At 68.2% G+C, this 54,255-nt stretch carries 62 protein-coding genes (2 of these 62 running past the window's edge); 33 read left to right on the forward strand and 29 right to left on the reverse strand.

The window, feature by feature from the left end; all coding sequences use genetic code 11:
• The 5 genes from nuoL to AB2U09_RS09280 form a co-directional block, all read right to left on the reverse strand.
• Positions 1-1,556, reverse strand: the 5' portion of a protein-coding gene (gene nuoL / locus AB2U09_RS09260; RefSeq protein ID WP_459192431.1) for an NADH-quinone oxidoreductase subunit L. Its footprint begins 520 nt before the window's first position; 1,556 of the gene's 2,076 nt are visible here — the first part of the coding sequence; the start codon lies at positions 1,554-1,556; its stop codon lies off the left edge, out of view.
• Position 1,557: 1 nt separating this feature from the next.
• Complete coding sequence (gene nuoK / locus AB2U09_RS09265) at positions 1,558-1,863, reverse strand: NADH-quinone oxidoreductase subunit NuoK (RefSeq protein WP_459192432.1); 306 nt, start codon at positions 1,861-1,863, stop codon at positions 1,558-1,560.
• Entirely contained in the window at positions 1,863-2,234 is a 372-nt protein-coding gene (locus AB2U09_RS09270) for a hypothetical protein (RefSeq protein WP_459192433.1), read from the reverse strand. Before AB2U09_RS09270 ends, nuoK begins: the two co-directional genes overlap by 1 nt.
• A complete protein-coding gene (locus AB2U09_RS09275) occupies positions 2,231-2,500 on the reverse strand; it encodes an NADH-quinone oxidoreductase subunit J (protein WP_459192434.1) in 270 nt (89 codons plus the stop codon). The genes AB2U09_RS09270 and AB2U09_RS09275 overlap by 4 nt, the downstream gene beginning before the upstream one ends.
• Positions 2,501-2,823: 323 nt before the next feature.
• Positions 2,824-3,108 carry a DUF7520 family protein gene (locus AB2U09_RS09280; RefSeq protein ID WP_459192435.1) on the reverse strand — a complete coding sequence of 95 codons (285 nt, stop codon included), beginning with the start codon at positions 3,106-3,108 and terminating at the stop codon, positions 2,824-2,826.
• A gap of 59 nt (positions 3,109-3,167) precedes the next feature.
• On the opposite strand from AB2U09_RS09280, the gene AB2U09_RS09285 reads away from it, so the two are divergent.
• A complete protein-coding gene (locus AB2U09_RS09285; protein WP_459192436.1) occupies positions 3,168-3,299 on the forward strand; it encodes a hypothetical protein in 132 nt (43 codons plus the stop codon).
• Positions 3,300-3,438: 139 nt separating this feature from the next.
• Here AB2U09_RS09285 and ctaD read toward each other — a convergent pair whose 3' ends face one another.
• From ctaD to AB2U09_RS09300, 3 genes are all read right to left on the reverse strand, one after another.
• The gene (gene ctaD, locus AB2U09_RS09290) at positions 3,439-5,235 is read right to left on the reverse strand and encodes a cytochrome c oxidase subunit I (protein WP_459192437.1); all 1,797 of its coding nucleotides are present in this window, start codon (positions 5,233-5,235) and stop codon (positions 3,439-3,441) included.
• Between the two features lie 222 nt (positions 5,236-5,457).
• Positions 5,458-5,715 (reverse strand): DUF6684 family protein, encoded by a 258-nt coding sequence (locus AB2U09_RS09295; protein ID WP_459192438.1) that lies wholly within the window; start codon positions 5,713-5,715, stop codon positions 5,458-5,460.
• 119 nt (positions 5,716-5,834) lie between these two features.
• Complete coding sequence (locus AB2U09_RS09300; protein ID WP_459192439.1) at positions 5,835-6,239, reverse strand: DUF7541 family protein; 405 nt, start codon at positions 6,237-6,239, stop codon at positions 5,835-5,837.
• A gap of 137 nt (positions 6,240-6,376) precedes the next feature.
• Here AB2U09_RS09300 and AB2U09_RS09305 point away from each other — a divergent pair, with 137 nt between their 5' ends.
• The gene (locus tag AB2U09_RS09305; protein WP_459192440.1) at positions 6,377-9,373 is read left to right on the forward strand and encodes a DUF7527 domain-containing protein; all 2,997 of its coding nucleotides are present in this window, start codon (positions 6,377-6,379) and stop codon (positions 9,371-9,373) included.
• Between the two features lie 37 nt (positions 9,374-9,410).
• Here the strand turns inward: AB2U09_RS09305 and AB2U09_RS09310 are convergent, their stop codons facing one another.
• Positions 9,411-9,716, reverse strand: a complete 306-nt coding sequence (locus tag AB2U09_RS09310) for a hypothetical protein (protein WP_459192441.1) — start codon at positions 9,714-9,716, stop codon at positions 9,411-9,413.
• Positions 9,717-9,998: 282 nt separating this feature from the next.
• On the opposite strand from AB2U09_RS09310, the gene AB2U09_RS09315 reads away from it, so the two are divergent.
• The 4 genes from AB2U09_RS09315 to AB2U09_RS09330 all read left to right on the forward strand — a co-directional run bounded on the left by AB2U09_RS09315 (position 9,999) and on the right by AB2U09_RS09330 (position 13,674).
• Positions 9,999-11,384 (forward strand): adenylosuccinate synthase, encoded by a 1,386-nt coding sequence (locus AB2U09_RS09315; RefSeq protein ID WP_459192442.1) that lies wholly within the window; start codon positions 9,999-10,001, stop codon positions 11,382-11,384.
• A gap of 159 nt (positions 11,385-11,543) precedes the next feature.
• On the forward strand, positions 11,544-12,656 hold the full coding sequence (locus tag AB2U09_RS09320; protein WP_459192443.1) for a glutamate-cysteine ligase family protein: 1,113 nt from the start codon (positions 11,544-11,546) through the stop codon (positions 12,654-12,656).
• 111 nt (positions 12,657-12,767) lie between these two features.
• Positions 12,768-12,962 (forward strand): methytransferase partner Trm112, encoded by a 195-nt coding sequence (locus AB2U09_RS09325; RefSeq protein WP_459192444.1) that lies wholly within the window; start codon positions 12,768-12,770, stop codon positions 12,960-12,962.
• 136 nt (positions 12,963-13,098) lie between these two features.
• On the forward strand, positions 13,099-13,674 hold the full coding sequence (locus AB2U09_RS09330; RefSeq protein ID WP_459192445.1) for a DUF7524 family protein: 576 nt from the start codon (positions 13,099-13,101) through the stop codon (positions 13,672-13,674).
• 45 nt (positions 13,675-13,719) lie between these two features.
• Here AB2U09_RS09330 and AB2U09_RS09335 read toward each other — a convergent pair whose 3' ends face one another.
• Positions 13,720-14,901, reverse strand: a complete 1,182-nt coding sequence (locus AB2U09_RS09335) for a DR2241 family protein (protein ID WP_459192446.1) — start codon at positions 14,899-14,901, stop codon at positions 13,720-13,722.
• A 242-nt stretch (positions 14,902-15,143) separates the two neighbouring features.
• Here AB2U09_RS09335 and AB2U09_RS09340 point away from each other — a divergent pair, with 242 nt between their 5' ends.
• On the forward strand, positions 15,144-16,169 hold the full coding sequence (locus tag AB2U09_RS09340) for a M48 family metalloprotease (RefSeq protein WP_459192447.1): 1,026 nt from the start codon (positions 15,144-15,146) through the stop codon (positions 16,167-16,169).
• The gene (locus AB2U09_RS09345; protein WP_459192448.1) at positions 16,166-17,308 is read left to right on the forward strand and encodes an outer membrane protein assembly factor BamB family protein; all 1,143 of its coding nucleotides are present in this window, start codon (positions 16,166-16,168) and stop codon (positions 17,306-17,308) included. Before AB2U09_RS09340 ends, AB2U09_RS09345 begins: the two co-directional genes overlap by 4 nt.
• Position 17,309: 1 nt before the next feature.
• Here the strand turns inward: AB2U09_RS09345 and AB2U09_RS09350 are convergent, their stop codons facing one another.
• Positions 17,310-18,185 carry a CbiX/SirB N-terminal domain-containing protein gene (locus tag AB2U09_RS09350; RefSeq protein WP_459192449.1) on the reverse strand — a complete coding sequence of 292 codons (876 nt, stop codon included), beginning with the start codon at positions 18,183-18,185 and terminating at the stop codon, positions 17,310-17,312.
• 137 nt (positions 18,186-18,322) lie between these two features.
• Here AB2U09_RS09350 and AB2U09_RS09355 point away from each other — a divergent pair, with 137 nt between their 5' ends.
• The 3 genes from AB2U09_RS09355 to AB2U09_RS09365 all read left to right on the forward strand — a co-directional run bounded on the left by AB2U09_RS09355 (position 18,323) and on the right by AB2U09_RS09365 (position 21,063).
• A complete protein-coding gene (locus tag AB2U09_RS09355; RefSeq protein WP_459192450.1) occupies positions 18,323-18,796 on the forward strand; it encodes a DUF7523 family protein in 474 nt (157 codons plus the stop codon).
• A gap of 77 nt (positions 18,797-18,873) precedes the next feature.
• Positions 18,874-20,358, forward strand: a complete 1,485-nt coding sequence (gene cysS, locus AB2U09_RS09360; protein WP_459192451.1) for a cysteine--tRNA ligase — start codon at positions 18,874-18,876, stop codon at positions 20,356-20,358.
• Between the two features lie 57 nt (positions 20,359-20,415).
• Positions 20,416-21,063 (forward strand): DUF6517 family protein, encoded by a 648-nt coding sequence (locus AB2U09_RS09365; RefSeq protein ID WP_459192452.1) that lies wholly within the window; start codon positions 20,416-20,418, stop codon positions 21,061-21,063.
• Positions 21,064-21,109: 46 nt separating this feature from the next.
• On the opposite strand, the gene AB2U09_RS09370 is transcribed toward AB2U09_RS09365, so the two are convergent.
• Complete coding sequence (locus AB2U09_RS09370; protein WP_459192453.1) at positions 21,110-21,283, reverse strand: hypothetical protein; 174 nt, start codon at positions 21,281-21,283, stop codon at positions 21,110-21,112.
• A gap of 158 nt (positions 21,284-21,441) precedes the next feature.
• Between AB2U09_RS09370 and AB2U09_RS09375 the strand changes: the two genes are divergently transcribed.
• Positions 21,442-21,612, forward strand: coding sequence for a hypothetical protein (locus AB2U09_RS09375; RefSeq protein WP_459192454.1), 171 nt, complete (start codon positions 21,442-21,444; stop codon positions 21,610-21,612).
• On the forward strand, positions 21,609-22,592 hold the full coding sequence (corA, locus tag AB2U09_RS09380; protein WP_459192455.1) for a magnesium/cobalt transporter CorA: 984 nt from the start codon (positions 21,609-21,611) through the stop codon (positions 22,590-22,592). The genes AB2U09_RS09375 and corA overlap by 4 nt, the downstream gene beginning before the upstream one ends.
• 54 nt (positions 22,593-22,646) lie before the next feature.
• On the opposite strand, the gene AB2U09_RS09385 is transcribed toward corA, so the two are convergent.
• Positions 22,647-22,853: a DUF8029 family protein gene (locus AB2U09_RS09385; protein WP_459192456.1), complete on the reverse strand. Its 207-nt coding sequence runs from the start codon at positions 22,851-22,853 to the stop codon at positions 22,647-22,649.
• Positions 22,854-22,975: 122 nt separating this feature from the next.
• Positions 22,976-24,046 carry a Gfo/Idh/MocA family protein gene (locus AB2U09_RS09390; RefSeq protein WP_459192457.1) on the reverse strand — a complete coding sequence of 357 codons (1,071 nt, stop codon included), beginning with the start codon at positions 24,044-24,046 and terminating at the stop codon, positions 22,976-22,978.
• 139 nt (positions 24,047-24,185) lie between these two features.
• Here AB2U09_RS09390 and AB2U09_RS09395 point away from each other — a divergent pair, with 139 nt between their 5' ends.
• Positions 24,186-24,908: a sugar phosphate isomerase/epimerase family protein gene (locus tag AB2U09_RS09395; RefSeq protein ID WP_459192458.1), complete on the forward strand. Its 723-nt coding sequence runs from the start codon at positions 24,186-24,188 to the stop codon at positions 24,906-24,908.
• Between the two features lie 112 nt (positions 24,909-25,020).
• Positions 25,021-27,282: a hypothetical protein gene (locus AB2U09_RS09400; RefSeq protein ID WP_459192459.1), complete on the forward strand. Its 2,262-nt coding sequence runs from the start codon at positions 25,021-25,023 to the stop codon at positions 27,280-27,282.
• Between the two features lie 38 nt (positions 27,283-27,320).
• On the opposite strand, the gene thiD is transcribed toward AB2U09_RS09400, so the two are convergent.
• On the reverse strand, positions 27,321-28,685 hold the full coding sequence (gene thiD / locus AB2U09_RS09405; protein ID WP_459192460.1) for a bifunctional hydroxymethylpyrimidine kinase/phosphomethylpyrimidine kinase: 1,365 nt from the start codon (positions 28,683-28,685) through the stop codon (positions 27,321-27,323).
• Positions 28,686-28,801: 116 nt separating this feature from the next.
• Between thiD and AB2U09_RS09410 the strand changes: the two genes are divergently transcribed.
• On the forward strand, positions 28,802-29,053 hold the full coding sequence (locus tag AB2U09_RS09410; protein WP_459192461.1) for a DUF5789 family protein: 252 nt from the start codon (positions 28,802-28,804) through the stop codon (positions 29,051-29,053).
• A 157-nt stretch (positions 29,054-29,210) separates the two neighbouring features.
• Entirely contained in the window at positions 29,211-29,378 is a 168-nt protein-coding gene (locus tag AB2U09_RS09415; RefSeq protein WP_459192462.1) for a DUF7331 family protein, read from the forward strand.
• 19 nt (positions 29,379-29,397) lie between these two features.
• Here the strand turns inward: AB2U09_RS09415 and AB2U09_RS09420 are convergent, their stop codons facing one another.
• From AB2U09_RS09420 to AB2U09_RS09430, 3 genes are all read right to left on the reverse strand, one after another.
• The gene (locus AB2U09_RS09420) at positions 29,398-30,279 is read right to left on the reverse strand and encodes an EamA family transporter (protein ID WP_459192463.1); all 882 of its coding nucleotides are present in this window, start codon (positions 30,277-30,279) and stop codon (positions 29,398-29,400) included.
• Between the two features lie 75 nt (positions 30,280-30,354).
• Positions 30,355-30,714 carry a hypothetical protein gene (locus tag AB2U09_RS09425; RefSeq protein WP_459192464.1) on the reverse strand — a complete coding sequence of 120 codons (360 nt, stop codon included), beginning with the start codon at positions 30,712-30,714 and terminating at the stop codon, positions 30,355-30,357.
• 70 nt (positions 30,715-30,784) lie between these two features.
• Positions 30,785-31,510 (reverse strand): hypothetical protein, encoded by a 726-nt coding sequence (locus tag AB2U09_RS09430; protein ID WP_459192821.1) that lies wholly within the window; start codon positions 31,508-31,510, stop codon positions 30,785-30,787.
• A 234-nt stretch (positions 31,511-31,744) separates the two neighbouring features.
• On the opposite strand from AB2U09_RS09430, the gene AB2U09_RS09435 reads away from it, so the two are divergent.
• From AB2U09_RS09435 to AB2U09_RS09465, 7 genes are all read left to right on the forward strand, one after another.
• Positions 31,745-32,380, forward strand: coding sequence for a DsbA family oxidoreductase (locus tag AB2U09_RS09435; protein WP_459192465.1), 636 nt, complete (start codon positions 31,745-31,747; stop codon positions 32,378-32,380).
• 60 nt (positions 32,381-32,440) lie between these two features.
• Positions 32,441-33,475, forward strand: a complete 1,035-nt coding sequence (locus AB2U09_RS09440) for a ferredoxin--NADP reductase (protein WP_459192466.1) — start codon at positions 32,441-32,443, stop codon at positions 33,473-33,475.
• A gap of 97 nt (positions 33,476-33,572) precedes the next feature.
• Positions 33,573-33,890, forward strand: coding sequence for a hypothetical protein (locus AB2U09_RS09445; RefSeq protein ID WP_459192467.1), 318 nt, complete (start codon positions 33,573-33,575; stop codon positions 33,888-33,890).
• A 73-nt stretch (positions 33,891-33,963) separates the two neighbouring features.
• Entirely contained in the window at positions 33,964-34,323 is a 360-nt protein-coding gene (locus AB2U09_RS09450) for a helix-turn-helix domain-containing protein (RefSeq protein ID WP_459192468.1), read from the forward strand.
• A 26-nt stretch (positions 34,324-34,349) separates the two neighbouring features.
• Positions 34,350-34,661 (forward strand): DUF7521 family protein, encoded by a 312-nt coding sequence (locus tag AB2U09_RS09455; RefSeq protein ID WP_459192469.1) that lies wholly within the window; start codon positions 34,350-34,352, stop codon positions 34,659-34,661.
• 73 nt (positions 34,662-34,734) lie between these two features.
• On the forward strand, positions 34,735-35,079 hold the full coding sequence (locus AB2U09_RS09460) for a DUF7521 family protein (protein WP_459192470.1): 345 nt from the start codon (positions 34,735-34,737) through the stop codon (positions 35,077-35,079).
• 103 nt (positions 35,080-35,182) lie between these two features.
• Entirely contained in the window at positions 35,183-35,953 is a 771-nt protein-coding gene (locus AB2U09_RS09465) for a sensor domain-containing protein (RefSeq protein WP_459192471.1), read from the forward strand.
• A gap of 22 nt (positions 35,954-35,975) precedes the next feature.
• Here AB2U09_RS09465 and AB2U09_RS09470 read toward each other — a convergent pair whose 3' ends face one another.
• Positions 35,976-36,308, reverse strand: a complete 333-nt coding sequence (locus AB2U09_RS09470; RefSeq protein ID WP_459192472.1) for a thioredoxin family protein — start codon at positions 36,306-36,308, stop codon at positions 35,976-35,978.
• Between the two features lie 521 nt (positions 36,309-36,829).
• Between AB2U09_RS09470 and mutS the strand changes: the two genes are divergently transcribed.
• Positions 36,830-39,646, forward strand: a complete 2,817-nt coding sequence (gene mutS, locus AB2U09_RS09475; protein WP_459192473.1) for a DNA mismatch repair protein MutS — start codon at positions 36,830-36,832, stop codon at positions 39,644-39,646.
• A 25-nt stretch (positions 39,647-39,671) separates the two neighbouring features.
• On the opposite strand, the gene nucS is transcribed toward mutS, so the two are convergent.
• The 5 genes from nucS to AB2U09_RS09500 all read right to left on the reverse strand — a co-directional run bounded on the left by nucS (position 39,672) and on the right by AB2U09_RS09500 (position 42,508).
• On the reverse strand, positions 39,672-40,433 hold the full coding sequence (gene nucS, locus AB2U09_RS09480; RefSeq protein ID WP_459192474.1) for an endonuclease NucS: 762 nt from the start codon (positions 40,431-40,433) through the stop codon (positions 39,672-39,674).
• Between the two features lie 57 nt (positions 40,434-40,490).
• A complete protein-coding gene (locus AB2U09_RS09485; RefSeq protein ID WP_459192475.1) occupies positions 40,491-41,042 on the reverse strand; it encodes a hypothetical protein in 552 nt (183 codons plus the stop codon).
• A gap of 78 nt (positions 41,043-41,120) precedes the next feature.
• Complete coding sequence (locus AB2U09_RS09490; protein ID WP_459192476.1) at positions 41,121-41,291, reverse strand: DUF7535 family protein; 171 nt, start codon at positions 41,289-41,291, stop codon at positions 41,121-41,123.
• Positions 41,292-41,373: 82 nt separating this feature from the next.
• Positions 41,374-41,556 (reverse strand): hypothetical protein, encoded by a 183-nt coding sequence (locus AB2U09_RS09495; protein WP_459192477.1) that lies wholly within the window; start codon positions 41,554-41,556, stop codon positions 41,374-41,376.
• Positions 41,557-41,632: 76 nt separating this feature from the next.
• Positions 41,633-42,508: a DUF3891 family protein gene (locus AB2U09_RS09500; RefSeq protein ID WP_459192478.1), complete on the reverse strand. Its 876-nt coding sequence runs from the start codon at positions 42,506-42,508 to the stop codon at positions 41,633-41,635.
• 280 nt (positions 42,509-42,788) lie between these two features.
• Between AB2U09_RS09500 and AB2U09_RS09505 the strand changes: the two genes are divergently transcribed.
• Together AB2U09_RS09505 and AB2U09_RS09510 are read left to right on the forward strand one after the other, a co-directional pair.
• On the forward strand, positions 42,789-45,602 hold the full coding sequence (locus tag AB2U09_RS09505) for a DUF4350 domain-containing protein (protein ID WP_459192479.1): 2,814 nt from the start codon (positions 42,789-42,791) through the stop codon (positions 45,600-45,602).
• Between the two features lie 67 nt (positions 45,603-45,669).
• Entirely contained in the window at positions 45,670-46,221 is a 552-nt protein-coding gene (locus tag AB2U09_RS09510) for a hypothetical protein (protein WP_459192480.1), read from the forward strand.
• Positions 46,222-46,351: 130 nt separating this feature from the next.
• Here the strand turns inward: AB2U09_RS09510 and sucD are convergent, their stop codons facing one another.
• Both sucD and sucC read right to left on the reverse strand, forming a co-directional pair.
• On the reverse strand, positions 46,352-47,221 hold the full coding sequence (gene sucD, locus AB2U09_RS09515; protein WP_459192481.1) for a succinate--CoA ligase subunit alpha: 870 nt from the start codon (positions 47,219-47,221) through the stop codon (positions 46,352-46,354).
• Entirely contained in the window at positions 47,218-48,369 is a 1,152-nt protein-coding gene (gene sucC, locus AB2U09_RS09520; RefSeq protein ID WP_459192482.1) for an ADP-forming succinate--CoA ligase subunit beta, read from the reverse strand. Before sucC ends, sucD begins: the two co-directional genes overlap by 4 nt.
• Positions 48,370-48,708: 339 nt before the next feature.
• Between sucC and AB2U09_RS09525 the strand changes: the two genes are divergently transcribed.
• Positions 48,709-49,491, forward strand: a complete 783-nt coding sequence (locus AB2U09_RS09525; RefSeq protein ID WP_459192483.1) for a Sir2 family NAD-dependent protein deacetylase — start codon at positions 48,709-48,711, stop codon at positions 49,489-49,491.
• A 69-nt stretch (positions 49,492-49,560) separates the two neighbouring features.
• Here the strand turns inward: AB2U09_RS09525 and AB2U09_RS09530 are convergent, their stop codons facing one another.
• On the reverse strand, positions 49,561-50,013 hold the full coding sequence (locus AB2U09_RS09530; RefSeq protein ID WP_459192484.1) for a DUF5793 family protein: 453 nt from the start codon (positions 50,011-50,013) through the stop codon (positions 49,561-49,563).
• A gap of 198 nt (positions 50,014-50,211) precedes the next feature.
• On the opposite strand from AB2U09_RS09530, the gene AB2U09_RS09535 reads away from it, so the two are divergent.
• The 3 genes from AB2U09_RS09535 to AB2U09_RS09545 all read left to right on the forward strand — a co-directional run bounded on the left by AB2U09_RS09535 (position 50,212) and on the right by AB2U09_RS09545 (position 52,244).
• Complete coding sequence (locus AB2U09_RS09535) at positions 50,212-50,727, forward strand: DUF7549 family protein (RefSeq protein ID WP_459192485.1); 516 nt, start codon at positions 50,212-50,214, stop codon at positions 50,725-50,727.
• 227 nt (positions 50,728-50,954) lie between these two features.
• Positions 50,955-51,935, forward strand: coding sequence for a transcription initiation factor IIB (locus tag AB2U09_RS09540; RefSeq protein WP_459192486.1), 981 nt, complete (start codon positions 50,955-50,957; stop codon positions 51,933-51,935).
• Between the two features lie 129 nt (positions 51,936-52,064).
• Positions 52,065-52,244, forward strand: coding sequence for a DUF7836 family putative zinc-binding protein (locus tag AB2U09_RS09545; RefSeq protein WP_459192487.1), 180 nt, complete (start codon positions 52,065-52,067; stop codon positions 52,242-52,244).
• 14 nt (positions 52,245-52,258) lie between these two features.
• On the opposite strand, the gene AB2U09_RS09550 is transcribed toward AB2U09_RS09545, so the two are convergent.
• Positions 52,259-52,663 (reverse strand): translation initiation factor IF-2 subunit beta, encoded by a 405-nt coding sequence (locus AB2U09_RS09550; RefSeq protein ID WP_459192488.1) that lies wholly within the window; start codon positions 52,661-52,663, stop codon positions 52,259-52,261.
• A 193-nt stretch (positions 52,664-52,856) separates the two neighbouring features.
• On the opposite strand from AB2U09_RS09550, the gene AB2U09_RS09555 reads away from it, so the two are divergent.
• Positions 52,857-53,093, forward strand: coding sequence for a UPF0058 family protein (locus tag AB2U09_RS09555; RefSeq protein WP_459192489.1), 237 nt, complete (start codon positions 52,857-52,859; stop codon positions 53,091-53,093).
• Between the two features lie 206 nt (positions 53,094-53,299).
• Here AB2U09_RS09555 and AB2U09_RS09560 read toward each other — a convergent pair whose 3' ends face one another.
• The gene (locus AB2U09_RS09560) at positions 53,300-53,791 is read right to left on the reverse strand and encodes a DUF555 domain-containing protein (RefSeq protein WP_459192490.1); all 492 of its coding nucleotides are present in this window, start codon (positions 53,789-53,791) and stop codon (positions 53,300-53,302) included.
• A gap of 137 nt (positions 53,792-53,928) precedes the next feature.
• Here AB2U09_RS09560 and AB2U09_RS09565 point away from each other — a divergent pair, with 137 nt between their 5' ends.
• Positions 53,929-54,255 carry the start of a DNA-3-methyladenine glycosylase family protein gene (locus AB2U09_RS09565; RefSeq protein WP_459192491.1) on the forward strand. 612 nt of this gene lie beyond the right edge of the window, so only the first 327 of its 939 coding nucleotides appear in the window; the start codon lies at positions 53,929-53,931; its stop codon lies beyond the right edge, outside the window.

The following is a 54,255-nucleotide window of genomic DNA, read 5'->3' on the forward strand; positions in this document are numbered from 1 at the left end:
ACCGGCGTCATGTTGATGAACCCGACCGTCGCGGCGCCGATGCCGAGCACCGCCAGCGGCAGTTTCACGTTCCAGCGCACGCCGTGGGGGTCACGAGCCGTCTCGGTCCGGGCGTCCCCGTGGAACGTCAGGAAGACCATCCGGAACGTGTAGAACGCCGTGAAGAACACGGCCAGCAGGCCCATCGCGTAGGCCAGCAGGTAGAGGTTCCCGAGGATGCCCTCGGTGCCGAGCCCGTGGGCGATGGCCTCGAACAGCACCTCGTCCTTGGACCAGAAGCCCGCGAACGGCAGGATGCCGGCCAGCGCGAGCGACCCGGACAGGAACGTCCAGTAGGTCACGGGCATCCGCTCTTTGAGTCCGCCCATGTCCCACATGTTCTCGTTGTGGTGCATGGCGATGATGACCGACCCGGCGCCGAGGAACAGCAGCGCCTTGAAGATCGCGTGGGTGGTCAGGTGGAAGACCGCAGCGGTGTAGCCGCCCGCGCCCAGCGCGAGCATCATGTAGCCGTACTGGGAGATAGTCGAGTACGCGAGCACCTGCTTGAGTTCCTGCTTGACGACGCCCATCGTTGCCGCGAACAGGGCCGTGAACCCGCCGATGAGCGCGATGACCGCCAGCGCCGTCGGCGAGAGCAGATAGAAGCCGTACATCCGCGCGACGAGGTAGACGCCCGCGGCGACCATCGTCGCGGCGTGGATGAGCGCGGAGACCGGCGTCGGACCTTCCATCGCGTCGGGCAGCCACGTGTGCAGCGGGAACTGCGCCGACTTGCCGACGACCCCGCCGAGCACGAGCAGCCCGAGGACCGTGAACCACGTCTGGGGCTCGTAGCCGAAGGTGTTGATGCCCTCGGTCGCGCCGTCGACGATGGCCTCCTCGGCGAGTTCCGGGAAGCTGTGGAGCGCGTGTTCGGCGCCCTCGATGGGCGCGAACAGGCCCGTCCCGAACGTGGCGAAGATGCCGACCACGCCGATGAGGAAGAAGTAGTCACCGAAACGAGTGACCAGGAACGCCTTCTTCGCGGCCGACGGCGGGCCGTCCTCGCGGAACCAGAACCCGATGAGGAGGAACGAACAGAGCCCGACGAGCTCGAAGAACATGAACGCCATCAGGATGTTGTTCGAGAAGACGAACGCGAGCATGCTCGCCGTGAACAGGCCGAGGCCGCCGTAGTAGCGGGGCAGGCCCGTCTCGCCCTCGTCGTTCATGTACCCGAGCGAGAAGATGTGAACGAGCAGGGCGATCAGCGAGACGATGACGAGCATCAGGGCCGTCAGCGGGTCGACGAGCACGCCCAGTCGCAGGGTGAGCGCGCCGTCGGCCACGCCTGCGACCCACGTGTAGAGGTTCTCGTTGTAGACCGTCTCGGAGCCCGTGATCCCGGCGACGGTCAGCGCCGTCCAGATCGAGAGGACGAGCGAGCCGGCCGTCGCGATGATTCCCGCCTCGGCGCCGCGCTTCGGCAAGTACTGCCCGGCGAACAGGGCGATGATGAAGCCAAGGAACGGGAGCGCTGCGATCGCGGGAACGAATTGGAATGCACCTGCCATCTTACCACCTCATCGTTGCGGCTTTCGTGACGTCGACGCCCTCGAAGTTACGATACAGTACGAGGATGATACCGATGCCGACCGCCACCTCGGCGGCGGCCAGCGCCATCGTGAACAGCGAGAACACCTGTCCCGTGAGGTTCCCGTGGTAGAACGAGAAGGCGACGAGGTTGATGTTCGCCGCGTTGAGCATCAACTCCACGGACATCAGGAACAGCAGTGCGTTCCGGCGCGTGAGGATGCCGTAGACGCCGATGCAGAACATCGCCGCCGACAGCAGGAGGTAGTAGGTGGGCTGGATCGCCATCAGTCGTCACCCCCGTCCGACGACCGGTCGGTCGCACGGCCCACGATCCGACGGCCGCCATCGGCGAGCGCGGTGACCGTGCTCTCGTCGTCCTCGCGGCGGGCGAGCATGACGGCAGCGACCAGCGCGGCGACGAGGACGATGTCGATAATCTCGAAGACGGCCAGGAAGCTCTCAGACTCGATAGCCGCCTGGCTCGGCATGTCGAACATCGCGTAGCCGATGCTGGCGGTGATGCTCCCCTCAGCGAATCCGGTAGGCTGGGTGAGTTCGCTCATCACGAAGACGTAGGCCATGACGGCGAACAGCGCCAGCGCGGCCAGCCCGTTGACGTAGTTGACGTCGGTCGCCAGCCGCGGTCGGGTGGTCATGTTGCCACCTCGTCGGGCTGAGACTCGTTCTCGGTGAGCATCACGGCGAACGTGATGAGGATGATGACCCCACCGACGTACACCAGTATTTGCATCGCGGCGATGAACTCGGCCTGTGACATGACGTAGTGCACTGCGACCGACAGCAGCGCCACGCCGAGCATCAGCGCCGAGTGCCAGACGTCGCGTACCACCACGACGCCGATGCTGCTCCCCAGTGTAACTACGGCGAACAGCGCAAACGCGATTGACTCGAGCAATGCCATCGTTGTCCCGAAACTCCTACCGGACGCCCTTTGAAGATTTCTGTATCGTCCCGCGCGTGGCCGCTCACGCGCCCGAAACCGTTAGCGATTCGACGCAAACGGCTTCGCGATCGCCAGCGACCGCCCCACGTGTTCGGTCAGGGCCCGTTCTCGGAGGCCGGGAACGCGAATCGAACCCCTCACACGGCTCGCGCGCGCTCGATCGACGGCCGATCGCACGGGAATCGGTCACAAAGAGACGGGGATCGGTCACAAAGAGACGGGGATCGGTCACAGAGTTCACCAGTTACGCTTGCCTGGGTGACCGACGGCGGACCTGACGTTCACTCGACCCGGTCGTCGTCGAACCGGGAGACGTACCGCACCGCGAGGAGGAACAGGCCCAGCCCGACGCCGACCGTGACCACGCCGAAGACGGCCATCCCGAGCGGCGTCGCCGGGAGGTCGATCAGGAAGAACAACTGTGGGTCCATGCCCTCGGGATTGACGTAGCCGAGCAGCGCGCCCATCGTCGCTGCGACGCCCAGCACTGCCAGATACACCACCAACACGACGCGCGGCCCCGCGATGCGCTCGGTCAGCGGCGAGCGGTCGGTGTTCACTGTCACGGTCGAAGTTGGACCGCCGGGTGGTTAGCCTTTTCACATCACGACCGCTACCGTCAGGTATGAACGACTTCGACGACTCCGCCGACTTCGACGACTCCGGCTTCTCGGAGAAAGAACTGCTCCTGTTCGTCCTCACCGCGATCGCGGTCCTCATGGCCGTCTCGGCGTTCGTGCTCGTCATCGGGAGCTGATCGGCGCAGGCACCGCCAGCGGTAGCTTGCGTCTGCGGTCCCTTTTCTGCAGCCGATCCAGAACTCACGGAGCTGGAGCTTCGGGTCCGTGAACGCACGAAGAAACAGTCTCGAAGCGGGACAGCGTCGAACCGCGTCGTCAGTTGTCCGCGCCGGCGGTCGCGTCGTCCTCGACCACTTCGCCGCCGTCGGTGACGGCTTCCTCTTCCTCGCCGCCGTCGGCGAGCGCGGTCGTGGTGCGGCGCTCGTGCCACTGGAACTCGCGACCGTGCTGGTCGGTCTCCTTGAGGTCCCACGGATCGGGGTCTTCGACCTTCGGGGCTTCGAGCCACGACTGGACGAGGTTCCAGACGAAGATGATCTGGCCGACGAGCAGGAGGATCGCTCCGACAGAGGCCGCCTGATGGGCGAGGGTCACCATGTTCAGCGGCGCGATGGCCTCGTTGAAGTCGTAGGTCGCGTAGCGACGAGGCATGCCCAGGTAGCCGAGGAACAGCATCGCGAAGAACGTGATGTTGGTCCCGACCATCGACAGCCAGAAGTGGGCCTTCCCGAGGGTCCGCTGGTACATCCGCCCGGTGTAGATGGGGAACCAGTAGTAGATGCCGGCGAAGACGGCGAAGCCGATGGCACCCATCACGATGTAGTGGAAGTGACCGACGACGTAGTAGGTGTCGTGGAGCACTTGGTCGACGGGGACCGACGCGAGGAAGACGCCGGTGACGCCCCCGAGGATGAAGTTCGAGACGAAGCCGATACAGAACAGCATCGGCGTCGTCAGGCGCAGGCGGCCGTTCCACATCGTCGTGATCCAGTTGAACGTCTTGACGGCCGACGGTATCGCGATCGCTAGCGAGACGGCCATGAACGAGGCCCGCAGACGGGGGTCGATCCCCGTCGTGAACATGTGGTGGGCCCAGACGCCGAAGCTCAGCACGCCGATGGCCAGCGTCGAGTAGACGACGAACTTGAACCCGAACAGCTTGCGGCCGGAGAACTTCGGCAGGATGTAGCTGACCAGGCCCATCGGCGGGAGCACGAGGATGTACACTTCGGGGTGGCCGAAGAACCAGAACAGGTGCTGCCAGAGGATCGGGCCGCCGCCTTCGCCGACCGCGTAGAACGTCGTCGCGAGGTTGCGGTCGAGCAGGAGCATGACGATCGCGCTGCCCAGCAGCGGGAACGCGAAGAGGATGAGCGCCGACTGGGTGAGCACGGTCCACGAGAAGATGTCGAGGTTCGCCCAGGTCACGTCGTCGTCGCGTTCCGTGAAGATAGTCGCAATGAAGTTGATCGCGCCCATCGTCGCGGAGACACCGGTGAGATGCAGGCCGAGCAGCATGAGGTCGACGCCGGCGTTGGTCTGTTCGACCGACAGCGGCGTGTACATCGTCCACGCGGTCTGGGCGCCCGTCATCCCCGGGAGGAAGAAGCCGGCCCAGACAAGCAGCGCGCCGGGTGGGAGCAGCCAGAAGGCGATGGCGTTGATCCGGGGGAACGCCATGTCGTCGGCGCCGATCAGCAGCGGGATGAAGTAGTTCGAGAACGCCGCGAGGATGGGCGTCCCGAACAGGAACAGCATCGTGATCCCGTGGCTGGTCATGATGGCGTTGTAGAAGCCGTTCTCGAAGAGCGCGCCGCCCGGCGCGATCAGCTGCATCCGGATGCCGAAGGCCATCAGGCCCCCGACGGCGAACGCGATGACGCCGTAGGTACCGTAGAGGATACCGATGTCCTTGTGGTCGACCGTCGTCAACCAGCGGATGATGCCGGCCGGCTTCTCGCGGTGGACGTGGCCGCCGGCCTCGCCGTAGCCGCCGCCACCGCTCGCCAGCGGAGTGTACGTACGCCAGTTTTCGACACGGGAGAGGAAAGCGGCGATGCCGACGAGGAAGACCCCCATCAACACCGTTAGCACGAGCTGCCCTGATGCCATGCTCGAACCTCGGGACTGGGGCCATATGAATGGTTAGGAAACCCTTCTCCCGAATCCGTTCGCTTCCCCCATCCAAAATAGAAGATAGTGAAGGTTAAGCGCGCGATATCGATTCCCTGCGGGTCGTCTACGCGACCGGGACCAGAGACTGGTCGGCCGGGAGAGAACCGAGAAGAAAATCGGCTGTCGGTTTCGGATCGGAGACAGCGGCGGCGGAGGAAGTTACTCGGCTTCGTGACCGTGCTCGGCTTCCATCTCCATCTCCGCGGACGAGATTGCCTTGCCCGCGTAGTAGGTGAGGATAACGAGGAGGATAGCTGTGCCGCCGACGATGGTGAACTGCAGGCCCGAAATGAGCGGATCGACGCCCCAGGGCGTGAACAGGACGAACGCGCCGATGAAGAAGAGCAAAATTGCGAGCGGGATGAAGTTGACCGTCAGGTCCAGCAGCGTCTCGCGGTCGAATACCTTCTCTGACATACCTATGGGGTTCGGCGACGCGAATAAATAGCTTGGTGATTCGCGCCGGCGAGCGCCGACCTCGCGGGTGGGATCCGGCTGCGGAGTCAACGGGCGGACTTCGCCCGGTCAGACGACGATCAGAGGCCGCTGTTCCGCCCGGCCGCCTGACTGACCCCGCCCGCGACGACCAGCATCACACCCGCGACCGCGATCGCCAGTCCACGGCCGGTGATGCCGTTGGGGTCGGCGACGACGCCGAGCAGATCCGGTGACGAGAGCGAGACCTGCGTCGCGACGAGCACCGCTCCGAGCACGGCGAATCCCACACCGAGTATTGCGAGGGTCCGCCAGGGCCGCCGGGCGTACCCGGACTCGGCGAGGATGCCGGCGACGCTGCCTCCGAGCAGGAGGACGCCGCCGACCGCGATGGGGAACACGCCGAGGAAGACGCCCAGCTCCGCGAGGGCGAAGCCCACGGCCACGAGCAACGGCCACGGGCTGGCCGTCCGATACTGGTCAGACAGTCCCGGTTGTTCTTCCATACCCTCGCGTTCGTTCCGACGGGTCATAGGCACACCGGACTCGTCGTCCGCGAGGCGCCCGTCGCATCACTCGATCGAGAGGTCGCGGCGGACCGTGGGCGCAAAGTATTTGGTTCGCATGGGGCTTGTCGTAGACAATGACCACGCGCGCTGTGGAGCAGTTCGCCGAGTGGGAGTCGTCGCCGTTCCGTGACGGGTACCGCGGCCTGCACGACCTCGCCGAGGGGGAGTTTTCGGGGATCGTCGAGGCCGGCGGTGCCAAGCTCTGTATGCTCAACGGCACGGTCGTCGGCATCCTCGACGGCGACATCGACTCGTTCGAGGGCGCGACGGGGACGGCCTACGAGGCCCCCTCGCCGGCGCTCCCGCTACTGGCGCTCATGCAGGAACGCAACGACGAGGTCCGCGCCAAGTACTACTCCGAGGACACGCCGCTCACGGAGGTCGACGACACGCTCTCCGACGGGGGATTCACTGGCTTCGTGGAACTGTCCGAGAACGTCCTCAGCGGCGACTACTACGTCGTCTACCACCGCGGCCGCTCGATGGCCGTCGCGTGGGTGGGCAACAGCGGACAGCTACTCACCGACGACGAGGCCTTCGAACAGGCCGACGACGAGGTCGGCATCTTCCACGTCCGCCCTGCGGAGATCGACCCCGTCGAGATCCCCGATGTCGAACCCGACGACGCGGGCGAGGACGACGTAGGGGCCGGCGGCGTCGCTGGCGACGTGACCGACGAGTCATCCGACACGGGCGACGGGGTCGTCGACGAGAGTTCGTCGGTCGACGATTCCACCGCCGAAGACCCACCGGTCGATACGGACGAGACGGCCGCTCCAGATCGGACAGCGGGGACGGACCGGCCCGCCGCGGACGACTCGACGGACGCAGAGTCGGCCGGGGCAAGTGCCGTGCCGGGCGACGACGACGCGGAGTCACACGCGGGAGCGGACGCCGGCGCCGATCCGACGACGGAGGAGCCGGCGCCCGATTCGGGCGCGGACACGACGACACCGGCCGCGCGCGAAGGAGACGACGCCGTCGAGAGCGGGGCTCAGGAATCGACCGCGCGTGCGTCCGATGAACGATCGCGGTCGGACGACGTCGGTGCCGATACCGATCCAGTCGATACGGACCGAGCAGGGAGCGCGGCGGACGATTCGAGCGACCGGTCTGCTCGTCGGAGCGAGTCGGCTCGGAACAGTCGTCGCGACGACCGCGACGAACCGACCGGGTCCGAACGGGACGGCGTTCGTGACGACGACTCCCGGACCGAGGCGTCGACCGGGCGGGCGCGCGAACGTGATCGGGACGCCAACGACAGTTCGCCGAGTCCGCGTAGAGAGGGGCCGGAAGAACGGGACCGTGACCGGACCGAGCGCTCGACGGAGCCCGACCGCCAACGAAGCCGGACGGAAGGGTCGACAGAACGGGAACCGGACCGCGCTCGCGACCGAACTGACCGTGCCGCGGACACCGACCGTGACCGGACCGATCGGACCGGCCGGTCCACGGAGAACGAGCGCGAACGCAGCGCCCGAACCGAGGGGCCTGCGGAGACCGATGCGGCCGACCGACGCGAGACGAATCGGACGACGGACTCACGGCCGGTCGACCCCGAGCCCGAGACGAGTCCCGAACGAACCGGTTCCGCCGGATCACAGGGTCCGGCGGCCGATACGAACGGCCCGACGGGACAGAGCGCCGGACCGGCCCGAAGTCCCGACGCCGGGGCGAGCGGTGGGGTCGGCGCCAGCTCGAGCGGGACGCCGGAACAGCTGGCGACCCACTCGATCCCGTCGCTTGACCCCGCCAAGACGACGTCGCGGCAGTCCGGGGGCGAATCCTCGTCGGCCTCGGCACGGACCGCGGACGACTCGCCGTCGCGTGGCACGGGCGCTGCTCCGTCGACGTCCGAGGAGCGGCCTCCCAGTTCGACGAACGGGCCGGCGGAGCCGGGCGGCGGTCGGCAGAACGGTCGCCAGGCCGGTCGTGACCGCTCGTCGGCCGACCCGGCGAACAGAGACGCCACGGACAGCCGTCGAGAGCGAGCGAACGGGGACGCGCGGTCGGCCGGCGCAGGGCCCGACACCTCCGACGCCCGGGTCGCCGACCTGGAGGCGGAGCTCGAAGACCGCGAGGCCGAGATCGAGCGGCTCGAAGCGGACCTGGCGAACGCCGAGTCCGAGCGCGACGACCTCCGCGCGGAGCTGGACGCCCTCCGGTCGGAGCGCGACGACCTCCAGTCCCAGCTCGACCGCGTCGAGTCCGAGCGCGACCGCCTCGAAAGCGAACGGGACGAACTCGCGACGGAAGTCGACGACCTCGAAGCCGAGGTCGGCCGGCTCGAATCCCAGCTGGAAGACATCGAGGCCGAGTTCGGCGACGCGGTCGACGCCGAGCGCCGGATGAGCCCGGGCGAGGCGCTCGACCAGACCAACCTCTTCGTCCGGTACGAGTCGAAGGGCGAGGCGACGCTGGAGACGGCCCACGCCGGCGAGGCGACTCGCGAGGAGGTCGCCCAGAACCTCGGGCTCGAATACCACACGCAGTTCGACCGCGACAACGTCTCCGTCGGCGGCCGCCCGTTCGACGAGTTCCTCCGCGAGACGATCCAGTTCCGCTTTGTCACCTGGGTCGTCAACCACCTGCTCTACGAGATCCGGGGCACCGGCAAGGTGGCCGAGCTACAGGCGCTGTACGACGCGATCCCGAAGATCGACCGGGCGGAGCTCAACGGCGTCGTCTCCACGGAGTACACCGAGGACGGTCAGGAGCGGCGCAGCCAGGAGTCGTTCGACGTCGTGATGCGCGACCGGATGGGCAACCCCCTGCTGACCGCGAACATGAACGACTCCCGGCAGGCCGCGAGCGAGAGCATGATGTCCTCGCTGGTCACCGCCTCCTCGCACGTCGGCGAGTCGACGGAGACGCTGGGTGCCTCGTTCCTCGTCACGTCGAGCTTCTTCGAGCCCGGCGCGCTGGAGACGGCCGCGGAGGCGACCAGCGGCGGGCTGCTCAGCCGCGACAAACGCGAGAGCTTCGTCAAGCTCTCGCGCAAGCAGGGGTATCACCTCTGTCTGGTCGAGGCGCGCGAAGAACAGTTCCACCTGGCCGTCCCCGAACTGTAAAACGAAAACCCCCGACCGCAAAATTCCGGTCGCAGAATCAGCTCTCGACTTCGGCCGCTTCCTCGATCTTCATGCCCTCGAGCTTCTCGATGATGTGGTCGATCTTCTCGTCGAGGTCCTCGACGAACTCCCCCGTCTGCTCAGTCGTGATGGCGCCCTGGCTGGACGGCTCGATGAGGTTCTCCTCCTCGAGGACGCGCAGCGAGTAACGCACCTTGTGGTGCGGGTAGCCTGTCTCGTTGGACATCTTCACGATCCCGATCGGCTCGTTCTGTATCACCATCCGCAACACCTGCAGATGGCGCTCCAGCATATCTACTTCCTTCTCAAGTCTGTCTATCATGGCAATTGTTAACTTGTGTTTGAGGGTTTTAAAGGTTGCTGTCGGTCCGGAGAATGCACGACGGCAGGCGGCCGCGTTCGGGCGGTATTTGCCGGTTACCGGCGAACGCGTCTCGAGATCGAACGTTACCCGTGGTAGCAGTTAACGATTCCGGTGACGCCTGCGCGTCGACGCGGGCGAGCGTACGGTGGCGGATGTCGACGGCACGCCGCGGCGGGAAGTGGCGTGCGGTCGCGCGATGGACCGTAATCGGTTTACCCCGGTGGGCGAAATCTCGGGTGTATGACCGTCACCATCGTCGGTTCGCAGCTCGGCGACGAGGGGAAGGGTGGCATCGTCGACGTTTACGGCGAGGACGCCGACGTCGTCGTTCGCTACCAGGGCGGCGACAACGCCGGCCACACCGTCGTCCACGAGGGCGAGGAGTACAAGCTCTCGCTCGTGCCGAGCGGCGCGATCCGCGGCAAGGTCAACGTCCTCGGTAACGGCTGCGTCGTCAACCCGCGCACCCTCTTTGAGGAACTGGACACCCTCCGCGAGCGCGGCCTCGACCCCGACGTGCGCGTCGCCGAACGCGCCCACGTCATCCTGCCGTACCACCGCCTGCTCGACGGCATCGAAGAGGAAGTCAAGAGCGAAGACGACGACGAGATCGGGACCACCGGTCGCGGCATCGGCCCGACCTACGAGGACAAGGCCGGCCGCCGCGGCGTCCGCGTCGGCGACCTGCTCGATCCCGACGTCCTCCGCGAGCGCCTGGAGTACGCCGTCCCGCAGAAGCGCGCGCTCGTCGAAGAGGTCTTCGGCCTCGACGTCGACGACCTCGACGACCCCGAGGCGCTGGACGTCGACGCCCTCTACGAGGAGTTCGCCGAGTACGGCGAGCGCCTCGCCGAGGAAGACATGACCGTCAACGCCGGCAGCTACCTCGCCGACCGGCTGGACGACGGCGCGAACGTCATGTTCGAGGGCGCGCAGGGGACCATCCTCGACATCGACCACGGCAACTACCCGTTCGTCACCTCCTCGAACCCGACGGCAGGTGGCGCCTGCACCGGCAGCGGGCTCGCCCCGAGCGTCGTCGGCGACGGCGAGGTCGTCGGCATCGTCAAGGCGTACCTCTCCCGGGTCGGCAGCGGTCCGATGCCCACCGAACTCGGCGGCGTCCCCGGCGATACGCCCGGCTACGACGGCGACCCCGAGAACCCCCAGACCGAGGAGGAAGAACTGGCCGTCCACATCCGGGAGGCCGGCGGCGAGTACGGCACCGTCACGGGCCGACCCCGTCGCGTCGGCTGGCTCGACGTGCCGATGCTCCGTCACGCCGCGCGCGCGAACGGCTTCACCGGCCTCGCGGTCAACCACGTCGACACCCTCGCGGGCCTCGACGAGGTGAAGGTCGGCCACACGTACACGCTCGACGGCGAGGAGATCCGCACTATGCCCGCTACGACCGAGCAGTGGGCCGACTGCGAGGCGAACATGCGGACCTTCGAGGGCTGGGACGAGTGCGACTGGGCCGAAGTCGCCGCCGAGGGCTACGAGGCCCTGCCCGAGAACGCACGGACGTACCTCGAATACCTCGAATCCGAACTCGACGCCCGCGTCTACGCCGTCGGCGTCGGTCCCGGCCGCTCGGAGACCGTCGTCCGCGAGAACCCCTTCTGAGGCGCCGACCCGACCGCCGTCGGCTCCGCAAATATTTCGATCCCCGAAACGCTCTTGGGTGATCTCCTCGCACGTGTGAATGCGTAACAATACCACAGTACTGCGTGTCGCGGATCGGTGCGCTGGCAGCGCGAGCGGTTGTCCCACAGCGAGGTCACAGTGTCAGCACACGACTCAGAGCCGATACGACGGAGCATCGAGGTCGAATACTGGGTGATCGACGGCGACGGCCGGCTGGCCGAACCGGGGTCGCTCGTCGAGGCGTCCGCGGGCGCCGAACGCGAGTTCGTCGAGCCGCTGCTGGAGATCAAGACCACACCCTGCGAGTCGACGGCGGAACTGCGGGCGGAACTGTACGGTCGGATCGAATCGGTACTTGACCGTGCCGAGGAAGTCGGAAAGGGACTCGTCCCGCTGGCGACGCCCGTAAACGCCGGTGAGATCGCCGAGCGACCGAGCGATCGGACGCGAGTGCAGAACAGGGTCGTCGGCGAGGACTTCGAGTACGTCCGTCACTGCGCGGGGACGCACGTCCACGTCGAGCAACAGCTCGGGCTGGCGGTCGACCAGCTGAACGCCTTTGTCGCGCTCGACCCCGCGCTCGCGCTGGTCAACTCCTCGCCGTACTTCCGCGGGGGACGCCTCGCTGCGGGCGCACGCTCGAAGCTCTACCGCTGGATGGCCTACGACGACGTCCCCCACCAGGGGCGGCTGTGGTCGTACATCGACGACGCCGAGGAGTGGACGCGCCGGATAGAACGCCGCTACGAGGCGTTCGAGACGGCCGCGATGGAAGCCGGCGTGAACCGCCACCGCGTCGCGTCGAACTTCGACCCCGAGAGCGCCGTGTGGACGCCCGTACAGTTCCGGGAGGAGTTCTCGACCGTCGAGTGGCGCTCGCCCGACACCGCCCTCCCGAGCGACGTGGTGCGCCTGGCGGACCGACTCGCGGCCCTCGTCGCCCACCTCGAGGACGCGGAGGTCCGCATCGAGGGCGAGGAGGGGCGGGTGACCGACGAGACGGTCGTGCTCCCGGAGTTCGACGCGGTCATCGAGTACGTCAACGAGGCGATCCGCGACGGAGTCTCCTCCGGGCGCGTCCGTTCGTACCTCGACCGCATGGGCTTCGACGTGGACGCGTACGGCCCGATCGCACACGAACTCGACGGCGCGGCACCGGTCTCTCGGGAGCGGGCGCGTGAGATCCGGCTGGACCACGCCGCCCGGCTGGAAGCGGACGTGCGACGATCGAAGACGGTCGCCGACGACTGAGACGCCGTCGCGTCCGGGTGAACGGCCGTTCGCCGTCGATACTGGCCCGCGTCGGACCGCCGCCCGGACCCGTCCGGCACGCTTTTTTGCCACCGTTCCGGAGTGAGAGCCATGAAGGAGGATCTGATGGACATCATCTGCTGCCCGCTCGACAAGCACGACCTCGAACTCGACGTGAGCGAGCGCGACGGCGAGGAGATCATCTCCGGGACGCTCACCTGCACCGAGTGCGGCGAGACATACCCCATCGAGGACGGTATCCCGAACCTGCTCCCGCCGGACATGCGCGAGGAAGCGCCGGCCTGAAGCGGGAGCACGGTTCCACACCGGGCAGACAGTCCGACGGCGCCGGTCGGCCAGCGGCTGCGAATCGCCGGTGCGACCCGTTCCTGACGGTCGATCGGCCTGAACCTTTTTCTACCGTCCACGCCGACTGGCGGGTGTGCCCGAGGATCCGTTGCCCGTCCACGTCAACCGCGAGCAGCTCCACGCGCTGGAGGTGCCCGACCGGTACGAGGCGGACGGGTCGTTCGACGTCGCCGTGATCAACCACGGCCAGTCGGTCCACGTCCATCTCCACCTCGACGACGACCTCTCGGAGATCGCCACCGTCGAGGCCAGCAACCACTTCGTCGACGGCGAGAGCCAGCGGATCGTCCACGTCGCGGTCGACGGCGAGGGCGAGGCCACCGGGACGCTCAAAGTCGCCGCCGCCTACGGCGCCGAGACCCGCTACGTCACCGTCCACATCACCGAACCCGAGGAGGAAAACCGGACCGTCGAGGTCGACGAGTCGCTCTCGGAGCCACAGCCCAGAGAGCCGGAATCCGGCGGTGACGGCGGCGCGCTCGCGGCGGCCGCCGGGAAACCGGAAGTCCTCGTCCTCGCGCTCGGCCTCGTTGCGCTCGCCGCGGCGGTGGCCATCGCGATCGTGATCGACGACGTCGTCGTGGTCGGCGGCGCGCTGGCCGTGCTCGTCGGCGTCCTCGCCGCCGTCTACATCGTCCTCACCGGCTGACCGTCGTCGGCAGAAAGCGGAGCCGGCGTCACTGCCTGTTTTCTATCAGTCGCTCGCTTCTTCGGCCGCCTCGTCCGCGTCGGCGTCGGACCCGCTGTCCGCGGCGCCGTCGTGGCCCTCGCCGGATTCGTCCGGTTCGGTCGGCACGCCGTCGAGGTTGCCCTCCTCGTCGAAGCGCTTCGCGCGGAGGAAGCGGGTGCGGTAGCGGTTGGCTCCGTCGTAGACGTCCGCCTCGCGGATCTCCTCGGTGCGGCCGTCGGCGACGGCGTCGATGATCTCCTCGATCTGCTCTTTCTCGCTCGGGGTGAGTTCGAACTCGTAGGTGCGGGACTGCTCGCCTTCGAGTTTCGTCCAGCGGCGCGCGGCGGAGACGACGACCGAGCAGGGCTCCCGACAGGGGAACTCCCCGTCGCCACCGTCGACGTCGAGGTCGGTCTCCTCGTCGTACTGCCACTCCCGGCGCTTGAGACACTGCGAGTCGACGCAGCAGGATTCGGCAACCCAGTCGACGTGTTCGTGGCCTTCGCCGCGGTCCCAGGTCTCGATGACGCCGTAGATGCCGCTCTGGCGGCTCATCGTCTCGCGCCAGTGGGAGACGTCGAGTTCGCCCTCGCGCTCGCGGTGCCAGTTGGCGACCGTCGCCGGGTAGAAACTGTCCACCGCGCGGACGGCTTCCTCGGCCCCGAGGTCGGGGAAGCGCCAGCCCGTCCGGAGCGTGGGGGCGGTCTTCAGCGGGCGGAACCGCTCGCGGTCGTCGAGCTTGGCGATCTGTCGGGCGTCGAGCGGGTCCTCGTGGTCTTCCAGCGCGTCGCCGGCTTCGTCGGCGTCGTCGACGTGACGGATCTCGTAGCGACGGGACCCGGCGTCGTCGACCGTGATGGTGACGCGGAGCTGTCCCCACTCGCGGGAGATCCCCGTCGCCAGCCCGTCGTAGCGGTCGCCGACGCGGCGGTCGTCGGCGCCTTCGAGCCAGCGGAGGAACGCCCAGCGGTCCTCGGCCTGTGGCGCTTGGGCGTGCCAGAAGTACCAGTTCGTGACGTGGGCGGCGTACTCCGCTGCGGCGTCCGCGAGGGCGTCCTCGTGGACCACGCGCTTCGAGCCCTCGTCCGTGGCGAGGACGTAGCCGTCGCCCTCGGTCTCGGCCGCGAACCCGTCGAACTCGATGCCGTCCTCGGCGGCCTCCGCGAGTGCGTCCACCTGCTCCCGCTCCACCTGCGCGGCGTTCATGTCCGGAGCGATGGACTGTATCCGAATAAGTTGTCCGCCTGCGGCAGGCGGCGGACGCTTCCAGCGCGCCGTAGGCGCTCAGTCGACACGCGGCGACGACCCCGTCCCGACCGGAAAGCGTATGCCCTCGTCGAACAGAACCGCGAGTCATGCAGCAGCGCCCTCCACGCACACAGCAGTTCCCTCCGCGCACACGGCAGCGCTCCCCACGCGACGCAACCGCGAACCGCGGGTGATCCCCGATGGAGTGGGAGACCGACCGCGGGCTGACGGTCAGGATGGGCGTCGCCCTGGCGCTCGTGGCCGTCCTGCCCGTCGCGTTCGTCTACGCGTTCGTCTTTGCGTTCAACACGGTCGGCGTCGAACTGCTCGCGTGGGCCACCGACGACCCGTGGAACGGCCGCTTCTACGTGAACCCGCTGGCCGTCCTCGGGGCGGTCGCCGCCGGGTTCGCCGCGCAGTTCTTCCTCGGGGACCCGGTGGCGCTCCGCTCGGTCGACGCCCGCCGGGTCGACCGCGACTCCCGTCCCGACCTCGTCGGCCGCGTCGAGCGCCTCGCGCAGATCGCCGACGCGCCGGCGCCCAACGTGGCGGTCAGCCGCTCGTCGGTCCCGAACGCCTTCGCCATCGGCGTTCGCCCCTCGAAGGCGACGGTCGTCGTCACCGAGGGGCTGCTGGACGCGCTCGACGACGACGAGCTCGACGCCGTCCTCGCACACGAACTCGCCCACGTGCGCAACCGCGACGTAGCGGTCATGTCGCTCTCGTATTTCCTGCCGTCGCTCACGTACCTCATCGCCATCGCCGCCTTCTACGTGCTCAAGGGCGTCTTCCACCTCGGCGCCGGCCTCGACGACGTGGACGGCGACGGCGCGAAGGGGGTCGTCGTGGCCATCGTCGTCCTCGTCGTGAGCGCGGTGGTGACGCTGACCATCTCCGTCATGTTCTGGGTGGCGAGCTTCCTCCTCTTCCGGGTCCTCTCGCAGTACCGGGAACACGCGGCCGACCGCGGGGCTGCCGCTATCACAGGCGACCCGGCCGCGCTCGCCTCGGCGCTGCGAACGATCGACGACGAGATGAGCGACGCGCCCGACCGCGACCTCCGCGAGATCGACGGCGGCCTCGAAGCGCTGTACGTCGCGCCGGTCGACACCTACCAGTTCGACGCCGACAGGGACCTCCTGTCGAGCGACATCTTCCCGGCGACGCACCCGCCGACCGAGGAGCGGATCGAGCGCCTGCAGGAGATGGCGGGTGAGCGGGCGTGACCACCCGGCGGCGGTTCCTCCGGTCACTCGCGGCGGTCGGTCTCGGTAGCGGTCTCGCTGGTTGCGGCTACCGCCCGGGCGGCGGTGATCCGCGCTGGCGGACGAGCCACGGCGGCGGCGTGTACAGCGACGATCTGGTCGGCGTCGTCGACGGCTTGCTCTACGGCGTCGCCGAATCGAGCCGCGGCTTCGATTTCGACACCCACGAGTGGACCACCGGCAGTAGCGTCGCCGCCTACGATACCGGCGACGGCGAGGAGCGACTCGACCTGGACTTCGACGCCGAGATCGCGGCGCACGCGCTCGGCGACCGCGGGCTGGCGGTCGGATTCGAGGGCGAGCAGAGCGCGGACGACGAGGACAGTGAAAGTGAGAGCGAGGGGACGAGCGACCCCGAAGTCGCGCGCGTGACCGCCGACGGCGTCCAGTGGCGAGCGACCGTGGATGGACCGATCGCCGCGATCGCGGCGGCGCCCCGGCGGGCCTACGCGCTGGATCGAGACGCGCGGCTCGTCGCGTGCGCCGACGGCTCGGCCGTCTGGACGGTGGATCTGCCGGGTGCGGAGAACAGGGACGGCGACCGCGACGGCCGCCGCTGGTTCGCCGTCGCGGCCGACGCGGACGCGGTCGTCGCCGCGACAGAGGTGGCGGTCGCGGGATTCGCGCCGGACGGCGAGCGGCGCTGGAGTCGCCGCGACGTGGACCCGCCCGAGTCACTCGTCGTCTCCGACGGGCTGGCGCTCGTCTGGGGAGACCGGGACCTGATCGCGGTCGACGCGGCGAACGGCGAGACGCGCTGGCGGCTGGCCGGTGAGGCCGAGTCGCTCGCGTTCACCGCGGACGGCGGCTACCGCGTCGGCGACGACGAACTCGTCGCGTTCGACGAGGCGGGAGAACGGCGGTGGTCGGCCGGCGCGGGCAGCTACCCCGAATCGTACCGTGGTCGGGTGGCCGCGGACGCCGAGGGAGTTTACGCGCGGCGCGGGCGTTCCCTCGCGGCTCACGACCCTGCCGACGGGAGCGTCCGCTGGTCGGTGGAGTACGACAGAATCTCCGCGGGGCCGTTCGTCGCCGACGGCGGTGTGCTCGTCGCCGCCGACGGCGAGATGGTGTGCCACTACGCGACCGACCGCTTCTAGGTCAGTCGTCGGCCGGTTCCGCGCCGCTCGTCTCGGCGCGCACCCGCTCGACGGCGTCGGCCACGTCGGCGCCGGCGTCGGCCGCGCGTTCGAGCAGCACGTCGGCCATCAGCGGTTCGGTGCCGACCGCGCCGGAGTACCAGATCCGGTGGCCGTCCACTTCGGCGGGGGTGTCCCAGCCTTTGCGGTAGTCGTCGGTCAGCCCCATGTCCTCGGGGATGTCCTCCTGGGTGTGGTAGCCGTCGGCGACGAACAGGGGGACCACCACGACGTCGTCGCTCTCGAAGAAGTCGGTCACGTCGTCGACCTCGGGATCCTCGTCCATGAACAGCGCCTTCACCTCGTCGAACCGACCCATCTCGTCGATGCGGTCGGCGTGGTACTCGATGGCCTTCGCGGAGTTCTCGTTGCGCTCGGTACCGTGGCCGACGACGGCGAGGCCGAACCCCTCGCCCACGTCGGGGTCGCCGGTCACCGATTCGGCGCGCTGGACGATGACGTCGCTCATCGCCTCGTGCGTGCCGACCGGGCCGCAGTAGTGGACCGTCTTGTCCACGTCGGTCGCCCGGAGCGTCGCGTGCGTGGCGCTCGTGCCGTCGGAGTCCCAGGCGTCGGGGTCCCAGTCTTCGAGGCGCAGTTCGCGGGGGATGACCTCTTCGGTGAAATACCCCTCCGAGATGAACAGGGGAACGACGTACACCTCGTCGCTCTCGACGGTGCGGAGCACCTCGCGGAAAGAGGGCTCCTCCTTCCAGAACGACTCCCGGACTTCGTCGAACGCGCCAGTTGCGCGGATTGTATCGGCGTGGTCGAACGTCGGCGCACTCGACCCGGCGGAGAGGTGCGACCCGTGGGCGACGATGACGAGCGCTTCCATACCCACGGCTAGGGAAAACTCCCCCATAGGGGTGTCGTTGGTCTTCTGCAATCGAGAGCGGCCCACGAGCGCCGCCCGACGACGGTCGACCCGTCACCTCCGGGAGATTTTTCGCACCCCGCGTCCATCCGCAGGGTATGACGCTCGCCGCGGACACCCGCGAGGCCGTTCGCCGCCACCCGTTCCTCTACGACGCGCTCCGGGCCGGCGTGGTCAACTACAGCGCCGCCGCCCGCTTCCTCGACGTCGACGGCGAAACCGACGCGGTCGTCGCCGCGCTCCGCCGCTTCTCCGAGGACCTCTCCGACTACGAGCGCCCCGGGAGCGACCCGCCGGTGAGCATGCAGAGCGGCCTCGGCGAGGGCGACTCCGCCGACGCGCTGCTCGCGGTCGGCGACCTCGCAATCGTGCCTGATTCCGGATCGCTGACCGCTATCACGGCGGGCGGCGACGCCGACGCGGCAGCGCTCCGGCAGGTTCTCGGTCGCCTGGAGACCGCCGAGGTGCCCGTCGAGGCGGCCGCCGTCGGTGGCGGCTCGCTGGTGGTCGTGGTCGGACGCCGGGACGGGCCGGACGCGGTGCGGGCGGTCGAGGACGCGCTTTCGGAGTGAACCGGTCTCGGGGTGAGTGTGTCACGGTGCGACGGGTATCCGACGCATTGAAGCGCCGGGCGGCGTAGCTTCCGGTAATGACGCTTCAGGTGACGAACACGCTCACGGGCGAGCGCGAGGCGTTCGAGCCGGTGAACGACGACGAAGTCCTGCTCTATCTCTGCGGCCTCACCACCTCGGACCCCGCCCACGTCGGCCACGCCCGGACGTGGACCCACACCGACGTGATCCACCGGTGGCTGGCGTACCTCGGTTACGACGTGCGCCACGTCGAGAACTTCACCGACGTCAACGAGAAGATCGTCGCCCGCGTCGGCGAAGCCGGCGACGACGAGGCCGACGTCGCCCGCCACTACACCCAGTCGTTTATCGAGGACATGCGCGCGCTGAACCTCAAGCGCGCGGACGTCTACCCCCGCGTCTCCGAACACATCGACGACATCGTGTCGATGGTCGAGACGCTCGTCGAGGAGGGCTACGCCTACGAGTCCAACGGCTCGGTCTACTTCGACGTGACCGCCGACGACGACTACGGCAAGCTCTCGAACCAGGACGTAGCGGAGGCCGAAGCGCAGGGCGACGAGGACGAACGCGCCGAGAAGCGCCACCCAGCCGACTTCGCGCTGTGGAAGGCCGGCGGCGTCGACCCCGAGGAGATCGAGCAGCACCAGCACGAGGGGGCCGCCCCGGCCGAGGAAGCGGTCCAGCAGGCACAGACCTGGGACTCGCCGTGGGGGGAGGGCCGGCCCGGCTGGCACATCGAGTGCTCGGCGATGTCGACCACCCACCTCGGCGAGACCTTCGACGTCCACGTCGCCGGCTCCGATCTGGTCTTCCCGCACAACGAGAACGAGATCGCCCAGAGCGAGTGCGCCACCGGCGAGCAGTTCGCCAACTACTGGCTCCACACGGGGATGGTTCAGGTGGCCGACGAGAAGATGAGTTCGAGCCTGCAGAACTTCACGACCGCACGGGCGGCCATCGAGGAGTTCGGCGTCGACGTGCTCCGGACCTTCTTCGTCTCGACGGTCTACTCGGCGGACCCGACGTTCTCCGAGGAGACACTCGCCGAGGCCGAGGAGCGCTGGGAGCGACTCGAACGGGGCTACGAGCGCGCCGTCGAGGCCGCCGACAGCGTCGACGCCGTCGCGAAGGCCGTCGACGAGGACCTCCGCGAGACGGTCGAGGCGACCCGCGAGGACTTCGAGGCGGCCATGAACGACGACTTCAACACGCGCGAGGCGATGGCCGCGCTCCTCGAACTCGCTTCGGCCGTTCACGCCCACGTCGACGACCGCGACCGCTACGACTTCCCCGCACTCAAGCGATCCATCGACGCCTTCGAGGAACTCGGCGGCGACGTGTTCGGCCTCTCGTTCGGCGCCGGATCCAGCGGCGAGGTCCGCGTCGCCGAGGACCTAGTCGAACTCGTCCTCGACCTCCGCGAGCGCGAGCGCGAGTCGGGCAACTACGAGCGCGCCGACGAACTACGCGACAGCCTCGACGAGATCGGCGTCGAGGTCGAGGACAGCGACGACGGACCGACCTACCGCTTCGAGTGATCCCACCGGCCGGAGCGGTCTCGTCGGGTTTATCTCCCCGCACCGTCACGTCTCGCTATGTCACGACCCCGCGATTTCGCAGTCGCCCTCGCCGTGGTCCTCGCCGTCGCGGGCGGGGGCTGCGTCGGCTTCCTGACCGGGAGCCAGCCCTACGAGTTCGCCGCCAACGCCACCGAAGTCGACGACTCGACGCTGGAGTCGACGGAGTACCGACTCGCGAGCAGCGACTCGCCTAACCGGACGCTGAACGTCTCGGCGGGCGGGCAGAGTCGCGAGGTGACCATCTCTAGCGAGGTGCGGCAGTACAACCGGACGGTCAGTCTCGCGCCGGAGGTCGAGGGGCCGTTCGCGCGCTTCTCGGTCTACACGACGCCGGCCGCGACGGTCGCCGGGCAGTCTGTCAACCCCGTCGACGAGTGGTCGGCCGACCGCCTCGTTCGACAGCTGGTGAGTTCGACCTCCGGGCTGTCGAACGTCCAGTTCGAGTCCAACCGGACCGTCGAGTTCCTCGGCGAGGACAGGACGGTTTCGGCGTACAGCGCCCGCCAGACCATGGGCGGCGTGGAGACGAACGTCACGATCCACCTCGCCATCGCCGAACACGACGGTGACAACGTGGTCGCCGTCGCCCTCCACCCCGAGCGCGTCGACGAGCGCTCGCGCGTGGACGAACTCCTCGCGGGCCTGCGACATCCGCCGGCGTAACGCAGCCGTCGATTTACCGCCGCCGCCCGCTCACCGCCGAAGAACGTTATCCGCCGCCGCCAGCGACGCCGGTCCCGATGGCGGCGCCGCAGTCGTCGCACGCGGCGACGTAGAACCGTTTTGCCGACCTGAAGATGCCGGCCATCTTCGCGTCCATGTCGACAAACTCCACGTCGGAGGCGTCGACGATCTCCGCCTCACATTCAGGGCAGTGCACCATAGTCGAGCCGTCCCGCGGGGACGGTAAGTGTCTTGTCCCGGTTCGGAGCGCGACGAGCCCTCAGTCGGCGCTCGATCCGCGGTGGACTGCCGGTCGACGGGCCATTTCGCCGGCAGTCGTCGCCTACGCTTTTCACGTTCGGGGTCATCGAGCGGGATATGAATGTCCAGCTCACACTCGGTCTCGGGCTGACCGCGCTCGGCCTCCTCGGCTACGCGGTCGGTATCGGGACGGCCTACCCGGGGCGCGCGTTCGCCGTGACCGCGGTCATGGTCGGGCTCACGCTGGCGGTTATCGGCCGGTCGTCCGGCCCGGAGGCGTCGCCGTGATATCCGCGCTTGTCTACCGCTCGGAGGAGGTCACCGAATACGACGATCTCACGGAGGCGAACGCCGCACAGGGGACGACCTGGGTCCACGCCGCCGAGGCCGATCAGGCGGAGATGGATCAGATCGCCGAGTGCTTCGGGCTACACCCGCTCACGGTCGAGGACATCCGGAACGACGTCCGTCCGAAGACCGAGGAGTACGACGCGTACACGTTCGTCCTCCTCAAGCGGGCGATGCTGCGCCGCGGCGAGACTTCCTTCGACGAAGAGATCGAAGACGCGCCGATCGGCGTGTTCATCGGCGACGACTGGGTCGTCTCGATGACGCCCGACAGCGCCGAGCCGATCGAACGGGTCCGCCGCGCCGTCGACTCCGGCGACGAACGGCTGCTCCACCGCGGTCCCGACTTCACCGCCTACCGGATCATCGACGTCGTCGTCGACGAGTACTTCACGCTGCTGGACACCATCGAGGACGACATCGAGGCCGTCGAGGACGACGTGACCACCTCGACGGAGATCGACACCCTCGAGGAGATAAACAGCGTCCGCCGGGAGCTGCTCTCCTTTCGCAAGCTCGCCTGGCCGACCCGCGAGGCCGTCGGCGTCCTCGCCCGGGGCGACCCGAAACAGGTCCAGGAGGACACCGAGAAGTACTACCGCGACGTCTACGACCACCTCGTCCAGCTCGTCGACCTCACCGAGACCTACCGCGATCTGGCCTCCGGCGCCCGTGACATCTACCTCAACACCCTCGCCCAGTCGACCAACGAGGTGATGAAGATCTTGACCGTCGTCGCGACCATCTTCATCCCGCTCACGTTCGTCGTCGGCGTCTACGGCATGAATTTCGACCCCGCTGCGAGCGCCTACAACATGCCCGAACTCGGGTGGGACTTCGGGTACCCCGCAGTCATGATCGGGATGCTGGCGGTCGCGCTGATCATGGTCTCTTACTTCCGCCGACAGGGCTACGTCTAAAGGAAGCGAACTGGTGCGGTCGGCTTCGCGCCGACCCGACGCGGCGATTGCCCGTCAGAAGAAGCCGAGGCCGAACCCGAGCAGCCCGAGGATGTAGATCGTCCCGACGATGATGATCCCGATAACGACGAGCCGCCAGGCCATCGACAGCAGGAAGCGACCGATCAGGATGATCGCCGCGAGCAGGACGAGGACGCCGAGGATGCCGACGGGCTGTGTGAGGATCTCCAGACCGGACTGGAGGGCCACTGCACTGAGCATGCCAGTTACTCGCCTCCCCGTCACCATAAGCTTCCGGGACCGTCGGACGAGCGGTCGACGGACGGGCGGCCAACAGAGGGACGGCCAACAGACGGGTAGCCGAAGTGCGGACGGGAGAAGCGCTACTCCTCGTCGGCGGGTTCCGGCGAGAGCTCGCCGGACTCGACCATCGCTTCCAGCGGATTGTCGTCGACGGTAAGCGGGAGGTCCACGCGGCCGTGCCGACGCGAGGACTCCCACGCGGCGAAGATGACCTCGGTCACCGCGAGCGCCCGCCGGGCCGAGAACTCGGGTTCGACGCCGTCGCGCAGGCAGTCGACGACGTGGTCGATGGCCGGCGGGACGGCCGCGGTCTCGGCGTCGGCGACCAGCGTCTCCCAGTCGCCGCCGTCCTGGCGGACGCGCGCCTGTTCGTCCGCCCACGGCGTGATCTCGATGACGCCGTCGGTGCCGTGGAGGCGGTGGCGGACGGCCTCGCCGACGCCGTCCGCGCCGTACCCGGTGGTCGCGATACCCTGAACCCCGTTCTCGTAGGCCCACTGGACGAGGCCCTGGTTCTCGTTGTGGGCGCCGTACTTGACGTACTCCTCGCGGTAGTCGATCTGGCCGATGACCCACTCGACCGGCGACTCGCCGGCGTACATGTGCGCGAGGTCGACGTGGTGCGTCCCGTTGTCCAGCAGCGTACTCGTCGACACCTCCACCCGCTGGAGGTCGCCGATGGCCCCGCTCTCCAGGGCAAGTTTCGGCTCGCGCCACACCGGCGAGAACCGGCGCTGGTGGTTGAAGGTGAGCTGTACGTCCCGGCGGTTCGCCTCCTGAGCCATCAACCGGGCGTCGCCCCAGGTCGTCGCCATCGGCTTCTCGCAGTGGATCGCCTCGGGGACGCCGCTGTGGATGCAATCGAGTACGATATCGGCGTGGGTCGGCACCGGCGTCGAGATCGAGACGATGTCGGGTTCGACGACCTCCAGCATCCGTTCGTAGTCTTCGAAGATCCCGTCTTCGGCGACGTCGAATTCGTCGGCGAACGCCGCGACGTTCTCGCGGACGATGTCGGCCGCGGCGACGATGTCACAGTCGTCGCGGTCGCGGTACCCTTCGGCGTGGCGGTAGGCCATCGCCGCGCTCTCGCCCCAGACGGGGTTCTCGGGCTCCGGGCCGGTCCCGATGAACGCGATATCGTATCCCATACCCTCGCGTTGCGGCGGTCGTACAAAAGTCTCGGGCTCGCGGCGGCGGATGCCGGCCCCTGTGCTCCCGACCGGCGACGCACCAGCGAATCGCGCCCGGATCCGTGGACTAAAAGTCCGCCCGTTTGACGTAGTGGGTATGGTACGCACTGCCATCAACCTCTACTCGGTCCGCAACCTCGACCTCCCGATGGACGAGATCCTCGAACGCTGTGCGGCGGCCGGCTACGACGGCGTCCAGTTCTCCGGGGAGTTCGGTGGACTCTCCGCCGACGAACTCGCGGCGAAGCTCGACGAACTCGGGCTGGACGTGACGGCCGCGCACGTGGACCTCGATAAGATGGAGGCCGACGCGGCCAGCGTCGTCGAGAAACACGAGACCATCGGCTCGGACGGCGCGGTCGTCCCGTGGCTCGGCGCCGAACACTTCGAGTCCCGCGATGCCGCCGAGGACACCGCCGAGCGACTGGAGAACGTCGCCGCGAACCTGGCCGACCACGACTTCCCGCTGCACTACCACAACCACGACCACGAGTTCGTCGCGTTCGACGATACCAACGGCTACGAGGTGTTCGCCGAGTCGTGTAGCCTCCTGCTCGAACCGGACGTGGGCTGGATCGAGACGGCCGGCCACGACCCCGTCGAACTGCTCGAACGGTACGGCGACCGGATCGAGATCGTCCACATGAAAGACATGGACGACGGCGACTTCTGTGAGATCGGCGAGGGCGACGTGGACATGCAGGCCTGCGCCGACACCGCCCGGGACGTCGGCGCCGAGTGGCTCGTCTACGAACACGACCAGCCCGAGGATCCCGCCGCCTCGATCGACCACGGCGCGCAGTTCCTCGACGGGCTGTAGCTCGGCGGCCGAGGACCCGGCGTCGTCGTGTCCTTCCACGGCCGAATCGCCGCTGGAGCGGACTGATACTCGGCGCAGAACGATTAAGGGGGGCCGTTTCCCAATCCGTGGTATGACACGGGCAGGCGGTCGTCGAGTCGTCGTCGTGATCGCGCTTCTCGTCCTCGCCGGCGCGGGCGCCGGATCGGGCGTCGTGGCTGCCGATACGAACGGTGAATCCACTGGAGCGGTCGCTGAAACCGCGGCGGTCGCATCGGCGGGCAACGGATCCGACGGTGGACACGGGAGATTCGCCGCGGAAAGCGGTGCGTTCGCCGGCGGACACGCGGCCTTTGCCGCTGACACCGTCGGCCCCAGGGCACCGAGCGCCGAGGCTACCGCGTCGGTCACCGAGGCGGGCGGGAGTGCCTCGGCGGTCGCCACCGACGACGTGTTCGACGCCGCGACGGCGAACATCACGGCCGCCCAGGAGTTCCGGCTGACGCCGGAGACGCGCGGCGAGATCACCGTCGTCCAGCGCTACCGGGTCCCCGAGCGCGTGGCGGCGCTGAAACCGCGCCTCCCCGAAGACGCGACCGTCACCGGAACGGAGGGCTTCTCGCGAGGCGAGGGAACGGTCTACGAGTGGGACGGCAACACCACGGAGCCGCGGATCACCTTCACGATGCGGGTCAACGAGACGCGGGACCTCGCCGGTCCCGAAGGCGCCCGCGGGCGCTACCTCTTCGTCGACGCCGGCGAGTGGGCGCTGTTCCGCAAGCCGTCGATCCCGACCAGCTGGTCGTGGCGCGGCGCGGAACCGATCGGGATCTCCCGTGAGTCGACCGCCGCGGGACCGGGCCACGTCGGCCAGTGGATCGTCTACATGGGCAGCGTCGAGACCCACGAGCGGCGAGCCAACGGCCAGCACTTCCGGCTGGTGGTCCCGGACCGCGCGTCGCTCGAGGAGTCGCCCGAAGCGATCCTCGACACGCTCGCGGCCTCCTCGGACCAACTCCGTGTCGGCGACCGGGACGAGGACGTGGTCGCGTTCGCCGCGCCGACGACGAGCGTCGAGTGGGGGGTGCGCGGCCTGCAGTACGGTGACAGGGACATGTGGGTGCGCGACGCCGAACCGCTCGCGACCCCGGAGAACACGTGGATCCACGAGTACGTCCACACCCGGCAGGACTTCGACGCGAACGCCTCGGCACGGTGGATGACCGAGGCCTTTGCCACCTACTACGCGGCGCTTTTGGCGATGGAACAGGGTCACGCGAACTACGACGGGTTCCGGGACGTGCTTCGCCAGGGGACCAACCGACCGCAGTCCGACGCCGTCCTCAGCGATCCGTCGACGTGGGCCAACGCCGCCAACTACCTGAAAGGCGGGCTCGTCGCGGCCGACCTCGACCGACGGATCCGGCTGGCGACCGACCAGTCGCGGTCGCTACAGGCCGTCTTCTCAGCCATGAACGGCCACCCGGGAGCGGTCGACCACCGGGCGATATTCGAGTCGGTCGGGACCGTCGCCGACCCGTCGGTCCGCCAGGCGGGCGTCACCTTCGCGAGTACCGAGCGGACGCCGGATCTGTGGTCGAAAGCGGCCCACCGCGAGGCGTTCGGGTCGACGCCGGCCCGGATCGAGATCGGACTCTCGACCGACGCCGACGCGCTCGCCGTGGCCGGCCCCTACCGGAACGCCACCCTCGATCGCTCCGACCCCGCGCTGTTCGCCGGCGAGACGCTGCGGGTCACCGGTGTCGCGGCGAACACCGGTGACGCCACCGGCGAGTACGAGGCCCGGTTCGTCGTCGACGATCGGGTCGTCGACAGCGAATCGGGAACGGTCCGCCCCGGCGAACGCGCGTCGCACACGTTCGAGCGGACCTTCACCGAGACCGGCGAGCACACGGTCGCCGTCGGAGGCGACGAGGTGACCGTGGAAGTACACGACCCCGCGTCGACGACCGTGACCGGATTCGCGGCGAACCGGACCAGCCTCTCGTCGCCCGGCGCGGTGACGTTCACCGCCACCGTCTCGAACACGCACGCCGTCCCCGCACGCGGCAACGTCACAGTTCGCGGACCCGACGGGCCGATCATCGACCGGACGGTCTCGCTGGGCTCCGGCGAGAACCGGACCCTCTCGGGCGTCGCTCGCCTCGACCGCGGCGAGTACGAGTTCACCGTCGGCGATGCCGACACCCTGACCGTGACCGTCGGACAGACCGGCGGCGGCGCGAACGGGAACGGTGCGAGTGGCGACGGTCAGAACGGCGGCGACGGTGGGAACGGCGACGGGAGCACCGGCTTCGGTCCCGGATTCGGACCTCTGACCGCGCTCCTTGCCGTCCTCGCGACGATGGCGCTCCTCGGTCACAGGCGGGACTGAGCGAGCGTCGAGCGTCAAAATAACCGAGCGGTGGCGGGCTATTCTTCGACGGCTTCGACCGCTTCCAGCAGCGTCAGCGTCCGGTCGACCAGCGCGTCGGGATGGCGGGCGAGCACGAACGCCAGCGGTTCGTCGCCGTACGCGCCGCGGTTCACGAGCGCCGAGGGCGTCCCTTCGACGGCGTCGAACGCGGCTTCGACGCCTCGTTCGATGGTGCCCTCCCGTCCGTCCGCTGCGGACTCGTCGCCGCCGAACTCGGCGACGGGGCCGTCGAGTTTCTCCAGCGCGGCCGCGACCTCGTCGTCGTACCGGCAGTTCACCGCGAACCGGAGTGCGGGGTCACGCTCTCGGGCGGCGAGCAGCAGGCGGGCGACGTGGGTCGACGCGCCGAAGCGGACGCCGCGGTTGGGCCGGGCGCCCGACAGCGTCCGGGTGATCCGCCCCTCGACGGCGGCGGTCTCGTCCGGGCGCTCGGCGTAGGGCGTCGCGCCCGCGACGTTGACGCCCACCTCGGGGACCAGCGGGCCGATATCTCGGTCGACGAACGACTGCACGATCCCTTCGACGGCTTCCGCCGTCTCGTCGCGGGCGGCCCGGTCGCGCAGTTCGACGGTGTGATGGACGGCGCCGGCCCCCTCGCCCACGTCGAGGTTGTAGCGGACGGCGCGCGCGAGCAGGTCGATGCCCGCACCGACGGCGTCCACGAGGTCGTCGCCGTGGGCCAGTCGGGTCGCGATCGCAGAGGAGAGCGTGCAACCGGAGCCGTGCGTGGCGTCGGTGTCCACCCGCGGGTGGCGGAAGGTCTCGACCCGTTCGCCCGTGACGAGCACGTCCACCACGTCGTCGCCGGGCACGTGTCCGCCCTTGACGAGCGCGGCGTCGGCGCCCATCTCCACGAGTCGCTCGCCGGCCTCGCGGGCCTCGGCCTCGCTCTCGGGCGTCACGTCGGTCAGGACCGCCGCTTCGTCGGCGTTCGGGGTCACGAGCGTCGACTCGGCGAGGAGGTCCTCGTAGGCCGACTCGGCCTCGGTGGCGAGCAGGCGGTCGCCCGACGCCGCGACCATCACCGGGTCGACCACGGCCGGCGCGTCGAGGTCGCGGACCCGTTCGGTGACGAGTTCGACCACCCCCGCGGTGGCGAGCATACCCGTCTTGACGGCGGCCACGTCGAGGTCCGAACAGACCGCCTCGCACTGGGCGTCGATCTCCTCGGTGGGGAGGACGTGCGTGCTCTCGACGCCCGTCGTGTTCTGCGCGGTGACGCTCGTGATCGCGGTGGTCCCGAAGCCGCCGCCGGCCTCGATGGTCTTCAGATCGGCCTGGATGCCGGCGCCGCCGCCCGAGTCGCTCCCCGCGATGGCGAGGACGACCGGCGGTTCGACCGGTGCTTCCCGTCGTGTCATGTGCGGGTGTTTCCGCGCCGACACCAAAGCGGTGGCGAGAGGCGACGGGGATCGAGTACGTTCCGCGCAGACACGTGGTAACTACGCACAAACGTCTCCCGGCCCTGCGATCCGATATGGAACTGGAACTGGCCGACCTGCAGACCTACCTCGAGGAGTTCGACTACCCGGCCGACCGCGACGAACTGGCCGCGGCCTGCGAGGACGTCACGGTCCAGCTGGTCGAGGGGCAGCGCAACCTCGGCGACCTGCTCGCCGACGCGAACGTCGACCGTTTCGACTCGCCCGACGACGCCTACACCGCCGTCCAGAACGACCTCCCGCGGGAAGCCGTCGGCGAACCGTACCAGTCGGAAGGCGAGGGATAGGGACGGCGAGCGGTCGCGGCGACGCCCGGATGGGCAGCGGACGGCGAGTCGCTGCTGTCCCGAGTGATCGGGTCTCCTTATACTATATATTGAATGGATACCATACCCACGGTAAGGTTTAACTCGGTCACCGATAGCAACTAAAGCGAACTTCACGATGTCCGAGACGCAGCGGCGACCGGGAAGCGCGGCGGATCGATGCGGGACCTTCGAGACCATCGACGGCGACCTGGTGCTCTACGACCGGGAGAACGCCAACGCCTGGATACAGGCCAGCTACGCCATCGACTTCGCGGAGGTACGCGCGGACGGGCCGGCGGAGTAGCCCCGCGGCGGCGCCACTCTCAGCCGACGGTGATCATCGTCACGCCGGCGATGGCGAACGCCGCGGCGACGAGTCGCACGCGGAAGGCGTCCTCGCCGAGGAGCACGCCCCCGAGCAGGACCGCGATGACGGCCTGCGTATTGATGATCGGTGAGGCGAGGCTCGCAGAGAGCTTCGAGAACGAGAGCATCACGAAGTGCTCGGCCACCGCAATGAGGAGACCGACCCCGGCGAAGAGGTGCAGGTCGTCGCGGACGCCGTCGGGGAGCCGCTGGACGGCGAGCGGCGCGAGCGCGAGCGGGACCGCGACGAACAGCACGAGGTTGAACGACTCCGGCGGCACCTGCAGTTCCTGCATCAGCACGCGCTTGCCCACGTCCACGATCCCGAAGATAGCGGCGCTCGCCAGCGCGAGCTGCGCCGGGCGGGAGTTGGCAGCCCGCACGAAGGGGTCGATCAGTTTCCCCGGTTCGTAGTTGGCGACGTACACGGCGGCGGTCGCGACGAGGACGCCGGCGATCTGGAGGCCGGAGAGGGCCTCGTGGAGGAAGACCAGTTCGATCGGGAGGACGAAGACGGCGACGAGCTTGCTGATCGGCGCGACGTAGGAGACGTCACCGACGGCGATGGCACGGAACGAGGCGAGGAATGCCAGGATCGACCCGCCGACGGTGAGGACGAACATGGCGACGCCGAGGGTCCCGAACCCGTCGGGGAGGAACGGGCCGTCGTTCGCCACGGCGGCGATGGGCAAGTACCAGACGAGCGACGCCGCGAACGTCAGCGTGACGTACACCGTCGACGGGTACTCGCTGAAGTACCGCTTGATACAGAACAGGTAGACGCCGAGGACGAACGCCGCCACGACCGCGTAAACCAGTCCGGGTTCCGGGCCGAACACGGCCGGAGGTGCCCGCCGAGAGACCAAGAGGTTTCCTCTCTGGGGCAGACGCGGCGGCCGACCACGGGGACGAACTCACACCCAGGGAACGCCGACGGCCGAGAAGACCCCGAGGCCGAGCGGCCCGAGGACGGCGAAGACGACGACGAGCGTCAGCCAGGCGACCGCGGCGATCCCGAACGCCTCGACCCAGCCGCCGGGATAGGCGACGTTCAGCACGCCGAGGTACGCGACGAAGGTGAGGATCGGTCCGAGCAGCGGGACCCACCCGACGAACGTCCCGACGACCGCCCAGACGACCGACCCGATTAGCGCCGCCGTGACGGCCTTCTCGTAGCTCTCGCCGCCCGCGATCAGCGCCGCGCCGACGTAGATGCCCACCCCGCCGACCAGCGCGCCGACCACGAACGTGACGAATCCAGTAACGAGTCCCATACCCGAGGTCAGAACCCGAAACCTCAAAAAAGTAAGCAATCCGCACGTAGTCAGTCCCGCTCGTCGTCGCTCAGAGCCACGGGATGCCGCCGTATCGCAGGTAGACCATGTCGAGGATGAGCAGGAGCTGGAAGAACCCCTGGAGGCCCCCGAGCATGGCGTTCTGCTTGCCGATCCCTGCGATGACCGACGGATCGGGATCCGCGGAGATCATCTCGAGGTACATCCGCACCTCGCCGGGCATCAGGAAGCCGAAGCCCTGCACCGAGAGGATCGTGACGATGACGAGCGCGACGACCACCGCGGGTTCGGTCATCTGGAACTGGCTGATCGTCAGCACCACCCAGGTCAGCGACCCGACGGTCGCGACGAGGAAGACGGTCTGCCACCGCCGGTCGCCGTAGCAGTCGAGCCGCCAGCCGATCAGCAGCAGGACCGGGATCAGGTTCGCGGCCGTGAAGATGGCCAGCCACGGCTCGGCGTGGGGAAACATCCCGATTTTCTGCGCGAGCGTGAGTCCGCTCGCGATGGTCACGAACGCGAGCGACGGCAGCAGGAACGAGGTCTTGGGCGTCAACCGCTGGAAGAACGCGGCGCTCTTCTCGTCGTCGAGGCCGCCGACGACCGGCCCGAGGACGGCGCCCATGAAGATGTCGATGCCCGTCCACAGCAGCCCGGCCATGACGTGAACGTAGGTGTGTGTCTGCAGCGATGCGACCGTCAGCGCGTACCCGAGTGCCGCCAGCGGGACGAAGACCACCGCCACCGCGAACGCCGGATTGGCCCGGCGACCCAGCCCGCCGACCGTACCCCGAATTGTCGTCGTCGACATACGGGTAGGCATGTCGAATCGCCGTAATAAAGCTACTCGTCGGGGAAATATCGGCGGGTAGTGCGACTCCCTGACTATCGGACCCTCCGGGCCCGCACCGCTTTCGGGATCGCCTGCCCTGTACTTCCGGCGAGATCGTCCGGAACGGCCGCTTTCGCGTTCGCGCCCCTTTTCCGCGTCCGGTCGCTAGCCCGGCGCATGAGCGACGCCGAGACCGCCGAACGAATCGGTATCTACTCCGACTACGTCTGTCCGTTCTGTTACTTGGGCCGCGAGTCGCTCTCGCAGTACCAGGCCGAGCGCGACGAGGAACTGGAGATCGACTGGCAGCCATTCGATCTGCGGGCGGGCAAGCGCAACCCCGACGGATCTATCGACCACTCGGTCGACGACGGCAAGGACGAGGACTACTACGAACAGGCCAAGGAGAACGTCGAGCGCCTGCAGGAGGAGTACGGCGCCGAGATGAGCCTCGACCTCTCGCGAGAGGTGGACTCGCTGCCCGCGCAGGTCGCCTCCTTCTACGTCAAGGAACACTACCCCTACGAGCAGTGGCTCGACTTCGACGTGGCCATCTTCGAGGCGCTCTGGCAGGACGAGCGCGACATCGGGGACGCCGACGTGCTCGCCGACCTCGCTGAGGAGGTCGGCCTCGACCCCGAGGAGATTCGCGCGGCGGTCGAGGACGAACAGTGGCGCAGCGAGGTCGAGCGGCGATTCGACGAGGCACGACAGCAGGGCGTCACTGGGGTTCCGATGTTCATCTACGACGAGCACGCGGCCCGTGGCGCGGTCCCGCCGGAGCACCTGCGCCGACTGGTCGAAGGAACCTGAACGGGCGCAAACGCGACACCGACCCACACTACTTACCCTCCGCGGCCCCACGACGGAACGATGACCGTCAGAGAGCACGCCTCGAAGCACGACCGCATCTCGGATCTCCCGCTGGTGACGGAGTCCGCGACGGTCGTCGAGGCCGAGGCGATGGACCGCGACCGCACCGCGGAGGTCCGCGAGGCCGTCGACCACTGGTTCGAACGGGCGGGCCTGGCCGACCGCTACGACACCGTCTCGGACTACGAGGACTGGGGCCAACTCGTCCAGGAACTCCGGGCGGACGGCTACCACAGTTTCGCCCGCCGGTGCGGCGCGCTGCGGGAGCGCTACGAGCGCCCCCACCCGATGCTCACCCGCATCGAGTTCGAACCCGACGAGTCCTTCGAGTACCTGGCCGGCCAGTACGTCGGGCTGCGCTACTGCGGCGAGTCGCGGGCCTACTCGCTGGCCAGTTCGCCCACCAGCGACACCGTCGAGATATGCGTCCGTCGGGTCCCCGGCGGCGACCTCTCCCCGCAGCTCTGTGCGGATCTGCAGGTCGGCGACCGCGTGACGATGCGCGGTCCCCGCGGCGAACTCGTCCTCGACGACCCTTCGAAGCGCGATCTGGTCTTCCTCGCGACCGGGACCGGCGTCGCGCCGCTGAAGGGCATGACCGACTACGTCTTCGAGACGGGACTGGACGAGGTCGACGGCCAGCAACGGGACGTGTGGGTCTTCCTCGGTGCCGCCTGGGAGGACGACCTGCCCTACCGAGAGGCGTTCCGCGAGTACGCCGCCGAGCGCGACAACTTCCACTTCGTCCCATGTCTCAGCCGCGAACCGTACCTCTCGAAGTGGGACGGGGAGACCGACTACGTCCAGCACGCCTTCGTGAAACACGTCGACGACGCGGCCGTCACGGCGTCGCTCGGCCGCGAACTGGAGCGGTGGCTCGGCGAGTCGCCCGACTCCGGCGTCGACGAGCGCATCGATCCCGGCAACGCGGAAGTGTACGCCTGCGGCCTCAACGCGATGGTCCACAGCCTCGTCGACGCCGCCGCGTCCGTCGGCGTTCCCGACAGGTTCATCGAGGCCGAAGGGTTCGGGTAGCCCGGCCGGGGCGGCGAGCCACCGGCGCACCGGCGAGTGAGCAGCGGACCGGCGTGCCGACCGAAAGAAACCCATGAGCGAAGCGAGAACTCTCGGTATGGCGACTGCCCTCTCTCAGATCCCGAGCGAGCGGGTCCGACGCGCCGACGTGTTCGCGTACGTCGTCGGCCTCATGGGCGCCCTCTACGTCGGCGACTTCGCGCTGGCGGCGTTCGCGGGGACCGCGACCACCTTCGGTGCGGGCCTCGCGGCGATCGGCGGGTTCGCGCTCGCCGCCGCCGCGCACATGTACCGAAATCCGGACGAGATCCACAACGGAGACGAGCCGGCGCCCGCTTATCTCTACGTGCTACCCGCCGTTTCCACCGGTGCGTTACTCGTGCTGGCCGTCGGCTGGGTCACCGGCCTCGCGTAACCCTCCGGACACGGTTTCCGACTCGGAAGTCGTGTAGTCCCTTTTATAATCTACCCGGGAAAACTGTCGGGCGATGAGCGCGGGCCAGGATCCCGAAGAAGCGGGTGTGATCTCGTTGCTCGACGACGAGTACGCCCGCGCGATCCTGGTCGAGTCGAGCCGGGAGCCGCTGTCGGCCTCGGCGCTGGCCGAGCGCTGTGACGCCTCGGAACCGACGATCTACCGCCGCATCGAACAGCTACGGGACCACGACCTCATCGTCGAACAGCAGCAGCTGGACCCGGACGGCCACCACTACAAGACCTACCAGACGCGCGTCGAGCGCGTCACCATCGAGATCGAAGACGGCGAGTACACGATCGACGTCTCGCGCCGCGAAGTGGACGCCGCCGACCGGTTCACGCGCCTGTTCGAGGGACTGACCGAACCATGATACAGATCGCGACTGCCCTCGCCTCGGTGCCGGCACAAGTCTCGGTCACCGGCGGGTCCGCCGTCGTCGCCGCGGTGGCGCTGCTCGGCCTCGCGGTGGCCGCCGGGCTCTCGGTGTTGATCGCCTACGAGGCGCTGAAGGGGTACCGCGGGACCGGCGACCGCGCGATGCTGTTCCTCGCGGTCGGCATCGTCCTCCTGACGGGCGGTCCCATCGCCCTCCGCATCCTGCTCCCCACGTTCACGGAGACGCCCGAGTCCGTTCGCCTCCTCTCGACAACCGTCAGCGAACTGCTCGGCCTCGGCTGCATCCTCTACGCCATCTACGGAGAACCATGACCGGCCACCCACGACGGACCGACGACGCAACCGCCAGGACCACGCCGATCGGCGCCCGGCAGGGGGGAGAGTCATGACCGGCGATTCGGTCACCATCGCCGCCGAGAGGGCGATCACGGAGGGACCGCGGGCACTCCAGACCGTCATCACCGTCACGCCGGCGACGCTCGCCGGTGCGCTGACGGCCGTCGTGGGGCTGTTCGTCGCCTACCAGGCGTTCCGCGGCTACCGGCGCAACGACAGCCGCCCGATGCTGTTTCTCGGACTCGGCATCTTCCTCGTGACCGCGCTCCCGTTCGTGGTCACGTCGGTCCTCGCCGGGCCGCTCGGCGCGAGCGACGCCGTCGCCGTCCTCGCCTGGACTCTGCTGGAGATCGCGGGACTCAGTTCGATCCTCTACGCGCTGACCGGTGCGTGAGCGGGAGCGCCGGCGATCGAAGTTCTCGATAGACCGATGGTCGCTGTTACCTGCCTGCACTATCACCCATCGTTTTAGTACACCTGCGGTCGAGAAGCCACCAATGAGTCGACGGGTTTCGCTCCCACCGGTCCCCGGCGGCCCGCGGGCGCTCCTCTGGCGGTTCCTCCGCGTGCCCTTCCGCCTCCAGACGTACGCGAACCTGCTGTACCTCTCGGCGCTGTTCCCGCTCGGCATGATCTACTTCGTCGGGTTCACCGTCGGATTCACCCTGGGCGTCGGGCTGTCGATCCTCCTCGTCGGTATCGCCCTGATCGTCGTGCTGGTGTACGTCACCCGAGAGCTGACCGCGCTCGAACGATGGGTCGCCGATCGAGCCCTCGTCGTCGACGTGCCGGCCGGCGACGCCGAGCAACCGCCGCTGTCTGCCCCTCTCGCTAACCTGAAGTACGTCTTCACCAGCCTCTCGACCTGGAAGGGGCTGGTCTACCTGGTGAGCAAACTCGCGCTCGGCATCGGCGCGTTCACCCTCCTCGTCTCGGTCGGGGCGATCTCACTGTCGCTGGTGTTCGTCCCGTTGTACTACGAGGACGTCAACGTCGGCGTCCACCCGCTCTCCGGTGAGATGAGCGCCAGCCCGTCGATCGAGTTCGCGCTGCAGACGTGGCAGATCGGCCTGACCATCCCCTTCCGGGTGACGACGTGGTACGTCACGACGCTCCCGGAGGCGCTCGTGGTCTCCGCGTTCGGGCTGTTCGCGGTGATCTGCTCGCTGCACGTCTGCAACTTCGCGGCGCGGGTCGCCGGCTGGTACGCCTCGCTGTTGCTGGGCGGCACCGACCGGTCGACGATCCGAAGAGCGCTCGACGTGTGATGCTCGGGGGTCGGCGTGGTGCTCATTCCTCGCCGTTCACGAACGCCTGTACTTCCTCGACGCTCAGCACGCCGTCTTCGCGGGTTCCGACGAGGTCGCCATCGACGAACAGCAGGAGCTTCGGGACGCTGCGGACGTCGTACTCGTCGACGAGCACCGGGTCGTCGCGCGGGTTCATCGTCGCGACGACCACGTCGGTGGTCCGGGCGACGCCGCTCAGGACCGGCTCCATCGCCTTGCACTTCCCACAGCCCGCGGTGTGGAACTCGACGAGGACGCGCTCGTTGTCCGCGACGAGTTCGTCGAGGTCGTCGCGGCTCGACGGCGTGATCGGTCGGTCGTGGGTTGCGGCCATGATCGGCTGTAAGTGGTCGCGTCAGGTAAGCATCGCGCCTCTGTGTCTGTGAGAATCGAAGAGACGGCGATTCGGGGAGCAGGTCGACCGCAAACAGCGTGAAAGCCCCGACGCGTTCGACTCGGGGGCCTCGTTGCGCGCTTCCCTCGCTTCGCTCGGTCCAGTGCTTACTTCGTCCGCCTTCGTCGAACGCGTCGCCCCTTTCATTCCCACCCGCACAGACTGATCGGCGTTCTACGTGGGTGGGAATGAAAGGGGCAGCCGTCTGCACGAACCCCGGCGACGTAAGCACTACAGGGAGCGGAGCGACCGAAGCGCGCAACGAGCCGCGGGAGTGCAGACGGATGGGGCTTTCACGCTGTTCCCGACACTAGCGGTCCCTGCGGTCGCGGTACCGTCGTCTATCGAGATAGTCGTCGGGCCGAAACGGGTCGAGTCATCGGTATCGGATCCGACCGAGCGAACCGTTCGAAGACGGAGACCCGATGGATATAACCCGGGCGGTCCGCTGTCTCACACCCATGGACGCGGCACTGGGAGCGCCGGCGAAGATGGCCGAGCGGGAAGAGGACCTGACGCCGATGATGGCCCAGTACTTCGAACTCTGCCGGGAGTACGACGACTCGCTGGTGCTGTTTCAGGTGGGGGACTTCTACGAGGCGTTTTGCGAAGCCGCCGAGCGGGTCGCGCGCCTCTGTGAGATCACGCTCACCCAGCGCGAGGACTCGACCGGCGAGTACGCGATGGCGGGCATTCCCATCGACAACGCCGAGTCGTACATCGAGCGCCTGCTGGAGGCGGGCTACCGGGTAGCCGTCGCCGACCAGGTGCAGGACCCCGACGAGGTGACCGGCGTCGTCGACCGCGCCGTCACGCGCGTCGTCACGCCGGGGACGCTGACCGAGGACGAACTGCTCCGCAGCCCCGACAACAACTACGTCGCCTGCCTGACCGCGGGCGGCGGCGACGGCGGCGGATCGGCTGCCAACGCCGACCGCGACCGCCCGGTGACCGAGCCGACGGCGGACGAGGACGGCCCCTACGGGCTGGCCCTGCTGGACGTCTCGACCGGCGACTGCTACACCACGAGCGCCGGCCGTCTCGACTCGATCGCGGACGAACTCGGGCGGTTCGCCCCCGCGGAGGCCATCGTCGGGCCCGACGCGCCGGTCGACGTGTTCGACGGCGACTGCATGGTCTCCCCGTACGAGCGGACCGCTTTCGAGGCCGACCGAGCGCACGAGCGCGTGGACGCCTACTTCGGCGACCTCGGTCTCGCCGCGGACGTCGAAGTTCGCGCCTGCGGCGCGCTGCTGGCCTACGCCGAGTACACCCGCGGTGGCAACCCCGACGCCGGCGATATCGGCGACGACTCGTCCGCGGAGGTGGCCGACCCGGACGCCGCACCCGGGGACGCCTCGCTCGACTACATCAACCACCTCACCCGCTACGACCCCCGCGAGTACATGCTGCTCGACCGGGTCGCCCTGGAGAGCCTCGAACTGTTCGACCGGCGGGCGGTCCACGGTCACCAGGGACTGACGCTCGTCGACGCGCTCGACGAGACCGCCTGCGCGCTCGGCCGCCGGAAGCTAAACGACTGGCTCCGACGCCCCCTGCTGGACGAGGACCGCATCGCCGCACGACACGACGCCGTCGCGGAACTGACCGGCGACGTGGCACTGCGCGAGCGCCTCCACGAACTGCTCGACGACGTTTACGACGTCGAGCGGCTGGTATCCCGGGTCGCCCGCGGCCGGGCGAACGCCCGCGACCTGCGGTCGCTCCACGACACGCTCGCGGTCGTCCCCGACGTGGAGGCCGCGCTCGAAGACGCCGAGTCGGCGACTCTGGTCGAACTGCGGGAGAACCTCGACTCGCTGGCTGACGTGCGCGAGTTGGTCGACGACGCGATCCAGGAGGACCCCGCCGCCGAACTCACGGAGGGCGGCGTCGTCAAGCCCGAGTTCGACGAGGAACTCGCGGCGCTCCGCGAGACCGAGCGGGAGGGCAAGGCGTGGATCGACGACCTCGAAGCGGGCGAGCGCGAGCGCACAGGCATCGGATCGCTGAAGGTCGGCCACAACTCCGTCCACGGCTACTACATCGAGGTGACCGACCCCAACCTCGACAGCGTCCCCGACGACTACACCCGCCGCCAGACGCTGAAGAACGCCGAGCGGTTCGTCACGCCGGAGCTCAAGGAGCGCGAGGACGAGATCATCCGCGCCGAGGGCCGCGCTGACGACCTCGAATACGAACTGTTCTGCGAGGTCCGCCGTGAGGTCGCCGAAGAGTCCGAGCGGGTGCAGGCGCTCGCCGACCGGCTCGCCCGGCTGGACGTGTTCGTCTCGTTCGCGAGCGTGGCGGCGAAGTTCGACTACTGCCGGCCGGAGGTCGGCGCCGACGGGTTCGACGTCGAGGCCGGGCGGCACCCGGTCGTCGAGCGGACCGAGGAGCGGTTCGTCCCCAACGACGCCCACTTCGACGACCGCGACTTCTTCGCGGTGATCACCGGCCCGAACATGAGCGGGAAGTCGACGTACATGCGCCAGATCGCGCTCATCGCCGTCCTCGCGCAGGCGGGCAGCTTCGTCCCCGCCGCGTCGGCCCGCCTGCCGGTGGTCGACCGGGTCTTCACCCGCGTCGGTGCCAGCGACGACATCGCCGGCGGGCGCTCGACGTTCATGGTCGAGATGACCGAACTCGCGGACATCCTGCAGAACGCCACCGAGGACTCGCTGGTCCTCCTCGACGAGGTGGGCCGGGGCACCAGCACCGCCGACGGCCTCGCCATCGCCCGCGCGGTCACCGAACACGTCCACGACGAGGTGGGCGCGACGACGCTGTTCGCCACCCACCACCACGAGCTGACCGCTATCGCCGAGGAACTGTCGGGCGTGTTCAACCTCCACTTCGAGACCGAGCGCGACGGCGACGACGTTGCGTTCGAACACGAGGTCGCACCGGGCGCCGCGGCCGCCTCCTACGGCATCGAAGTCGCCAAGATGGCCGGCGTCCCCGGCGAGGTGGTCCAGCGCTCCCGCGAACTGCTGGACGAGAGCGACGCGGGCGGTGCAGGGGACCCCTCGGTCGAGACGAACGGCCACGACGCCTCCGAGTCCGTCCGAGTCAGCGACACGGCCGACGACGGCGAGGATTCGGCTGGCGCTGCCGATCCCAGCGGTATCGGCGACCGTGGACCCATCGGCGACGCCGGCAGTGAATCGCCGGAGTCGCAGCTCGCGGCCCAGCTCGAAGCGCTCGACGTGGCGACGATGACCCCGCTGGAGGCCATGAACGCGCTCGCCGACCTGAAGTCGTCGCTCGACGAGTGAGCGGCGGGAGAATATCTGATTCCAGTCAGTCCGTCGACTCCGCGGGCCCCGTCGGCGTCAGCGGAACGAACTCCAGGCCACGCTCGGCGAGCAGCCGACTCGCCCGGTCGGTCACCGAAGGGGCGACGAGGATGCCCCGGACCTCCGTGTCGGCGTGGAGGTCCCGCTCCATCGCGTCCACGTAGCGGCCGAGCTGGCCGACGGCGTCGGGGCCGACGCGGCGGCGCTTGAGTTCGACCGCTACCGCCCGCTCCTCCGAGTCCTCGCCGTAGATGTCGACCGCGCCGGCCGGCGTCTGGCGCTCGGTCGCCAGCGGGATGAACCCCTTCTCGACCAGCGACGGCTCGTCGAGGATGCGCTGGCGGAGGTCCTCCTCGGTGCCTGACAGCGAGAGGTCGCGTTCGTCGGTCAGGCCGTAGGCCGACACTTCGAGGACCGACTCGAACGTCACCGCGAGGTGTTCCTCCGGATTCTCGCGGTGACTCTCGACGACCAGTCGACCGTCCTCGTCGAGGGTCGCCTCGTGGTCGCAGTCGGGGGGTTGCCAGTTGACCGGTTGCTGGCCCTCGTCGGTGTGGACGAGCGCAGCACCGTCGGGTTTGAGCATCACCAGCCGCTCGCCGGGACCGAGCGTGCTCGACGCGCGACCCTCGTAGTCGACCGTACACTGGCCGACCACGGTCACCAGCGCGCCCGTCTCGATGGCCTCGGCGACGAGGTCGCGGGCGGTCCGGTGGTCGGGGCGTTCGCGCGTCTCCAGCCGGAGTCCGTCATCGACGGCAGTCACGCCTCTCCCTTGCCGGTCAGCGGGTAAAAACCGCGCGACACGGGACGGAAAACTGGGCTACGTCGGGCCGTCACCCCCTCGCGGAATCCACAGAATCGGGTCGCGAACGTCGGGGTGGCGGGCCAGCCGGACGGCGAGGTACGCCGTCGCCATCCACTCCGGGAGGAGGCCGGCGTCGACGGCGTCTCCGAGGACACCTTTCGCGGTACGTGAAAACCGTCGGATGCGCGCGGCGGCCGCCGCGTCGGTCCGCGGCACGAGCACGACGGCGTCACGGACAAACGACGCCGCCGCGTCGTCGCGGGTCCCTGCTGGGGCCTCGGCGTCTGGTTGTCGGCCAGTCTCGATGCCCGGCCGGCAGACCAGGAACGCCTCGACCGTCCCGTCGGCCGCGACCAGCGCCTCGTAGCCTCGTGATCCGAGCCGATCGAGGACGCGGCTGGTCGGGACGGTCGTGTCGACTGAGTCCGGGTCGACGAGGTCGGGGGGCACCTCCCCGTCCCGGACGGACGCGACCAGCCGGTCGAGGTGCTCGCCACCCCACTGGGAGTGGTAGCAGTCGTACCGGCCGTCCGGTCGCGCCACGGCGACCATCGCACGCGCTCCCACGGCGAGTCGGGTTGGTCCCGCTCTCCCCCATAAATGCTCGGACCGGGAGTCCGGTGACGTCCTCGCCGAGTGGCGGTGTCAGCCCGCGTGACCGTCGCCGCCGCGGAACCAGCTCGCCACCTTGAGAACGACGAAAAACGGGAGAAGCGGCAGCATGACGACCGCCATCCCGGCGGCGACGAGCAACCCAATGGCGTTCATCTCACCGTTCGGTTTGAGACCGGAGGAAGACGACACGCTTCGGACCATACGCAGAACTACGGCAGGAATTCGCAAGTACGTTACGATAATGCGGCAACTACACCGCCGGACGGCACCGGCCCGGCCGCTTTCAATCGTCGAATTCGACCAGACTCTTGAGCGGGACGAGCCGGTGCTGGATCTCGGGTTTGGTGTAGCCCGACGACTCCTCATCGACGCCCGCGGTGTAGACGGTGACCTTCTGCTGGAGGACGTGCGGTTCCCCGTTGTTGTTCCGGACGACCTCGACCGATCGCCACGCCTGGTCTTTCATACCACACCACAGAGGGTCCGGTGGTAAATCGCTTTGGCGGGGCCGCCACGGCTCCGCGACGCCGGCCTGCCCGTGCTTACTCGTCGGTGCTCGCGCTCTCCGCGGACCGAAGCGTGACCGTTCGCGTCTCCAGGCCGGCGTCGTAGTACGCCCGGGCGAGCGACGACTCGTCCGTCACGACCGATTCGTCGACGGTCCGGACCCGGACGGTCACGTCTAGCGGTGCAGTCTCGAACGGGTAAGGATCGATGTGGTAGGCCCCGTCCCCGACCGAGACTATCGAGAGCGTTGCGTCATCTCCGTCAGTCGTCGGCACGGCATCTATCTCACCGTAGCCGGGCGGCGAGTCGGTAATGCAGAACGAGAGGGAGAGCGCGTCCCACGCCTGGAGGCGGCGGTAGTCGTCCCACAGGCGCCCGGCGTAGCCGTCGGCCACTCGTCTGGACTCGTGGAGCGACGACAGGAGGTCGCGGTCGGCTTCTGTTACGGGGGCGGGGCCATCGCGCTCGTCGGCCAGCAGCGCGTCGAGCAGTTGTCGCTGGCGTCGGTGTTCCCGGTCGACGAACCCCCGGAAGGGCGCCGGCGTCTCGGGCCACTCCGGGGAGAGGCCGTAGCGCTGGTTACGCAGGCCGGCGCCGTGCATCGAGACGAGCAGACCGGCGTAGTCGTCCACGTCGGCGACGGCGTCGATGCCGTCGTCGTAGAGGTCGACCCAGATGTCGGGCGGCATATCGCGGAAGTCGACGGGGTCGCCCTCGTCGTCGAGGTGCGGGTGGCGGTCGTAGGCCCGCCAGCCCGTGTCGTGGGCGTAGGCCGCCAGCGCGAGCGACGCGAACGGCTCCGGGCGGTCGAACTCGTCGCTGCCCCAGGCGTCGGCGAACTGCCCCGCGAGAACCGCGTGGTCGGGCTGGCTGACGAACTGGTAGCCCTCCGCCGTCTCGGCGACGATCATGCCCGTCGTTCGGGCGTCACCGGGAAAGTGTCGTCGCTCGGGGCGGTCGTCCCTTTCCGTCGGTTCCGCGTGAATGTTGGACTGCTGGTTGCGAGTTACTGATCGGATCCGAACGGAACTGAGAGACAGCGAGGGGAACAGACCACTACATTGACCTATTAGCGAGACACTTCCCGGAGGCCGGCATCGCCATCGGTATCCGCGGCTTCGCCTGGGTGTGGGAATCGGGGCGGCCGGTCGCGGAGAGACGCTCCCGCGACCGGGAGCAGTGCATCCACCAATGAAACGACGCCAGCTACTGCTTGGACTCGGCACCACCGCAGGGGTGAGTGCCGCGCTCGGGACGGGCGCCTTCTCGAGCGCCGCGGCGAATCGCCAGATGACTGTCTCCGTCGCCGACGACGCGGACGGCCTCCTCGCGCTCGAACCGGGGGAGGGGCCGAACGGCGAGTACGCCGACGACACCGGCGATCGCCTCCAGATCGCGTTCGGCGAGGGGAGCACCGGACTCACCTCGAACTCCGTCTACGCCTTCGACGACACGTTCGAGGTCGTCAACCACGGGACCCAGCCGGTCTACGTCTGGACCGAGGTGACGACCGACGCGTTCACCGACGAGGAGCTGTACCTCTACCACTCGGACCGCACCGCCCCGCTCGACGAGAGCGCGGCCGCGGAGGTCGCGGTCGGGAACGCGCTCTCCCTCGGCGTCTACGTCGACACCGGTGCCGAACTCGACACCTACACCGTCGACCTGACCGTCCGCGCGACGGCTGAGCCACCCGGTGACGGCGAGGGTGGAAGCCAGCCCGGAGAGGGGGGCGACGACGAGGGAAACGGGCAGACTGAACGCATCGATCCGCTGGTCTTCGACTCGACCGCCGGGCTCCTCGGCGCCGACGGCCCGCTCGCGGACGACGCGGTGGTCGTCGCTGCGGAGTCGACCGCGACCTCGGTCGACGAGGACGGCAACGGCGACGCGGAGCCGTACGGCGACGGCGAGTCGATCCCGCTCGTCGCCGCCGACGGCGGCGTCCTCGCGTTCGGTGTCCCGTTCGGGACCAACGACACCGACTTCGGCACCTACGGCAACGAGGAGTTCCTCCGCAACGCCCTCGTTGAGTTCGCGGAGAGCGGGACCGCCTGCTGGGACGAAAGTCACGACCAGTTCTACACGCTCGACAGCTTCTCCACCTTCGCAGAGTACGCGGAGGAGTTCGACTTCCAGGCGACGACCGACCTCACCGCCGATCTCGGCGACGCGGACGTGGCGGTCGTCACCTCGCCGTCCGACGCCTTCGACGAGGCGGAGACCGACGCCCTCGCCGACTTCGTCGCCGACGGCGGGAGACTGGTGCTGATGGACCAGTCGGACTACAGCGACTACGACGAAACGGGCAACCTGAACGACCTCGCCGCGGCCGTCGGTACGGATATCCGGTTCAACGACAATCAGGTCGTCGACGAGGAGAACAACGCGGGAGCCGCGTTTACACCTGTGACCGAGAACTTCAACGACGACGAGTATCCGGAACTGTTCGAAGACCGCTCGGGGCTCGGCCTCGAACTGGACACGAGCGAGACCTACGAGGTGGAAGTCGTCAGCGTCGCAGACGGCGACACGGTCGACGTCGAGTTCCCGGACGGAGCCGTCGACACCGTTCGGACGGTCGGCCACGACACGCCCGAGACCGGCGCCAGCAGCGAACGGCCCGCCGAGTGGGAGGGTATCGACGACCCCGAGACGCTGGCGGCGTGGGGGTCGGAAGCCACCTCCTTCGCCGAGGAGGAACTCGGCGGCGCGACCGTGACGCTCTCGTTCGACGAGAACGAGGGGCTACGCGGGAACTACGGTCGACTGATCGGCTTCCTCGAAGTCGACGGCGACCTCTACAACGAGACGGTGATCCGCCAGGGGTACGCCCGCGTCTACGACTCCGGACTCGGCCGCCACGACGAGTTCTGGAGCGCCGAGGCCGACGCCCGCGCCAACGGCCGCGGGCTCTGGGCCGACAGCGACGTCGAGTCGACGCCGCCGGTCCGCAACGACCCGGTCTCGGAGCTGTTTTTCCCCGATCCGACGGCCATCACGGCCGATGGCGGATCGCTGGCCGACGACCGTGTCCCCGTCCGCTCGGAAGCGGGCGACCCGCTGGTCGGCGTCGACGAGAGCGCTCGACTGGCAGTGGTCGGCGGGCCGCTGGTCGACGAGTCCTTCCACTCCGAGGAGGGGGGCCCCGGCGTCGAACCGTTCGGCAACGAGGCGTTCCTGACGAACCTGATCGACGACCTCACTGCGGAGGGACGGGAGGGCGACATCCTCATCGACGGCGGCCACGGCCAGTTCGCCGCCGACTACGCGCTCTCGGCCGAAGACGCCGCCCACTACGGCCGCTATCTCGAAGGACAGGGGATCGGCTTCGAGGCCACCAACGACTACGGCGACGAGTACGGCCCGGATCTGGCCGACGCGCGAGCGCTCGTCGTGACAGCGCCGTCTGAGGCCTTCGACGACGGCGAGATCAGCGAGATCGAGTCCTTCGTCGAGAACGGCGGGGCCGTCGTCCTCACGAGTTCGGGCGCCGACGCCGCGGACACGGCGCGATCGAACCTCGACTCGCTCGCTGCGGCCTTAGGGAGCGACCTCCGGACCGGTTCGGCGGTCACCGACGACGCGAACAACCTCGGCGGCCCACAGAACCCGACGACGACGAACTTCGACGACAGCGGTCCGCTGTTCGCCGCCTACGGGAGCGACAGCGGTGAGAGTTCGCTCGTCCTCGAGGAGGTCGTCTCCGATCCCGACGGCGACCCGATCGACGACGAGTACGTCGCGTTCACGAACGACGGCGACGCGTCGATCGACCTGTCGGGGTACACGGTGGCCGACGAGGCCGACAACAGCTACACCTTCGACTCGCTGATGCTGGGGCCGGGCGAGACGGTCAAACTCTACAGCGGCGACGGCCAGGATACGGCGACCGAGCGCTACTGGGGCAACTCGGGCGTGGCCGTCTGGAACAACGGCGGCGACACCGTGATCGTCGCGGATCCGGACGGGACCACCGTGATCGAAGAGAGCTACAGCGGTTGACCCGGATCGGTCCGGCTGGTCAGGGTCGAGGGGACACACCGTGTTCGAGATGAAATCGACCGGACGAATGCTGGTCGTCGGAGCCGCCCTCGTCGCGGCGCTGCTGCTCGCGTCGGGGACGATGAGCGCGAGTTCGACGGGCGTCGAGCGGTCGGCGTCGGTCTCGGTCGTCGGCGACGAGGACGGGTTCGTCGGCGTCACGGAAACGGGCAGCGGGGTCGTCGTCGGCGAGACCGCGGCGGTACTGAAGATCCAGAACGGGCTCGGCGAGCCGATTACGATCGACGACGTGACGGTCACGGACCCCGCCGTCAGCGTCCAGCGAGCCGTCGACGACGGGAGAGCGGTCTTCGATGGCGACGGCGCCATCGGCTCGCTCGCGCCCGGGCGGCAAGCGACGGTCGAAGTCACGTGCACACGACCGCGCGAGCGCCGCCCCGTCGAGGTTTCCGTCGCGGGCGACGGCGCTGTGGGCTTCGACGTGCGAGCGACCGTCACCGTCGAGTGTCTGGCGCCGACGACCGACTCGGGTCCGGGAACGGGAACTGCGGGTCGAGAACCGCTGCAGACGCCAGCGGAGACGGAGATGCCGGCCGGTACGGCCCCGGACAGCAGCTGACGCTTTCCCCGTTTTCGAACTCATTCAGTTGGAACCACCGCTCGGCAGCGGCTCCGCTTTCGGTAACGGAACAGCCTGCGCGGACGCACCGAGCGGCGCGAAGAAAAATCGAGAAGCGGAAGGCGGACCGCTACAGCAGGTCTTCGACGTTGTCGACGACTTCCTCGGGGGTGTCGCCGACGGGGACGCCCGCGGATTCGAGCGCGTCGATCTTCGACTGGGCGGTGCCGGTACCGGAGCCGGAGACGATGGCGCCGGCGTGGCCCATGCGCTTGCCCGGCGGGGCGGTACGGCCGGCGATGAAGCCGGCGACCGGCGTGTCCATGTGCTCGTCGATGAACGCGGCGGCCTGCTCCTCGTCCTCGCCGCCGATCTCACCGCACATGACGACGGCGTCGGTGTCGGGGTCGTCCTCGAACAGCTGGAGCGCGTCGATGAACGACGTGCCGATGATCGGGTCGCCGCCGATACCGATTGCGGTCGACTGGCCGATGCCGCGCTGGGTCAGGTTGTCGACGACCTGGTAGGTCAGCGTGCCCGAGCGAGAGACGAGGCCGACGTTGCCGGCCTCGAAGATGTTGCCCGGCAGGATGCCGAGCTTGGCCTCGCCCGGCGTGATGAGGCCGGGACAGTTCGGACCGACGAGGTAGGTGTCGGTCTCTTCCTCGGCGCGCTTGACGCGGGCCATGTCCTGGGTCGGGATGCCCTCGGTGATGGCGACGACGAGTTCGAGCGGCGCGTCGAGCGCCTCGAAGAGCGCGTCGCCGGCGAACGCCGGCGGGACGAAGACGACCGACGTGTCGGCGTCTTCCTCCTCGGCGGCCTTCTGGACGGTGTCGTAGACGGGGACGCCCGCGACCTCCTGGCCGCCCTTACCCGGGACGGCGCCGGCGACGACGTTGGTCCCGTACTCGATCATCTGTTCGGTGTGGAACTTGCCCTCACCGCCGGTGATACCCTGGACGATAACGCGGCTGTCTTCGTCGACTAGGACACTCATGCTTCCACCTCCTCGGCGTACTCGACCGCACGCTGGACGGCGTCCTCCAGCGTCGTCTCGACCGTGACGAGGTCCTCGTTGAGGATCTCCATGCCTTCCTCCCAGTTAGTGCCCGCGAGGCGGACGACGACCGGCTTGGGGATCTCGTCGAACTGTTCGAGTGCCTGGTTGATCCCCTTGGCGACCTCGTCGCCGCGGGTGATCCCGCCGAAGATGTTGAACACGACGGAGTCGACGTTCTCGTCCGAGAAGACCATGTCGAGCGCGTTGGCGATGCGGTCGGCCTTCGCGCCGCCACCGACGTCGAGGAAGTTCGCGGGCTCGCCGCCGTAGTGGTCGACGAGGTCGAGCGTCGTCATGACGAGACCGGCGCCGTTGCCGATGATGCCGACGTTACCCGAGAGACGGACGTAGTCGAAGCCGTACTCGTCGGCCTTCCGCTCGAGTTCGCTCTCGGCGAACTCGCCCTCTTCCTCCATCTCCTGGAGTTCGGGCTGGCGGAACAGGGCGTCCTCGTCGACGTTGAAGACGGCGTCGGCGGCGATGACCTCGTCGTCGCCGGTGACCATCAGCGGGTTGATCTCCGCGTCGGAGCCGTCGCGGTCGTCCCACAGCTGGTAGAGCGTCGTCAGGATCGAGGCGACGTCGTTCGCGATGGCGCGGTCGACGCCGGCGTCGTAGACGACCTTGCGGGCCTGATAGGGGTGCATGCCGAAGGCGGGGTCGATGTGCTCGCGGGCGATGGCGTCGGGGTCCTCCTCGGCGACCTCCTCGATGTTGACGCCGCCGCGGGTCGAGACCATCGCGACGGGCTTGCCCTCGCCGCGGTCCATCGTGACGCCGACGTAGAGCTCGTTGACGAAGTCGACGGCTTCCTCGATCAGCACGCGCTCGACGGTGTATCCCTTGAGATCCATCCCGAGGATGTCCTCGGCGGCCTCGCGGGCCTCATCCTCGTCCTCGGCGAGTTTGATCCCGCCGGCTTTCCCGCGTCCGCCGACGTGTACCTGTGCCTTCACGGCGACCGGATAGCCGATCTCCTCGGCCGCGGCGACCGCCTCGTCGACGGTCCCGGCCAGCTCCGCGTCCGGTGTCGGGATACCGGCGTCGGAGAAGACCTGCTTGGCCTGATATTCGTGCAATCGCATGTCACTCGAAACGCCGTTCGGGGACCGCTTAAATCCCGTTCATCCGACCCGAGACCCACCCGTGACGGGGTATTCCCGGAACCAGATATCACGTTTGAAAATGGCGGCGAAAGGGGTTTAACCACCGACTGCTTTACGAGGAGTGTCGGCACCGTCTGGTGCCGGAATCTGCGTCTCACTCACCCACCCATCACCCACCCACCCCACTAACTCTCTGCGACCGTACCCACCACTCACCCCCCTCACTTTCCGTACCTTCTCCGGCCCGCGTCGACCGAGAGGCGTCTCCATGCTCGGCGTGCCGATTCGCTTTTCCGGGCTTCGGCCGTGCCAAGCGACATGGAATCGAACGAGTCGGCGGTCGACGCGCTCGCGAGCGAGATCGCGGCCGCGGACCGCACGGTCGCGCTGACCGGCGCCGGGGTGAGCGTCCCGTCGGGGATCCCCCCGTTCCGGGGCGAATCCACGGACGACGATACGCCCGACCCGGTCTGGGAGACCCACGATCAGACCGACTTCCACCGTCGCCGGTTCGACGCCGACCCCGCCGGGTTCTGGACCGACCGCCTCGCCCTCCGGGAGACGATGTACGGCGACGGCGTCGAACCGAACGTGGCCCACGAGGCGCTCGCGACGCTCGAATCGCGGGGGCACCTCGACACGCTCGTCACCCAGAACGTCGACGGATTACACGCGGCCGCGGGATCTGAATCGGTGGTCGAACTCCACGGGACGAGCGCCCGCGTCGTGTGTGACGGCTGCGGCGCGACGCAACCGACCGATCCCGTCTGGGAGCGGGTCCGCAACGGTGAGCGGCCGCCGACGTGCGACTGCGGGGGCGTCCTCAAGCCCGACGTTGTGCTGTTCGGAGAAGGGTTACCGGACGAGGAGTTCGATCGGGCCCAGACCGCGGCGCGGCGCTGTGACGTGTTCCTGGCCATCGGGTCGTCCCTGACCGTTCGCCCCGCAGCGATACTCCCGGAGATCGCGGCCGAGGCGGGTGCGACGCTGGCGGTGATAAACCTCGAATCCACGGCGTACTCGGAGCGGGCCGACTACGACCTGCGGGCGGACGTGACGGAGGCGCTGCCGGCGCTGGTCAATGCGGTCGAGCGCCGGTAACGGGAGAACGGGCCGTCTTTCCACACCCTGTCGGGAAGGGCCCTCGGGGACGGGGAGCCAGCCGGGGGACTACAGTTCGACGCCGCTCGGTATCAGGCTGTGCTGTCGGAGGAGACTGCCTTCGCCGTCGTAGACGAGGAGTGTCCGCTTCTCGTAGGACGCGACTTCCTCGCCGTCGCGGCGGACGACGACGCGGTAGCAGCCCTCGGCGTCATCGGGGTCGTCGTCGCGGCGGGCGGCGTCGACGAGCGTCTGTATCGTCGAGGCCCCGGCGTTGACCTCGACGATGAACTCCCCGGTCATCCGATTCGCGAGGCTGAAGACGCCGCTCGCGTCGTCGCCGTCGGACTGGCGGCGGAACGCGACGTCGATTCGTTCCCGGTCGAGCGGGTTGCCGGCGGAGTCTGTGAGGCGCTCCTCGAGCAGGTCAGTCGGCCCGTCGTACGACAGCACGACCGTCGGCAGGTGGTCGCCGCTCTGGTCGGCCTGGCGGATGTCCAGCGTGACGTAATCGCGCCTCATTCGACACCCCACACTAGGACGCGAGGAGCCATGAACGTAACGCCGGGGGCGGTCTCCGCCGGAGGAATTCCGGTTTCGGCCCTTGCCGGCCGACCGGGGCTTCGGGGCCGCCATCGAGCGGGATATCGTGGCCGTGAGCGACCGTGGGACCGGACCCGGTAGCTTTTATACGACCCCGAACGGCGATTTCCCACGCGCATGTGGGTCCGATCGGAGTACGCCGGAGAACTCGCCGTCGTCGCGACGTGGTTGACTGCCCTCCTCCCCTGGTCGGTGTCCGTCCTCAGGGAGTCGCCGCGGGGCCTCGACGCCACGTTCACCGTCGTCAACATCAGGTTCGTCTTCTTCCAGTTCCACTACGTCTTCGGCCTCTCGCTCGGCGAACAGTCCCTCGGTGAGCTCGTACAGTTCGTCCCCGAGATCCCCGGGTTCGTCCCCGACAACCAGGTGCTCGAAGGACAGATCTGGCTCGCGGCCGCGGCGTTCTTCGCGCTCGTGCTCGCACTGAGCGTCATCTACTACGCACGCGAGGACGCGTTCGCCGAGCAAATCCCCGTAGACCCGGTTCGGCTGTTCGGCGGTTGCTTCGCTATTCTCGCGGTCGTGTTCACCGCCGCGACGGCGATGTTCTTCCAGCACCAGCCGACCGCCCCCGTCGGCGCCCTGTTCATGTGGGTCTTCGCCGCGATGTTGCTCCGGGTCGAGCGGACCTGATATCGTACATAAAACTACCGGCCGTCGGTCGATCTGCGCAGTTTTCACAGATCTCTCCGGATCCCGTTCGATAGTCCGTGACATAGCTGATTACGAGCCATCTGTGATCCATTGTCACGGCGATTTCAGCGAAAGGTTTAAGTTCTTTTCGGCCTTACGTAGTGTTAGGAACTGCGGCGCCGGAATATATGGTTTTCGCCACCGGCCAGCCGCTCCAGAGACCTATCATGAGCGACACGTCAATCCGAACCGGCGCCGAGGAACAGACGCGGGAACGACTGCAGGAGGAGGCGACCGAGAGCGAACAGACGAGCGAACGCGAGTGTCCGGAGTGCGGCGGGCGGCTCGACGCCGACACCGAACACGGTGAGACAGTCTGTTCGGAGTGCGGCCTCGTCGTCGAAGAGGGCGAGATCGACCACGGCCCCGAGTGGCGAGCGTTCAACCCCTCGGAGAAAGACGAGAAGTCCCGCGTCGGAGCGCCGACAACGAACATGATGCACGACAAGGGGCTCTCGACGAACATCGGCTGGCAGAACAAGGACGCCTACGGGAACTCCCTGTCGTCCAATCAGCGCCAGAAGATGCAGCGCCTGCGCACCTGGAACGAGCGCTTCCGTACGCGCGACTCTAAAGAGCGCAACCTCAAGCAGGCACTCGGCGAAATCGACCGCATGGCCTCGGCGCTCGGCCTGCCGAAGACCGTCCGCGAGACCGCCTCGGTCATCTACCGCCGCGCGCTGGAGGAGAACCTCCTGCCCGGCCGCTCCATCGAGGGCGTCGCCACGTCTGCGCTGTACGCTGCTGCGCGACAGGCCAACACCCCGCGGAGCCTCGACGAGATGACGGCCGTCTCGCGCGTCGAGAAGATGGAGCTCACCCGGACGTACCGCTACGTCGTCCGCGAGCTCAACCTCGAGATTAAGCCCGCCGACCCCGAGAGCTACCTCCCCCGGTTCGTCTCGGATCTCGGCCTCTCGGACGACACCGAGCGTCGCGCTCGCGAACTCATCGAGAGCGCGCGCGACCAGGGTATCCTGAGCGGCAAGAGCCCCGTCGGCCTCGCAGCCGCTTCCGTCTACGCCGCCGCCCTGCTGACCAACGAGAAGGTCACCCAGAGCGAGGTCAGCGAGGTGGCCAACATCTCCGAAGTCACCATCCGTAACCGCTACAAGGAGCTGCTCGAAGCCGTCGACGCCCCGGCCTGATCGGGGCCCGACGAGGCGATCCAGCGGGTCGCAGCCGATCCGACGGTTCACCGACGACGTGTCGCTCGCGGCGACGGAACTCGCCGCACCGGTCTTTTTATCTTGCGGGCGTGCGTGTAGTTATCACGCATGGAGGAAGCGTACGTCAGATTGCTCTGTCCGGAATGTACCAAAGACTGGGAATCGACGCCGACTGACCTGCCTGCACATACCGACGTCTATCACTGCCCGAACTGTCACGCGAGCCGGCGGCTCGCGGAGTTCACGCGGACCGACCGCGACTTGCAGACGCTGAAAACGCTGAGTTAGTCGCGACCGCTCGATTATCCGCTCGTCGCCGATCGCGCGCCACAGGCCTCACACCGGAGGAGGAGCACCCCTCCTTCGCGCTCGAAGTGCGTGTCCGGGAGCCCACACTCCGGGCAGATGACGAACTCGTCGGCGTACTCGTCGATCGCGTTGCTGACGCGGCGGGCGCTGAACTCGCCGGTCAGTCGCGCGCGGCCGCTCTCGTCGATGTGGCCGCTCGTCCCGATCTCGTTCTGCAGGAACTGCATGACGTGGTCGTCGTCGCGGCCGAGCACGTCGCAGGTGTCCTGGAAGTTCTCGTAGACGGTCACGTTCCCCTCCTGACGGAGTTCCGGGTCCGGCACCTCGAACCGGTCGGAGCTCCCCTCGATGTCCGGCGTCTCGTCGAGTGCCCGGTCGAGCATGTCGTCGTAGTCCATACCGATGAGAAGCCTGTCCGCCGATAAAAGTCTTTCAACCCGGCCCCACGAGGCCGAATCCGGCCGCCCCGCTGCGGTTCCCGACGCGAGCGGATCCGTATCGAGACGCTTTTGTACACGGTTTTTAAGCAGCCCCATGTTAACGCGACTCAGGATACTACTATTACCCTCCAGTGGCTAGGACCGGTTGACTATGAAAAAGCAGGAGCTCATTCACCTTCACGGCCTGCTTGCTCAGGTGGAGAATCACTACGAGATGGAGACAGGGGAAGAGGTGGAACACGATAAGTACACGTCCCTCGGGGTAAAGCCGACGTCCATCCACAAATCGAAGACCGACCACAAGAACGCTGTTTTCGCACTGGCGAAAGGCATCACGTCCGAAATGGAGACCGAGTCGCGCGAGCGCGTCCCGGCCTCCGCTGACTGAACGAGCAGTCCCGTTCTGTCGGACTCACTATCTACTTTGACTGCAGTCTCTCGCGTTCGCCGTCTCCCCGTCCTCTCGCGGCCGGTCTGCTCGGCGTCTCCGTTCCCTTGTTTCGGCATCTTCAGTCCGTACGGCACGCTACTCGAGGAAGTGCCTCGGCCCAGGTCTACCAGAATGAACTGCAGTGCCGCGTGCCCGGTCGGCGCCTACGATTCGTCGATGAGCTCTTCGAATTCGGGGAGGATCTCCTCCTCGCGGTCGTCGCTCGTCTCGGTAGCTGTGTCGGAGCTCTCGTCGCCGGATCCCTCGGAGACGTCGTCGCTCGACGATTCCGATTCGTCCGACTCGTCTTCGTCGTCCTCGTCGGTGACCTCGATCTCGAGGACCTCCAGCGGGATGTTCTCCAAGCGCTGTCCAATCTCCTTGCGGGCGATGCGGGCCGCGTGCTCCTCGCGCTCGACGTTGAAGACGGTGATCTCCAGTTCGAGCGCGACGAGGCTCTCGTCGGCGGCGATAAAGGCCGGCTCGAGGTCCTCGCCGCAGTGGGGACACGAGCGCTCGCCCATGTTGATCTCGACGTAGTTGAGGTCCGGATTGAGCATCTCGCCGGTCTTCGAGATGGCGATCCGGACCGCCTCGTCCTCCGTTTCGACGTCGTAGACGGGGACCGCGGCCTCGACGACAACTCTGCAGTTCATAGATCGGTATCTGTCTCGCAGCGACATGAAGGTTAGCCTCGATAGCACCCCACACACTTGCGGGTCGGTCACGGTGGACCGCGGCTCGCTCCACACCGACTCGAAAGGGAAATGCCGACCGCGCGCCTTGTCCGGGTATGAGTACGGAGCGCGGCGCCCTTGCCCTCTCGGAGTTCCCCGGTTCGTTCGACCTCCAGTCGACAGTCGAGAGCGGTCAGTCGTACCTCTGGGACCGCGCCGACGGGAAGATGTACGACCAGAGCGCCGTCTTCGGCGGCGACCACTGGTACGAGACGGTGGTCCGCGTCGACGACAGCGGCGCCCGCGCGACCCCCGCAGAGCAGTGGGCCGAGGGCAAGCCCGCCGTGGTCCGCGTCCGGCAGGTCGACGACCGACTGGAGTGGGAGTCGTCGATCGACGCGACCCCGATCCTCCGCGAGCGGTTCCGCCTCGGCGACGACCTG

This window comes from Halosimplex yunnanense (genome assembly GCF_054504345.1).

Excerpts from the sequence above, each read along its gene's own strand:
- sucD (WP_459192481.1), bottom strand. The coding sequence starts at position 47,221 with ATGAGTGTCCTAGTCGACGAAGACAGCCGCGTTATCGTCCAGGGTATC.
- AB2U09_RS09450 (WP_459192468.1), top strand. The coding sequence starts at position 33,964 with ATGAGCGCGGGCCAGGATCCCGAAGAAGCGGGTGTGATCTCGTTGCTC.
- ctaD (WP_459192437.1), bottom strand. The coding sequence starts at position 5,235 with ATGGCATCAGGGCAGCTCGTGCTAACGGTGTTGATGGGGGTCTTCCTC.
- AB2U09_RS09465 (WP_459192471.1), top strand. The coding sequence starts at position 35,183 with ATGAGTCGACGGGTTTCGCTCCCACCGGTCCCCGGCGGCCCGCGGGCG.
- AB2U09_RS09555 (WP_459192489.1), top strand. The coding sequence starts at position 52,857 with ATGAAAAAGCAGGAGCTCATTCACCTTCACGGCCTGCTTGCTCAGGTG.
- AB2U09_RS09385 (WP_459192456.1), bottom strand. The coding sequence starts at position 22,853 with ATGCTCAGTGCAGTGGCCCTCCAGTCCGGTCTGGAGATCCTCACACAG.
- AB2U09_RS09495 (WP_459192477.1), bottom strand. The coding sequence starts at position 41,556 with ATGAAAGACCAGGCGTGGCGATCGGTCGAGGTCGTCCGGAACAACAAC.
- AB2U09_RS09500 (WP_459192478.1), bottom strand. The coding sequence starts at position 42,508 with ATGATCGTCGCCGAGACGGCGGAGGGCTACCAGTTCGTCAGCCAGCCC.
- AB2U09_RS09460 (WP_459192470.1), top strand. The coding sequence starts at position 34,735 with ATGACCGGCGATTCGGTCACCATCGCCGCCGAGAGGGCGATCACGGAG.
- mutS (WP_459192473.1), top strand. The coding sequence starts at position 36,830 with ATGGACGCGGCACTGGGAGCGCCGGCGAAGATGGCCGAGCGGGAAGAG.
- AB2U09_RS09415 (WP_459192462.1), top strand. The coding sequence starts at position 29,211 with ATGTCCGAGACGCAGCGGCGACCGGGAAGCGCGGCGGATCGATGCGGG.
- sucC (WP_459192482.1), bottom strand. The coding sequence starts at position 48,369 with ATGCGATTGCACGAATATCAGGCCAAGCAGGTCTTCTCCGACGCCGGT.
- AB2U09_RS09410 (WP_459192461.1), top strand. The coding sequence starts at position 28,802 with ATGGAACTGGAACTGGCCGACCTGCAGACCTACCTCGAGGAGTTCGAC.
- AB2U09_RS09375 (WP_459192454.1), top strand. The coding sequence starts at position 21,442 with ATGAATGTCCAGCTCACACTCGGTCTCGGGCTGACCGCGCTCGGCCTC.
- AB2U09_RS09350 (WP_459192449.1), bottom strand. The coding sequence starts at position 18,185 with ATGGAAGCGCTCGTCATCGTCGCCCACGGGTCGCACCTCTCCGCCGGG.
- AB2U09_RS09370 (WP_459192453.1), bottom strand. The coding sequence starts at position 21,283 with ATGGTGCACTGCCCTGAATGTGAGGCGGAGATCGTCGACGCCTCCGAC.
- AB2U09_RS09365 (WP_459192452.1), top strand. The coding sequence starts at position 20,416 with ATGTCACGACCCCGCGATTTCGCAGTCGCCCTCGCCGTGGTCCTCGCC.
- AB2U09_RS09335 (WP_459192446.1), bottom strand. The coding sequence starts at position 14,901 with ATGAACGCCGCGCAGGTGGAGCGGGAGCAGGTGGACGCACTCGCGGAG.
- AB2U09_RS09285 (WP_459192436.1), top strand. The coding sequence starts at position 3,168 with ATGAACGACTTCGACGACTCCGCCGACTTCGACGACTCCGGCTTCTCG.
- AB2U09_RS09300 (WP_459192439.1), bottom strand. The coding sequence starts at position 6,239 with ATGGAAGAACAACCGGGACTGTCTGACCAGTATCGGACGGCCAGCCCG.
- AB2U09_RS09535 (WP_459192485.1), top strand. The coding sequence starts at position 50,212 with ATGTGGGTCCGATCGGAGTACGCCGGAGAACTCGCCGTCGTCGCGACG.
- AB2U09_RS09530 (WP_459192484.1), bottom strand. The coding sequence starts at position 50,013 with ATGAGGCGCGATTACGTCACGCTGGACATCCGCCAGGCCGACCAGAGC.
- AB2U09_RS09400 (WP_459192459.1), top strand. The coding sequence starts at position 25,021 with ATGACACGGGCAGGCGGTCGTCGAGTCGTCGTCGTGATCGCGCTTCTC.
- AB2U09_RS09505 (WP_459192479.1), top strand. The coding sequence starts at position 42,789 with ATGAAACGACGCCAGCTACTGCTTGGACTCGGCACCACCGCAGGGGTG.
- AB2U09_RS09315 (WP_459192442.1), top strand. The coding sequence starts at position 9,999 with ATGACCGTCACCATCGTCGGTTCGCAGCTCGGCGACGAGGGGAAGGGT.
- AB2U09_RS09440 (WP_459192466.1), top strand. The coding sequence starts at position 32,441 with ATGACCGTCAGAGAGCACGCCTCGAAGCACGACCGCATCTCGGATCTC.
- AB2U09_RS09295 (WP_459192438.1), bottom strand. The coding sequence starts at position 5,715 with ATGTCAGAGAAGGTATTCGACCGCGAGACGCTGCTGGACCTGACGGTC.
- AB2U09_RS09540 (WP_459192486.1), top strand. The coding sequence starts at position 50,955 with ATGAGCGACACGTCAATCCGAACCGGCGCCGAGGAACAGACGCGGGAA.
- AB2U09_RS09545 (WP_459192487.1), top strand. The coding sequence starts at position 52,065 with ATGGAGGAAGCGTACGTCAGATTGCTCTGTCCGGAATGTACCAAAGAC.
- AB2U09_RS09395 (WP_459192458.1), top strand. The coding sequence starts at position 24,186 with ATGGTACGCACTGCCATCAACCTCTACTCGGTCCGCAACCTCGACCTC.
- AB2U09_RS09445 (WP_459192467.1), top strand. The coding sequence starts at position 33,573 with ATGGCGACTGCCCTCTCTCAGATCCCGAGCGAGCGGGTCCGACGCGCC.
- cysS (WP_459192451.1), top strand. The coding sequence starts at position 18,874 with ATGACGCTTCAGGTGACGAACACGCTCACGGGCGAGCGCGAGGCGTTC.
- AB2U09_RS09340 (WP_459192447.1), top strand. The coding sequence starts at position 15,144 with ATGGAGTGGGAGACCGACCGCGGGCTGACGGTCAGGATGGGCGTCGCC.
- AB2U09_RS09470 (WP_459192472.1), bottom strand. The coding sequence starts at position 36,308 with ATGGCCGCAACCCACGACCGACCGATCACGCCGTCGAGCCGCGACGAC.
- nuoK (WP_459192432.1), bottom strand. The coding sequence starts at position 1,863 with ATGGCGATCCAGCCCACCTACTACCTCCTGCTGTCGGCGGCGATGTTC.
- AB2U09_RS09525 (WP_459192483.1), top strand. The coding sequence starts at position 48,709 with ATGGAATCGAACGAGTCGGCGGTCGACGCGCTCGCGAGCGAGATCGCG.
- AB2U09_RS09305 (WP_459192440.1), top strand. The coding sequence starts at position 6,377 with ATGACCACGCGCGCTGTGGAGCAGTTCGCCGAGTGGGAGTCGTCGCCG.
- AB2U09_RS09355 (WP_459192450.1), top strand. The coding sequence starts at position 18,323 with ATGACGCTCGCCGCGGACACCCGCGAGGCCGTTCGCCGCCACCCGTTC.
- AB2U09_RS09510 (WP_459192480.1), top strand. The coding sequence starts at position 45,670 with ATGCTGGTCGTCGGAGCCGCCCTCGTCGCGGCGCTGCTGCTCGCGTCG.
- AB2U09_RS09310 (WP_459192441.1), bottom strand. The coding sequence starts at position 9,716 with ATGATAGACAGACTTGAGAAGGAAGTAGATATGCTGGAGCGCCATCTG.
- AB2U09_RS09390 (WP_459192457.1), bottom strand. The coding sequence starts at position 24,046 with ATGGGATACGATATCGCGTTCATCGGGACCGGCCCGGAGCCCGAGAAC.
- AB2U09_RS09435 (WP_459192465.1), top strand. The coding sequence starts at position 31,745 with ATGAGCGACGCCGAGACCGCCGAACGAATCGGTATCTACTCCGACTAC.
- AB2U09_RS09490 (WP_459192476.1), bottom strand. The coding sequence starts at position 41,291 with ATGGTCCGAAGCGTGTCGTCTTCCTCCGGTCTCAAACCGAACGGTGAG.
- AB2U09_RS09425 (WP_459192464.1), bottom strand. The coding sequence starts at position 30,714 with ATGGGACTCGTTACTGGATTCGTCACGTTCGTGGTCGGCGCGCTGGTC.
- AB2U09_RS09270 (WP_459192433.1), bottom strand. The coding sequence starts at position 2,234 with ATGACCACCCGACCGCGGCTGGCGACCGACGTCAACTACGTCAACGGG.
- AB2U09_RS09550 (WP_459192488.1), bottom strand. The coding sequence starts at position 52,663 with ATGGACTACGACGACATGCTCGACCGGGCACTCGACGAGACGCCGGAC.
- AB2U09_RS09275 (WP_459192434.1), bottom strand. The coding sequence starts at position 2,500 with ATGGCATTGCTCGAGTCAATCGCGTTTGCGCTGTTCGCCGTAGTTACA.
- AB2U09_RS09560 (WP_459192490.1), bottom strand. The coding sequence starts at position 53,791 with ATGAACTGCAGAGTTGTCGTCGAGGCCGCGGTCCCCGTCTACGACGTC.
- thiD (WP_459192460.1), bottom strand. The coding sequence starts at position 28,685 with ATGACACGACGGGAAGCACCGGTCGAACCGCCGGTCGTCCTCGCCATC.
- AB2U09_RS09325 (WP_459192444.1), top strand. The coding sequence starts at position 12,768 with ATGAAGGAGGATCTGATGGACATCATCTGCTGCCCGCTCGACAAGCAC.